The sequence below is a fragment of the Cryptosporangium sp. NPDC051539 genome (assembly GCF_044454545.1).
Lineage (GTDB): Bacteria > Actinomycetota > Actinomycetes > Mycobacteriales > Cryptosporangiaceae > Cryptosporangium.
The window spans coordinates 311,532-366,352 of the sequence record NZ_JBITDV010000012.1; the positions used below are offsets into that span (position 1 = coordinate 311,532).

The 54,821-nt window shown below is 71.4% G+C and carries 56 protein-coding genes, 1 pseudogene and 1 riboswitch (2 of these 58 cut by a window edge); of the genes and pseudogenes, 30 read left to right on the top strand and 27 right to left on the bottom strand.

Annotation, left to right across the window (positions count from 1 at the left end):
- Positions 1-69, top strand: the end of a protein-coding gene (locus ACIBZJ_RS33515; protein WP_395936855.1) for a siderophore-interacting protein. 783 nt of this gene lie to the left of the window's left edge; only the last 69 of its 852 coding nucleotides appear in the window; its start codon lies off the left edge, out of view; the stop codon is at positions 67-69.
- A gap of 1 nt (position 70) precedes the next feature.
- Here the strand turns inward: ACIBZJ_RS33515 and ACIBZJ_RS33520 are convergent, their stop codons facing one another.
- Positions 71-790 (bottom strand): CAP domain-containing protein, encoded by a 720-nt coding sequence (locus tag ACIBZJ_RS33520; protein ID WP_395936857.1) that lies wholly within the window; start codon positions 788-790, stop codon positions 71-73.
- Positions 791-992: 202 nt separating this feature from the next.
- Here ACIBZJ_RS33520 and ACIBZJ_RS33525 point away from each other — a divergent pair, with 202 nt between their 5' ends.
- Positions 993-2,159, top strand: coding sequence for a molybdopterin molybdotransferase MoeA (locus tag ACIBZJ_RS33525; RefSeq protein ID WP_395936859.1), 1,167 nt, complete (start codon positions 993-995; stop codon positions 2,157-2,159).
- Between the two features lie 19 nt (positions 2,160-2,178).
- Here ACIBZJ_RS33525 and ACIBZJ_RS33530 read toward each other — a convergent pair whose 3' ends face one another.
- Both ACIBZJ_RS33530 and ACIBZJ_RS33535 read right to left on the bottom strand, forming a co-directional pair.
- Positions 2,179-3,225, bottom strand: coding sequence for a class I SAM-dependent methyltransferase (locus ACIBZJ_RS33530; protein WP_395936861.1), 1,047 nt, complete (start codon positions 3,223-3,225; stop codon positions 2,179-2,181).
- 36 nt (positions 3,226-3,261) lie between these two features.
- Positions 3,262-4,248 carry a GlxA family transcriptional regulator gene (locus ACIBZJ_RS33535; protein WP_395936863.1) on the bottom strand — a complete coding sequence of 329 codons (987 nt, stop codon included), beginning with the start codon at positions 4,246-4,248 and terminating at the stop codon, positions 3,262-3,264.
- A gap of 71 nt (positions 4,249-4,319) precedes the next feature.
- Between ACIBZJ_RS33535 and ACIBZJ_RS33540 the strand changes: the two genes are divergently transcribed.
- Positions 4,320-5,591: an APC family permease gene (locus tag ACIBZJ_RS33540; protein WP_395936865.1), complete on the top strand. Its 1,272-nt coding sequence runs from the start codon at positions 4,320-4,322 to the stop codon at positions 5,589-5,591.
- Positions 5,592-5,655: 64 nt separating this feature from the next.
- Here the strand turns inward: ACIBZJ_RS33540 and ACIBZJ_RS33545 are convergent, their stop codons facing one another.
- Both ACIBZJ_RS33545 and ACIBZJ_RS33550 read right to left on the bottom strand, forming a co-directional pair.
- Positions 5,656-6,474 (bottom strand): hypothetical protein, encoded by an 819-nt coding sequence (locus ACIBZJ_RS33545; RefSeq protein WP_395936867.1) that lies wholly within the window; start codon positions 6,472-6,474, stop codon positions 5,656-5,658.
- Positions 6,471-6,956 (bottom strand): hypothetical protein, encoded by a 486-nt coding sequence (locus ACIBZJ_RS33550; protein ID WP_395936869.1) that lies wholly within the window; start codon positions 6,954-6,956, stop codon positions 6,471-6,473. The genes ACIBZJ_RS33545 and ACIBZJ_RS33550 overlap by 4 nt, the downstream gene beginning before the upstream one ends.
- 675 nt (positions 6,957-7,631) lie before the next feature.
- Between ACIBZJ_RS33550 and ACIBZJ_RS33555 the strand changes: the two genes are divergently transcribed.
- Complete coding sequence (locus ACIBZJ_RS33555; RefSeq protein WP_395936871.1) at positions 7,632-8,348, top strand: SDR family NAD(P)-dependent oxidoreductase; 717 nt, start codon at positions 7,632-7,634, stop codon at positions 8,346-8,348.
- On the opposite strand, the gene ACIBZJ_RS33560 is transcribed toward ACIBZJ_RS33555, so the two are convergent.
- On the bottom strand, positions 8,349-10,691 hold the full coding sequence (locus ACIBZJ_RS33560) for a putative bifunctional diguanylate cyclase/phosphodiesterase (protein WP_395936873.1): 2,343 nt from the start codon (positions 10,689-10,691) through the stop codon (positions 8,349-8,351). It abuts the gene before it with no gap.
- 205 nt (positions 10,692-10,896) lie between these two features.
- Positions 10,897-11,343 (bottom strand): TetR-like C-terminal domain-containing protein, encoded by a 447-nt coding sequence (locus ACIBZJ_RS33565; RefSeq protein ID WP_395936875.1) that lies wholly within the window; start codon positions 11,341-11,343, stop codon positions 10,897-10,899.
- Positions 11,344-11,608: 265 nt separating this feature from the next.
- Between ACIBZJ_RS33565 and ACIBZJ_RS33570 the strand changes: the two genes are divergently transcribed.
- Positions 11,609-11,950 (top strand): DUF1330 domain-containing protein, encoded by a 342-nt coding sequence (locus tag ACIBZJ_RS33570; protein ID WP_395936877.1) that lies wholly within the window; start codon positions 11,609-11,611, stop codon positions 11,948-11,950.
- A 452-nt stretch (positions 11,951-12,402) separates the two neighbouring features.
- Here ACIBZJ_RS33570 and ACIBZJ_RS33575 read toward each other — a convergent pair.
- Both ACIBZJ_RS33575 and ACIBZJ_RS33580 read right to left on the bottom strand, forming a co-directional pair.
- Positions 12,403-12,664 (bottom strand): annotated as a pseudogene (locus tag ACIBZJ_RS33575) (transposase); the annotation flags it as partial.
- Positions 12,665-12,730: 66 nt separating this feature from the next.
- Positions 12,731-13,105, bottom strand: coding sequence for a type II toxin-antitoxin system PemK/MazF family toxin (locus ACIBZJ_RS33580; RefSeq protein WP_395936879.1), 375 nt, complete (start codon positions 13,103-13,105; stop codon positions 12,731-12,733).
- 118 nt (positions 13,106-13,223) lie between these two features.
- Between ACIBZJ_RS33580 and ACIBZJ_RS33585 the strand changes: the two genes are divergently transcribed.
- The 9 genes from ACIBZJ_RS33585 (at position 13,224) to ACIBZJ_RS33625 (ending at position 21,811) form a co-directional block, all read left to right on the top strand.
- Positions 13,224-14,234 (top strand): LacI family DNA-binding transcriptional regulator, encoded by a 1,011-nt coding sequence (locus tag ACIBZJ_RS33585; RefSeq protein ID WP_395936881.1) that lies wholly within the window; start codon positions 13,224-13,226, stop codon positions 14,232-14,234.
- A gap of 827 nt (positions 14,235-15,061) precedes the next feature.
- Positions 15,062-16,405, top strand: coding sequence for an extracellular solute-binding protein (locus ACIBZJ_RS33590; protein ID WP_395936883.1), 1,344 nt, complete (start codon positions 15,062-15,064; stop codon positions 16,403-16,405).
- Entirely contained in the window at positions 16,405-17,319 is a 915-nt protein-coding gene (locus tag ACIBZJ_RS33595) for a carbohydrate ABC transporter permease (protein WP_395936885.1), read from the top strand. Before ACIBZJ_RS33590 ends, ACIBZJ_RS33595 begins: the two co-directional genes overlap by 1 nt.
- Positions 17,316-18,179: a carbohydrate ABC transporter permease gene (locus tag ACIBZJ_RS33600; RefSeq protein WP_395936887.1), complete on the top strand. Its 864-nt coding sequence runs from the start codon at positions 17,316-17,318 to the stop codon at positions 18,177-18,179. Before ACIBZJ_RS33595 ends, ACIBZJ_RS33600 begins: the two co-directional genes overlap by 4 nt.
- On the top strand, positions 18,176-19,702 hold the full coding sequence (locus tag ACIBZJ_RS33605) for a glycoside hydrolase family 13 protein (protein WP_395936889.1): 1,527 nt from the start codon (positions 18,176-18,178) through the stop codon (positions 19,700-19,702). The genes ACIBZJ_RS33600 and ACIBZJ_RS33605 overlap by 4 nt, the downstream gene beginning before the upstream one ends.
- A gap of 7 nt (positions 19,703-19,709) precedes the next feature.
- Positions 19,710-20,036 carry an ArsR/SmtB family transcription factor gene (locus ACIBZJ_RS33610; RefSeq protein ID WP_395936891.1) on the top strand — a complete coding sequence of 109 codons (327 nt, stop codon included), beginning with the start codon at positions 19,710-19,712 and terminating at the stop codon, positions 20,034-20,036.
- A gap of 48 nt (positions 20,037-20,084) precedes the next feature.
- Positions 20,085-20,651: a hypothetical protein gene (locus ACIBZJ_RS33615; RefSeq protein ID WP_395936893.1), complete on the top strand. Its 567-nt coding sequence runs from the start codon at positions 20,085-20,087 to the stop codon at positions 20,649-20,651.
- A 97-nt stretch (positions 20,652-20,748) separates the two neighbouring features.
- Positions 20,749-21,489 carry a YcnI family protein gene (locus ACIBZJ_RS33620; RefSeq protein ID WP_395936895.1) on the top strand — a complete coding sequence of 247 codons (741 nt, stop codon included), beginning with the start codon at positions 20,749-20,751 and terminating at the stop codon, positions 21,487-21,489.
- Position 21,490: 1 nt separating this feature from the next.
- On the top strand, positions 21,491-21,811 hold the full coding sequence (locus ACIBZJ_RS33625) for a hypothetical protein (RefSeq protein ID WP_395936897.1): 321 nt from the start codon (positions 21,491-21,493) through the stop codon (positions 21,809-21,811).
- Here ACIBZJ_RS33625 and ACIBZJ_RS33630 read toward each other — a convergent pair.
- From ACIBZJ_RS33630 to ACIBZJ_RS33640, 3 genes are all read right to left on the bottom strand, one after another.
- Positions 21,808-22,161 (bottom strand): hypothetical protein, encoded by a 354-nt coding sequence (locus ACIBZJ_RS33630; protein ID WP_395936899.1) that lies wholly within the window; start codon positions 22,159-22,161, stop codon positions 21,808-21,810. The two genes, ACIBZJ_RS33625 and ACIBZJ_RS33630, sit on opposite strands and share 4 nt — an antisense overlap.
- 77 nt (positions 22,162-22,238) lie before the next feature.
- On the bottom strand, positions 22,239-22,658 hold the full coding sequence (locus ACIBZJ_RS33635) for a cupredoxin domain-containing protein (RefSeq protein WP_395936901.1): 420 nt from the start codon (positions 22,656-22,658) through the stop codon (positions 22,239-22,241).
- On the bottom strand, positions 22,655-25,036 hold the full coding sequence (locus ACIBZJ_RS33640; RefSeq protein WP_395936903.1) for a Dyp-type peroxidase: 2,382 nt from the start codon (positions 25,034-25,036) through the stop codon (positions 22,655-22,657). The genes ACIBZJ_RS33635 and ACIBZJ_RS33640 overlap by 4 nt, the downstream gene beginning before the upstream one ends.
- Before the next feature lie 144 nt (positions 25,037-25,180).
- On the opposite strand from ACIBZJ_RS33640, the gene cbiE reads away from it, so the two are divergent.
- Genes cbiE through ACIBZJ_RS33655 form a run of 3 tightly spaced genes read left to right on the top strand, consistent with a single transcriptional unit; the run spans position 25,181 to position 27,881 of the window.
- Positions 25,181-26,407, top strand: a complete 1,227-nt coding sequence (gene cbiE, locus ACIBZJ_RS33645) for a precorrin-6y C5,15-methyltransferase (decarboxylating) subunit CbiE (protein WP_395936905.1) — start codon at positions 25,181-25,183, stop codon at positions 26,405-26,407.
- Entirely contained in the window at positions 26,404-27,150 is a 747-nt protein-coding gene (gene cobM, locus ACIBZJ_RS33650) for a precorrin-4 C(11)-methyltransferase (protein ID WP_395936989.1), read from the top strand. Before cbiE ends, cobM begins: the two co-directional genes overlap by 4 nt.
- The gene (locus ACIBZJ_RS33655) at positions 27,135-27,881 is read left to right on the top strand and encodes a cobalt-precorrin-6A reductase (protein ID WP_395936907.1); all 747 of its coding nucleotides are present in this window, start codon (positions 27,135-27,137) and stop codon (positions 27,879-27,881) included. Before cobM ends, ACIBZJ_RS33655 begins: the two co-directional genes overlap by 16 nt.
- Here ACIBZJ_RS33655 and ACIBZJ_RS33660 read toward each other — a convergent pair.
- The 3 genes from ACIBZJ_RS33660 to ACIBZJ_RS33670 are packed head-to-tail and all read right to left on the bottom strand — an operon-like array spanning position 27,862 to position 31,253.
- Entirely contained in the window at positions 27,862-29,352 is a 1,491-nt protein-coding gene (locus ACIBZJ_RS33660; RefSeq protein WP_395936909.1) for a precorrin-2 C(20)-methyltransferase, read from the bottom strand. The two genes, ACIBZJ_RS33655 and ACIBZJ_RS33660, sit on opposite strands and share 20 nt — an antisense overlap.
- On the bottom strand, positions 29,352-29,981 hold the full coding sequence (locus tag ACIBZJ_RS33665; RefSeq protein ID WP_395936911.1) for a precorrin-8X methylmutase: 630 nt from the start codon (positions 29,979-29,981) through the stop codon (positions 29,352-29,354). Before ACIBZJ_RS33665 ends, ACIBZJ_RS33660 begins: the two co-directional genes overlap by 1 nt.
- Positions 29,982-31,253 carry a precorrin-3B synthase gene (locus ACIBZJ_RS33670; protein WP_395936913.1) on the bottom strand — a complete coding sequence of 424 codons (1,272 nt, stop codon included), beginning with the start codon at positions 31,251-31,253 and terminating at the stop codon, positions 29,982-29,984.
- Between the two features lie 88 nt (positions 31,254-31,341).
- Positions 31,342-31,466: riboswitch (cobalamin riboswitch) on the top strand.
- 76 nt (positions 31,467-31,542) lie between these two features.
- Between ACIBZJ_RS33670 and cobN the strand changes: the two genes are divergently transcribed.
- From cobN to mtnB, 6 genes are all read left to right on the top strand, one after another.
- A complete protein-coding gene (gene cobN, locus ACIBZJ_RS33675) occupies positions 31,543-35,217 on the top strand; it encodes a cobaltochelatase subunit CobN (RefSeq protein ID WP_395936915.1) in 3,675 nt (1,224 codons plus the stop codon).
- A gap of 44 nt (positions 35,218-35,261) precedes the next feature.
- Positions 35,262-35,648 (top strand): hypothetical protein, encoded by a 387-nt coding sequence (locus ACIBZJ_RS33680; RefSeq protein ID WP_395936917.1) that lies wholly within the window; start codon positions 35,262-35,264, stop codon positions 35,646-35,648.
- 70 nt (positions 35,649-35,718) lie between these two features.
- Positions 35,719-36,900 carry an S-methyl-5-thioribose kinase gene (gene mtnK, locus ACIBZJ_RS33685; RefSeq protein WP_395936919.1) on the top strand — a complete coding sequence of 394 codons (1,182 nt, stop codon included), beginning with the start codon at positions 35,719-35,721 and terminating at the stop codon, positions 36,898-36,900.
- Positions 36,897-37,937 carry a methylthioribose-1-phosphate isomerase gene (locus tag ACIBZJ_RS33690; RefSeq protein WP_395936921.1) on the top strand — a complete coding sequence of 347 codons (1,041 nt, stop codon included), beginning with the start codon at positions 36,897-36,899 and terminating at the stop codon, positions 37,935-37,937. The genes mtnK (ACIBZJ_RS33685) and ACIBZJ_RS33690 overlap by 4 nt, the downstream gene beginning before the upstream one ends.
- Entirely contained in the window at positions 37,934-38,746 is an 813-nt protein-coding gene (gene mtnC / locus ACIBZJ_RS33695; RefSeq protein WP_395936923.1) for an acireductone synthase, read from the top strand. Before ACIBZJ_RS33690 ends, mtnC begins: the two co-directional genes overlap by 4 nt.
- Complete coding sequence (gene mtnB, locus ACIBZJ_RS33700; RefSeq protein ID WP_395936925.1) at positions 38,743-39,378, top strand: methylthioribulose 1-phosphate dehydratase; 636 nt, start codon at positions 38,743-38,745, stop codon at positions 39,376-39,378. Before mtnC ends, mtnB begins: the two co-directional genes overlap by 4 nt.
- Here mtnB and ACIBZJ_RS33705 read toward each other — a convergent pair.
- Both ACIBZJ_RS33705 and ACIBZJ_RS33710 read right to left on the bottom strand, forming a co-directional pair.
- Complete coding sequence (locus ACIBZJ_RS33705; RefSeq protein WP_395936927.1) at positions 39,375-39,701, bottom strand: hypothetical protein; 327 nt, start codon at positions 39,699-39,701, stop codon at positions 39,375-39,377. The genes mtnB and ACIBZJ_RS33705 overlap by 4 nt on opposite strands.
- 60 nt (positions 39,702-39,761) lie before the next feature.
- Positions 39,762-40,328, bottom strand: a complete 567-nt coding sequence (locus ACIBZJ_RS33710) for a TetR/AcrR family transcriptional regulator (RefSeq protein WP_395936929.1) — start codon at positions 40,326-40,328, stop codon at positions 39,762-39,764.
- 79 nt (positions 40,329-40,407) lie between these two features.
- Between ACIBZJ_RS33710 and ACIBZJ_RS33715 the strand changes: the two genes are divergently transcribed.
- Positions 40,408-41,295, top strand: coding sequence for an SDR family oxidoreductase (locus ACIBZJ_RS33715; RefSeq protein WP_395936931.1), 888 nt, complete (start codon positions 40,408-40,410; stop codon positions 41,293-41,295).
- Here ACIBZJ_RS33715 and ACIBZJ_RS33720 read toward each other — a convergent pair.
- Genes ACIBZJ_RS33720 through ACIBZJ_RS33740 form a run of 5 tightly spaced genes read right to left on the bottom strand, consistent with a single transcriptional unit; the run spans position 41,270 to position 47,118 of the window.
- On the bottom strand, positions 41,270-42,109 hold the full coding sequence (locus tag ACIBZJ_RS33720; protein ID WP_395936933.1) for an endo alpha-1,4 polygalactosaminidase: 840 nt from the start codon (positions 42,107-42,109) through the stop codon (positions 41,270-41,272). The genes ACIBZJ_RS33715 and ACIBZJ_RS33720 overlap by 26 nt on opposite strands.
- Before the next feature lie 14 nt (positions 42,110-42,123).
- Entirely contained in the window at positions 42,124-43,332 is a 1,209-nt protein-coding gene (mtnK, locus tag ACIBZJ_RS33725; RefSeq protein WP_395936935.1) for an S-methyl-5-thioribose kinase, read from the bottom strand.
- A gap of 7 nt (positions 43,333-43,339) precedes the next feature.
- The gene (locus ACIBZJ_RS33730) at positions 43,340-44,383 is read right to left on the bottom strand and encodes an ABC transporter permease (protein WP_395936936.1); all 1,044 of its coding nucleotides are present in this window, start codon (positions 44,381-44,383) and stop codon (positions 43,340-43,342) included.
- A complete protein-coding gene (locus ACIBZJ_RS33735; protein ID WP_395936938.1) occupies positions 44,373-45,980 on the bottom strand; it encodes a sugar ABC transporter ATP-binding protein in 1,608 nt (535 codons plus the stop codon). Before ACIBZJ_RS33735 ends, ACIBZJ_RS33730 begins: the two co-directional genes overlap by 11 nt.
- Before the next feature lie 19 nt (positions 45,981-45,999).
- Positions 46,000-47,118, bottom strand: a complete 1,119-nt coding sequence (locus tag ACIBZJ_RS33740) for a substrate-binding domain-containing protein (protein ID WP_395936940.1) — start codon at positions 47,116-47,118, stop codon at positions 46,000-46,002.
- Between the two features lie 86 nt (positions 47,119-47,204).
- Between ACIBZJ_RS33740 and ACIBZJ_RS33745 the strand changes: the two genes are divergently transcribed.
- On the top strand, positions 47,205-47,783 hold the full coding sequence (locus ACIBZJ_RS33745; protein ID WP_395936942.1) for a 1,2-dihydroxy-3-keto-5-methylthiopentene dioxygenase: 579 nt from the start codon (positions 47,205-47,207) through the stop codon (positions 47,781-47,783).
- Here ACIBZJ_RS33745 and ACIBZJ_RS33750 read toward each other — a convergent pair.
- Together ACIBZJ_RS33750 and ACIBZJ_RS33755 are read right to left on the bottom strand one after the other, a co-directional pair.
- Complete coding sequence (locus ACIBZJ_RS33750) at positions 47,774-48,994, bottom strand: acyl-CoA dehydrogenase family protein (RefSeq protein WP_395936944.1); 1,221 nt, start codon at positions 48,992-48,994, stop codon at positions 47,774-47,776. The two genes, ACIBZJ_RS33745 and ACIBZJ_RS33750, sit on opposite strands and share 10 nt — an antisense overlap.
- Before the next feature lie 33 nt (positions 48,995-49,027).
- A complete protein-coding gene (locus tag ACIBZJ_RS33755; RefSeq protein WP_395936946.1) occupies positions 49,028-49,897 on the bottom strand; it encodes an NmrA family NAD(P)-binding protein in 870 nt (289 codons plus the stop codon).
- Positions 49,898-49,962: 65 nt separating this feature from the next.
- Here ACIBZJ_RS33755 and ACIBZJ_RS33760 point away from each other — a divergent pair, with 65 nt between their 5' ends.
- Entirely contained in the window at positions 49,963-50,442 is a 480-nt protein-coding gene (locus tag ACIBZJ_RS33760; protein WP_395936948.1) for a pyridoxamine 5'-phosphate oxidase family protein, read from the top strand.
- On the opposite strand, the gene ACIBZJ_RS33765 is transcribed toward ACIBZJ_RS33760, so the two are convergent.
- On the bottom strand, positions 50,439-51,143 hold the full coding sequence (locus ACIBZJ_RS33765; protein WP_395936950.1) for an NADPH-dependent F420 reductase: 705 nt from the start codon (positions 51,141-51,143) through the stop codon (positions 50,439-50,441). The two genes, ACIBZJ_RS33760 and ACIBZJ_RS33765, sit on opposite strands and share 4 nt — an antisense overlap.
- A gap of 10 nt (positions 51,144-51,153) precedes the next feature.
- Complete coding sequence (locus ACIBZJ_RS33770) at positions 51,154-51,636, bottom strand: hypothetical protein (RefSeq protein ID WP_395936952.1); 483 nt, start codon at positions 51,634-51,636, stop codon at positions 51,154-51,156.
- A 76-nt stretch (positions 51,637-51,712) separates the two neighbouring features.
- Here ACIBZJ_RS33770 and ACIBZJ_RS33775 point away from each other — a divergent pair, with 76 nt between their 5' ends.
- From ACIBZJ_RS33775 to ACIBZJ_RS33785, 3 genes are read left to right on the top strand one after another with little or no spacing between them, the layout of a single operon-like run.
- Positions 51,713-51,898, top strand: coding sequence for a DNA-binding protein (locus ACIBZJ_RS33775; protein ID WP_395936954.1), 186 nt, complete (start codon positions 51,713-51,715; stop codon positions 51,896-51,898).
- The gene (locus ACIBZJ_RS33780) at positions 51,895-52,380 is read left to right on the top strand and encodes an NUDIX domain-containing protein (RefSeq protein WP_395936956.1); all 486 of its coding nucleotides are present in this window, start codon (positions 51,895-51,897) and stop codon (positions 52,378-52,380) included. Before ACIBZJ_RS33775 ends, ACIBZJ_RS33780 begins: the two co-directional genes overlap by 4 nt.
- A complete protein-coding gene (locus ACIBZJ_RS33785; protein ID WP_395936958.1) occupies positions 52,373-53,137 on the top strand; it encodes an SAM-dependent methyltransferase in 765 nt (254 codons plus the stop codon). Before ACIBZJ_RS33780 ends, ACIBZJ_RS33785 begins: the two co-directional genes overlap by 8 nt.
- 108 nt (positions 53,138-53,245) lie before the next feature.
- On the opposite strand, the gene ACIBZJ_RS33790 is transcribed toward ACIBZJ_RS33785, so the two are convergent.
- Entirely contained in the window at positions 53,246-54,220 is a 975-nt protein-coding gene (locus ACIBZJ_RS33790; protein ID WP_395936960.1) for a hypothetical protein, read from the bottom strand.
- 153 nt (positions 54,221-54,373) lie between these two features.
- On the opposite strand from ACIBZJ_RS33790, the gene ACIBZJ_RS33795 reads away from it, so the two are divergent.
- Positions 54,374-54,821: the 5' portion of a hypothetical protein gene (locus tag ACIBZJ_RS33795; protein WP_395936962.1), read on the top strand. It continues 395 nt past the right edge of the window; 448 of the gene's 843 nt are visible here — the first part of the coding sequence; its start codon is at positions 54,374-54,376; its stop codon lies off the right edge, out of view.

Genomic DNA, 54,821 nt, shown 5'->3' on the forward strand with positions numbered 1-54,821 from the left:
ACAAAGGGTGAGTGGAACGCGAAGGTCGAGGAAGAGGAAGCGGAGGCCATCGCGTCCCGGGCGTCCTGAACTATTTCGTCCCGAGGACCATGGACCAGATCGGCACGTTGCGGGAGTCGCGCCGGAAGTCGGCTCCCAGCGACGTGTAGCCGCACATCAGCGTGGTGCGCGAGACGATCTGGACGGTGATCGGCACCGCGTCGCCGGACTTGCCGGGGCTCGGGAAGCCGATCGTCGCGGCGTCCTGGGCGGCCTCGGCGCCGAGCACGACCGACTCGACCACTCGGCTGCCTCCGAAGCCGGCGGCCTTCGCCCGCCCGGCCGGGCCGGTGCCGTCCGGCGTCCGGAGATCGAGGTAGCCGGTCGCGACCATCGTGTTCATGTGGTTGCGGGCCGCGGTGACCAGTTTCGGATCGAGCTTCACCGGTTTGCAGCCCTGACCCGAGAGCTCCTGGTTGATCGCGGTGAGGATCGCGATCGGCACCGAGTCGGCCGGTGGTGACGCGGAGGGCGGCGGATCGTCCGGTGGTGTTCCGCCCGGTGCGGGTGACGCGTTCCCCGGGTCGACCGGTGCGGCGGGTAGCAGCGGTGAGCCCGGCGTCTGGGCGTTGGGCGGTGGGTCGTCCTGTGTGCTGTAACGGTCGAGTTCGCTGGTGAGCAGCGCCCCGAGCACCAGCACCAGTGCGACGAACCCGGACGCGATCGTGCCGAGTCCGCTGAATCGGCGTCGCGCGCCGGAGTAGAGGTCGGGCCGTGAGTTCGGTCGGCTCGGATAGGTGGATCCGGACACACCGGCTCCCTTCGCGTGTGGCCCCGACGCGTGAATCACGGGAACTCACGGGCCGGAGTGGACAGAAGTTCACTCCGACCACGCCATTGCCCGGAGGCTCAGTTCCGATCTCGATCCCGATTCGATCCCGGGCCCGTTCCGACCGCGCCCCCGATCTCGGGAGGGCATACTGTAGACAACAGCCAGCGGGACGGAGTGCGGCGTGACCCTTCTCGGAACGCGCCGCACGACGGGCTGGCGAGAGGCCCGCGCCCGGGCTCGGACGCTCGCGCGGCCGGTCGGCTGCGAGGCGATTCCGCTGGCCGAGGCGGCCGGCCGGGTGCTGGGCGCCGACGTGCGGTCGCGCACCCAGGTGCCGGGGTTCGACACCGCGGCGATGGACGGGTACGCGGTGTGCGGCGACGGGCCGTGGGTGATCGTCGGCCGGGTGCTGGCCGGCACCGCGTCCCCGGGCGCTCTGGCCCCGGGCACCGCGGTCGAAATCGCGACCGGGGCGCCGGTGCCGGACGCGACCTCGGCCGTCGTGCCGTACGAGGAGTCGCAGGTCGACCGGGACCTCGTGGAGGCTCGGCCGGTGCGCAAGACGCACATCCGGCGAGCCGGTGAAGACCTGCGGCCGGGTGACGTGCTCGCCCGGGCCGGGCGCGAACTCACCGCCCCGCTGCTCGGGCTGCTGGCCCAGGGCGGGGCCGACACCGTGCCGGCCCGGCGTCGGCCGTCGGTACGGCTGGTGGTGACCGGCGACGAGGTCGTCGCGAGCGGTCTGCCCGGCCCGGGGCAGGTCCGCGACGCACTCGGCCCGTTCGTCGTCGCGCTGCTCGAGCGGTCCGGGGCGTCCGGGCCCGAACTCGTGGCGGTGCCCGACGATCACGCCCGCCTCGCCGAGGTGGTGGCCGCCGGCGGGACGGACGTCGTCGTGGTGACCGGGTCGTCGTCGGTGGGGCGGGCGGATCACCTGCACGCGGTGCTCGCCGAGCTCGGTGCGTCGCTGCACGTCGACGGCGTGGCCTGCCGTCCGGGGCATCCGCAGCTGCTGGCCGGGCTGCCCGACGGGCGCTGGGTCGTCGGGTTGCCCGGCAACCCGTTCGCCGGGCTGGTCGCGTGCCTGACCGTGCTCGTCCCGCTGCTCGACGGTCTGCTCGGCCGGGTGCCGCGTCCGGCGTTCCGGCTTCCGGTCGGCGGTCCGGTCCCTCCGCCGGGGACGGTCACCCGCCTGGTCCCGGTGCGGCTCGGCGACGGCGAGGCCGTTCCGGTGGCGGACGCCGGGCCCGCGCGTCTGCGTGCGGCGGCGGACGCCGACGGGCTCGCCGTTCTCGAACCCGGCTGGACGCCCGGTCAACCCGCCGAGATCCTGCGATTCCCGGGGTGAGGCGGCGGAGTGGGGGGCGTCAGACCCGGGTGGCGATGGCCAGGAAGCGGTGGTCGGCGTCGTCGTAACGGTCCAGACGCCAGCCCGCCGCGACGGTCGACGCGGTCAGCGGGCCTTCCGACAGCGGCTCGTCGGAGCGCAGCACCCGTCCGTGCCGCCCGGCGAGCGCCGCCCGCCCGGACGGGTGGAACAGCACCAGCCGCCCTCCCGTACGCGTGATGCGGGCAATTTCCCTCAGCCCGGCGTCCGCATCGGGCAGGTGCATGAGGAGCCCGGCAGCGAAGACGCCATCGGTGGACGCGTTCGCCAGCGGTAGGCGGCAGGCATCCGCGAGCAGCAGCGACGCGTGCTCCTCGGCACTGCGGACGCGGGCCTCGGCGAGCATCTCGGGCGTGAGGTCGAGGCCGATGACCTTTCCGGTCGGCCCGGCCGCGGAGCGCAGAGCGGGAAGCGCCCGCCCGGTGCCGCAGCCGACGTCGACGAGTACACCACCGGTGCGGTAGCCCCCGTCGCGGACCGCGGCTGCGTACGCGGGCAGGTCGTCGCCGAATCGGGTGTCCCAGCTCGCGGCCTTGGCGGCGAAGAACGCGCGGGACTCGGTGAGGTACCAGCGGTCGGAGCTGGCCAGCCGCTCGTCCACCCGGCGGATCACCGGCCAGGCCGGGTCGTGCAGATCGAGCACCACGTCAGCCGCGGTCGTCCCCTCGGGCAGCGGCGTCCGGGCGCCCGTACGGAGCCAGAGGATCACGTCCCAGCCCCCGGCCGGCGGGTGCGTGCGGTACTCGCCGCCGTCCGCGACCGCGATCGTCGCCGGGCCGTCGGGCCAGCACGGAACCTCCCCGCCGGCACCGTCGGGCGAGCCCGGCAACCGTTCGCACGGATGGCCGTTCGCCCGCAACGTGCCGGCCAGCCGGTCGGCCACGACGCCGGCGTGGGTGCCGTCGACCACGACAGTGGCACCGGCCGGGACGAGCTCGGCCAGGCAGTGCAGCACCGCGTCCCACCGCTGGGTCTGCGTCGTCGTCATCGACGACCACGCGGGAAACGCGATCTCGGGGTCAACCATGACGATCATTGTGCCCTGCACGCAGTTGCGGCGGAATTAACCGATCAGCTCCGTAACTACGGTCGCGCGGGCGCGATAGCGGAACACGTGCCGGTACGTCTGCGGTGACACCTCGACCAGGCGCTGGAAGTGGTGCCGCAGGTTGGCCGGGGTGCCGAAGCCGGCCAGCCGGGCGATCCGCTCGACCGGCTCGTCGGTGGCCTCCAGCAGTTCCTGCGCGCGCCGGACCCGCTGCTCGACCAGCCACTGCAGCGGCGTCGCGCCGAGCGTCGCACGGAACCTCCGTGCGAACGTGGTGGGGCTCAGATGGGCCCGGCGGGCCAGGTCGGCGACCGTGAGCGGCTGGTCGAGGCGTTCGTGCGCCCAGGCCAGGACGTCGCCGAGGTCGTCGGGCTTGCGGGCCGCGATCGGCGTCGGGTGCTGCGCCTGACTGCCCTGGCGGGGTGGCGGGACGACCATCCGCCTGGCGACCTCGGCCGCGACCGCGGCACCGTGGTCGGTCCGGACGATGTGGAGCGCCAGGTCGATCGCGGCGGCGGTTCCGGCGCTGGTCAGCACTCCGCCGTCGTCGATGAAGAGCACGGTCGGGTCGACGGTGACGCGGGGAAAGCGGTGGGCGAAGTCGAGGGCGTTCATCCAGTGCAGGGTGGCGCGCCTGCCGTCGAGCAGCCCGGCGGTCGCGAGCACGTAGGCGCCACCGCAGAACGCGACGATGCGCTTGCCCGCCGCGTGTGCTCTCCGCAGCGCCTCCAGCAGCCGCACCGGAGGATCGACCTGGGTGGTGCGGTGGACGCCCGGCACCAGCAGCGTGTCGGCGCGCTCGAAGTCGTCCAGGTCGTAACCGGCGTCGATGGTGAGGCCGTCCACGGTCCGTACCGGGCCCGCCCCGACGGCGCAGAGCCGCAATTCGTACCAGGGATCCACGATGTCGCTGCGGTCCAGGCCGAAGACCTCGCAGGCCACCGCCAGCTCGAACACCGGAAGGTTGGCGTCCACGGCGACCGCGACCACGTGCCGGCTCATGGCAGGAATTTAGCGCAGCGAGGTGGAAATCGCGCTGGTCGCCGCGGGCGGCGGACCCGAGGGTTGCCGGTATGAAACGACTCTCCCTCGCGCACGGCACCGCGTTGTACGTCGGCGCGGTGCTCGGTACCGGCGTGATCGCGCTGCCCGCCCTGGCGGCCGAGGTCTCCGGCCCGGCGTCGCTGCTGGCGTGGGTACTGCTGGTCGTCGCGTCGGCGCCGCTCGCGTTCGCGTTCGCCGCGCTGGGCTCCCGGTATCCGGACGCCGGGGGAGTCTCGACCTACGCCCGGCTGGCGTTCGGACCGCGCGCCGCGTCGATCGTGGGCTGGTGCTTCTTCTTCGCGGTGCCACCGGGGGCGTCCGCGGCGGCTCTGTTCGTCGGGGCGTACCTGGAGGCGGCGGTCGGTGGTGGCCGGATCACCGTCGCGGTGGCCGCGGCCGCGATGATCGCGGTGGTGGGCGCGGCCAACGCGTTCGGGGTGCGCCTGTCCGGACGGGTCCAGTTCGGACTGACGCTGCTGCTCGTGACGTTCCTGCTGGTGGCCGTCGTGCTCTCGGCGCCACACATGCGGACGGACAACTTGACGCCGTTCGCTCCGCACGGCTGGCTCGCGATCGGGCCGACCGCGGCGCTGCTGGTCTGGAGTTTCGTCGGCTGGGAGGCGATCACCCACCTCACCGCCGAGTTCCGTCACCCGGCCCGGGACGTACCCCGCGCCACCGCCGCGGCGGTCGTCCTGGTCGGGGTGCTGTACCTGGCGATCGCGTTCGCGGTGATCACGGTGCTGGGGCCTGCGGCCGGTGCCTCGGACGCGCCGCTCGGCGAGGTGCTCGCGGTCGCGGTCGGCGGGGACGCGCGCCTGCTGGCCGCCGGTGCGGCGATCCTGCTGACGTTCGGTGCGATCAACGCGTACTTCGCCGGTGGGGCGAAGCTCGGTGCCGCACTCGGGCGGGACGGAGCGTTCCCGGCCTGGCTGGGGCAGGGGAGCAGCGCGGGCGAGGTGCCCCGGCGGAGCCTGGGAGTGATGGTCGGGGGAGTGACGATCGGACTGTGCGCGGTGCTGGCGAGTGGCGTCGGCGCCCGGGTGCTGGTGCTGGTGACGACCGGGCTGTTCGTGACCGTCTACGCGGTCGGCGTGGCCGCCGCGGTGAAGCTGCTGCCGCGGCGGAGCACGGCCTGGTGGACGGCCGTGGCCGCGATGGTGATCGTGCTGGTGCTGGCCGTGCTCACCGGTCGCTACCTGGTGTGGGCGGCCCTGGTGACGTCGGGCGCACTGCTCCACGAGCGGTTCCGGGCTCGGCGCGCGGCGGAGGCTGACCCGTCGATGTCACATTCGGGCTAGCCGGCCCTGCTCCGGACCGGACCCGGCGTGGGTCGCGTCCGAACGACCCACGCCGGCCGGAGCTCTACCAGATCGCTGGGCTGTGTTCGGCGGCGAGCGCTTGATCGTCAGCATGTCTCCGGGCGGAACGTCCGGCCGACCAGGCTAGGAGCATCAACGAACCCCCGCCGACGAAGGTCCAGACCGGAAGGTCGAAAGATCCTGCGGCGACTATGTTGTAGCCAGTCAGAGCCATGGTCACGAGCGCCACCAAGGCGACAACCGAGCTCAGCACCCGGCTCGACGATTGCCGAGCCGGATCGATGCCTGGCGGCACAACTCGCGGCCGCGCGATGTCGTTGTGCGACTTCCGGACCGAACCGCCGGCAGACGAGAGATACGTGCTGGCGATTCGTTCCACCTCGGCGCTGTCGAGCCGGGAACCGGTCCGGTGCGACTCGTCGCGGCACACGGCGTCGAGTGCCTTGTCGGACGCGTTGCCCGCATCAGCCACGTGGAGGGAACGTTGGCGTGCGAGCACACCGTAGTACCGCCATCTCGCGGCGGACCTCTCCGCGGCGGCCCTGTCGTTCGGACTCTCCGCGGTCAACGAGGCGTCCTCCCACATCCGTTGGAGACGCGAGTAGCACTGGATATCGCCGAGTTGAACGGCGACTTCGTACCAGTGCTCGGCAACTCGGTGCTGGCCCGAGTCCTGGCGAATCCGGCCGAGTTGCCGGGCCGCGTCGAGCAGATTCGCCTTGAGATCGGACAGTTCACTTTCGCGAACCCATTTTTCCGACGCGTGGTGCTTCTCGTAGAGCACGAGAAACGACGTGTAGTCCGTCGGCAGGGAAGCCCCGCCACTACGGTGTTCCCCATTCTCGTGGCAGTCGGGGTTCATCGGATCATCGTCCCTTTCGCCTTGAGGTCGTGCTTCGCGCGTTGGTACTCCCTCGTTTGAGTGAGGATTCGACCACAGATCCTCCTCACCTCCGGCCCGGGCAACGACGTCGCTCGGCTGATCAGGTTGGGTTCGAATCCGGCCAGGTGCAGCGCACAGACGGCCTTCTCGTCGTCGGTCTTCTCGTCCGCAACGAGTCGACGGTAGAAAATCCGGTCGTCGTCGTTCCAGTCGATCAAGTAGACGCTCCAGTCCTCCCAGTCGTCCGGGGCTGAGAAGCGGGCAACCTCGATCGCACGCAAGCCGACGTGCGCGGTTTTGCGAACGAACAACGCTGCCGGGCTGGACGACCCGGCTCTTTCCAGATGTTCCAGTCCATGCGCGAGAACGGTCGCGCCGAAGTCTCTCAATTCCGAAATCGGCCAGCCGAGGAGCGTGCCGGCCTTCGCGATTGATGATTTGAGTTCGTGGAAGATCCCCACGCCCTCCGGTACACCTGCCAACATTGGGAGATCGGCTCCTTATAGGTCCATCACCAGAAGATGTCGAATGTTCCGCGCCGACCGTGGGCCGGAGCCCGGCCCACGGGCAGCTTTGTTACGGCAAGAACTCGTGCAGGAACGCGGCAACCTCGAATGCGACCGTGACCCCGTCTGTGGGGTTACCGATCAGCCCGGCGGTCACGCCGATCGCTACCGAGGTCCAACCAATGGTGATGCACCGATACGTCTGTTTGACGCGGTCAGGGCGATCTCGCACTTCCGCTCCCCTTAACTGGGAATCGGCCCTCCGGGGGCCTTCCGATTCGAACGGACCCGCATGTGCGCGGGTGTGAGGTTCGAGCGGTTCGAGCGGTTTCGAGCGGTCCGCATTGAAGACCAGGAGCGGTCTACCGACGCGGCGGGAGAAGGCTATCTCACTCTCCGTGTCGTTCCAAATCGGCAGGTCGGTGGGGGTTGCGAGGTATGTGTCACCAGGTGTCAGTACTCGTTGGCCCCAAGGGGTTGCGGTGGGTCCTCGGAGCACTCCGGTCGCGGGCGGGCGAGCAGCCGTTCGCCGGAACTGCTAACTGTCCGTAATGGCAGCACGTTCGGTTCGGGCGGACCGGCGGGATTGCCGACGCGGAGGCGGGCGCTTCTCGGTGAGACTGCTCGCCCATGGGGGTCCGGGCGGTGCTGATCACCGGGGCCGGTTCGCGCGTCGGGCGGGCGCTGGTCGCCGCGCTGGCCGGCGACGGTCATCACGTGTGCGCGGCCGACTCCGATTCGGACGTCGTCCAGGCGCTGGTCGACGGGGCCGGACCGGGGGTCGTACTGGGCGTCGCCGGCCACGGGCACGACCCGGACCACCAGGACGACGCGGTCGACTACGCGCTGGCCGCGTTCGAGCGGATCGACGGGCTGGTGAACGTCGTGGCGACGGGCGGGGCCGCGCCGCGGGCCGGGGGGCGGGGCGTGCCGTCGGGGTGGATCTACCGGGTGCAACTCGCGTGGATGGCGGAGCGGGGCGGGAGCATCACGAACGTCTACCCGGTCGACGGCCCGAGCGCGGAGACGGTCGGCGCTCTGGTGAGCGTCGCCACCCGTGAGATCGCGGCCCGCCTGGGCCCGCGCACCCGGGTGACGTCGATCGTCGTCCCGGTGGCCGTTGGGGCCTCGTCCGGGCCGGCCGGGCGGGTGGATCCGGGCAGCGGGGAGCGGGTGGTGCCGGGCAGCGGGCTGCGGGTCGTGCCGGCCACCGGACCGGCGGACCGGCTGGCCGGGCTCGTGCTCCGGCTGCTGGCCGCGGACACGTCCGAGTTCACCGGCCGGACGCTGCTCGCGCGGGCGACCGGCGGCTGGTCGGCCGTCGACGGCGATCCGGTGCCGGACTGATCAGGCCGGCGCGTTCTGCGGCGCGAGTTCGGCGCTCATCACGTCGGCCGGAATCGGCTTGCCGTAGTAGTACCCCTGCCCGAGCTGGCACCCGAGCAGCCGCAGCACCCGCGCCTGCCACGACGTCTCGATGCCCTCCGCCACGGTGCCGAGCCGGAACCCGCGCGCGAGCTGCACGATCGTCCGGACCAGCGCGAACTGCCGGGCGTCGCCGGGCTCGGCGCAGGGGACGAACGCGCGGTCGATCTTGATCGTGTCGAGCGGCAGATCCTGCAGGTAGGCCAGCGACGAGAAGCCGGTGCCGAAATCGTCGATCGCCACCCGCACACCGGCCTTGCGGAGCTCGGCCAGGTGCATGACCGCGCGTGACCGGGGCATGCCGCTACCGAGCAGCACGCTCTCGGTGATCTCCAGCGTGAGCGCCGAAGGCGGCAGCCCGCTGTCGGCGAGCGCGCTGTGGACGACCGCGGTGAAGTTGGCCTCGCGCAGCTGGTGCACCGACACGTTGACCGCGACCCGGGTGCCGTGGTCGCGGTGCCAGGCCGCCGCGTCCCGGCAGGCCTGCCGCAGCACCCAGGTGCCGAGCGCGACGATCTGGCCGCTGTCTTCGGCGGCGGGAATGAACTGGTCCGGGCTGACCGACCCGCTCTCGCCCTCCCAGCGGGCCAGCGCCTCGACGCCGACCCACCGGCCGTCCTGCAGGTCGACGACCGGCTGGTAGTACACCGAGAACTGGTCCTGATCGAGCGCTTCCCGCAGCCGGTCGACCATCCTCGCTTGCGCCAGATGCCTGGTCCGCAGCTGCGAGTCGTAGCAGACGAGCTGATCGCGGCCGGCCTCCTTCGCCGCATACAGCGCCAGGTCGGCGTCGCCGAGCAACCGCGCGGTGCCGACCTCGGCCTCCAACGGACGCAACCCCAGGCTGGCCGCCGTGTACAGCTGGTACGGGCAGACCCGGAACGGACGCCGCACGGCCGCGAGGATCGCTTCCGCGTACCGGACGCAGATGTCGTGGTCGTCGTCCTGCAGCAGCACCGCGAACTCGTCACCGCCCAGCCGGGCCAGCAGGTGCGGCGGCGCCACGACCTCGCGGACCCGCTCGCTCAGCGCGACCAGCAGTTCGTCGCCGACCTCGTGGCCGTACCGGTCGTTGACGTCTTTGAACCCGTCGAGGTCGAACAGCAGCAGCGTGCCCGGTTCGTCGTTGCTGAGCGCGTCGTCGATCGACTCGCCGAGCAGCGTCCGGTTCGGGAGGCCGGTGAGCGGGTCGTGCGTGGCCTGACGGCTCAGCTCGCGGCGGAGCGTCAGCTGCTCGCCGAGCGCGGTCTCCAGTGCCTCGGTGCGGGCGTCGAGCGTGGTGGCGCGCTGTTCGGCGACCTGGGCGAACGCGGTCAGCCGGGCGACCAGGAGTACGGCGGTGACCGTGGTCGCGGTCAGCGGCACCACGACGTCCACCGCCGTGATCTGGCTCGGCTGGTGGAACTCGCGCAGCAGGGAGATCGCGGTGGCGATCGGTCCGACGAGGATGAGCAGCACGTACCCGTTCGCGATCACCCGGCGGTTCGGACGCTCGGCGGGCGCGGGATCGACGGCGGCGGACGGATGCAGCGCGGCGGTGGCGAGCAGCAGCGTGCCGACCAGCCAGCCGAGCATCGAGGGGGCGGCACCGAGCGTCGAGCCGGTGTGCAGGCGGGCGGCCATCGCGATCGTGTCACCGGCGCAGAGCGAGATCAGCCCGAGCACGGCCAGCACGCCGGACGGCGTCCGGATGCGCGCGGTCACCACCTGTCTGGCCGTTGTCGTCACCATCAGCAGGCCGAGCATCGGCAGCAGGGACGCGGTGACCGCGACGACGCCGTCGACCGCGAACGCGTCGAGTACCGGGTCGATGACGCCGGACCAGGCCAGCACGACGATCGTGCAGGCGAGGATGCCGAACTCGGTCGCGTTGGTGAGCTTGGTGCGCTGCCGTCCGTACAGCGGGAGGACGCCGAGCGCGGCCGTCAGCAGCAGGTAGACCGCCAGGTACAGGTAGTCGACGGCGGACCCGGGCAGCGGCGCGTGCAGTCCGGCCACGACGTCGACCCGCTGGACCAGCTTCGTGGCGGCCAGAAGCCCGATCGCGGCCAGGACGATCAGCCAGCTCAGCCGCTGCACGGGCCGGTTGACCCGGATGCCGATGGCCAGACCGGCGATCGTGCCGAGTTCGGCCAGGCTGCACAGCAGCGGTTGCGCGTCCGTCGGCGCGAGATTGGCCGCCGCGATGAAGCCGAGCCCGCCGAGAAGGAACCAGCGCCACCCCTCCGTGTGCGCCGCGACCCCGGTCGGATCGTCGCGCAGCACCCATCTCCTCGTGACGAGTGACGTCAAAACCACTTGCACCCCCGGCATCGCGGGTCCCGGTCGCCCCAACCGCGGACCACCATTGCACCACTGGGGGTCGCTCAGGTGGAAAACAAGAGCACGTGTCGCTTTTACTCCGACCGATTTGGACAGACGGATCGTCCGCCGTCCGCCGTCCGGCTACCGCTTGGGGGCACGTCCGCCGTCAGGCGTCATCCGGGTCGGTGGACGGCCAGGCACGGAAGGCCGTGTCGAGAGCTTTGACGAGCTGGCTGAACGAGCGGTCGACGTCCTGGGGGAGCCCGAAGCCGCCGGCCGCCTCCAGCGACACGAAACCGTGCATGGCACTGCGGAGCGCCCGGGTGGCGTCGACCGCGTCGTCGCCCTCCAGGCCGTAGCCGCGCAGCGTCCCGTAGATCGTGCCGACCGCGCGTTCGCCCGCCTTGACGTGGACCGGGTCGTCGGGGGCGGGGACGCGCTGGGTGGTCAGGTACCGGCCCGGGTGGGCGTGGGCATAGGCCCGGTACGCGTCGGCGACGGCCATCACCGCCTCCAGTGACGATCGTCCGACGGCCGCGGTGGCCATCGCCTCGGAAAGTTCTTCGGAGGCCAGCGCCGACAGCTTCTGGCGCAGCGCATCGAGGCCCTTCACGTGTTTGTAGAGGCTGGGGAGCGCGACGCCGAGGCGCTGGGCGACCAGGGCGAGCGTGAGCTTGTCGAGCCCGACCTCGTCGGCCAGATCGGCGGCCTCGGCGACGACGATCGCCGGGGTCAGCCCGGCCCTAGGCAGGGTAGCTCATCTCCATAGCCTCCAAGCTAATCGGGTTAGCTTTCCACGTCAAGGGCCTTTACCTGCGGCGTAATCGACAGGCGTACCCGCGGTCGGGAGCCTTGATCATCGACACCCAGGAGGAGACATGGCCGCATACGCGCTGGCGCACCTGTACGAGTTGTCGAGTCACCCGGACGTGTTCGAGTACCTCGAGCGGATCCAGTCCACGATGGATCCCTTCGGCGGGCGGTTCATCGTCCACGGGACGGTGCCCGAGGTCGCGGAGGGCGAGTGGCCCGGCACCGTCGTCATCATCGAGTTCCCGGGTGTGGACGAGGCCCGGGGGTGGTACCTGTCGCCCGCCTACCAGGAGATCCTGCCCCTGCGGACCGACCACATCCCGGGTGTGGCGATCCTCGTCGACGGGGTCGGGCCCGGGTACGACGCGAAGCTGACCGCCGCACGGATGCGGGAAGCGGCGCTCTAGTCCGCGTTTCACGGGTTCAGGTCGTCTGGGCCTCGGCCACGGCGGGCTGCTGGCCTTTGAAAGGCGGCCTTAGTACTGCAACGGCATTCGGCACGGGACCGGCCGGTCCGGCATCCAGGTCGTGTCACGGGGTCCCATGATCTGGACTCCGTCTCGTCGACTGGGACGACCCGTCTGATTCCCGCACCAAGCCCGGGCTGTGCGGCTGGTCATGGCGAATCATTCGGGGGAACGCCGAGATCGATGGAACATCGCCCCCGCGAGAGCACCCGCAACTTTCCATCGATAACCATTTCCGCTGGACCGGGGCATCGGGCCGCGGCCCACTGTCGTTGCCGTACGAGTACTGCAGCAGCGTTTCGTTAGATAGCTGTCGTCTTCGCTGGTAGTGGGCGTTCTTCGCATGGGCTTGGTGGCGTCGGCGGAGTCGTGAGCAGGCCGGGACATGTGGGGTTGGGCGTGTCGGGGTGTGGATCAGGTGTGTCCCGCAGGTCATCGCGGACGAGGTCGGCGTCCCACCGGGCGATCCGCAGGAACCGCTGCATCCGATCCGGCGTCGAATCCCCGGGCCGCCTCCGCCAGCTGCCAGCCGTTCTTACGTTGCACCGGCGCCAGCAAACCAGTCAGATACACCCGCGCCTGCCGGCGCGGCTCCGCCCGCCCGAACCGGCCCGCGATCCGCGCCACCAACGCATCCAGACCCGCAGCCCACACCGCTCAATCAGCACTGACCACATCAGACACCTGAACAGACCAGTACAACGAAACGCCGCTGTCGTACTAGTTCCAGCCGTAGTCGCGGCGGAGTTCGCGGGCGATCACGTCGAAACGATCGCGGGGCAGGATCGCGCCTTCGCGGCGGATGCCGTCGTCGTCGACCTCGAGCACCCGGTCGAGCCGGATCCAGCTCGGCCGGTTCTCGCGGTCCCAGGCGTCGGCGCCGAGCCCGTACCAGTGTGGCTGGCCGTCGCGCTCTTCGTTCGACGAGAGCATGAGCCCCAGCAGCGTCTTGCCGCGCCGCCCGACGACCAGCACCGGCCGGTCTTTGCCCTGGCTGGGGTCGTCCTCGTACGGCACCCACGTCCAGACGATTTCGCCGGGATCGGCGTCACCGTCGAGGTCGGGTGCGTACGCGAGGGTGTTGGTTCGGATCACGCCCGAACCCTAGCCGGAGGGCCGAACCCAAGCCGGGGCCGAACCCTAGCCGGGGGGCCGCGCGGCGAATCGCTGCTGCCCCTGGATTGTTGTCGAGATTTTGCGTTAACTTGCAAGCGTGACTCGACGGCTTGCGGAAGTGGCGCAGAAAGTAGGGGTCAGCGAGGCCACGGTCAGCCGTGTCCTCAACGGACGCCCCGGGGTGTCCGACGACACCCGGGAAGCCGTGCTCACCGCGCTCGACGTCCTCGGCTACGAGCGGCCCACCCAGCTCCGTGGCGACCGCGGGAGGCTCGTCGGCCTCGTCCTGCCCGAGCTGCAGAACCCGATCTTCCCGGCGTTCGCCGAGGTGGTCGGCGATGCGCTGGCCCAGAAAGGCTTCACGCCGGTGCTGTGTACCCGCACGGCCGGTGGCGTCAGCGAAGCGGAGTACGTCGACCTGTTGCTCGAGCAGCACGTGTCCGGCGTCATGTTCGCGAGCGGTCTGTTCTCGCAGGCCGACGCCGAGCACTCGCACTACGAGCGGCTGGCCTCCCGCCGGCTCCCGGTCGTGCTGGTCAACGCGGGTATCGAGCGGCTGCGCTTCCCCCGCGTCTCGTGTGACGACGGGGTGGCCGTGGCCCAGGCGCTCGGCCACCTGCGCTCGCTCGGTCACGAGCGGATCGGGTTGCTCCTCGGGTCGGCCGATCACGTGCCGTCCCAGCGCAAGCTTGTGGAATTCCGGCAACGAGCGGGCGAGTTGGGCCTGGATGCTCCGCCGGAATTCGTGGTGAATGCGATGTTCTCGGTCGAGGGCGGGCAGGCGGCGGCGACCAAGCTCATCGAGCGTGGGGTCACCGGAATCATCTGCGCGAGTGACGTCCTGGCGCTCGGCGCGGTGCGGGCGGCCCGACGGCGCAGGCTCGCCGTTCCGGAGGACCTCTCGGTGGTGGGGTACGACGACTCCGCGTTCATGAACTGCACCGACCCGCCGCTCACGACGGTCCGGCAGCCGATCGAGGCGATGGGGCGCGCGGCGGTCGAGCTGCTGGCCAACCAGATCAAGGGCGTGTCGGTGGCGCCGGATGAGCTGCTCTTCGAGCCGGAGCTGGTGGTGCGCGCGAGCACCGCGAGGTGCGCGGCCGGCTGATGGGAGCGGTCGCGGCGCGGTTCGGTCGGTGGTGACGGGTGGTCGCGCACCGAGGTCTCGTGGTCGTCGGTTGGCGAGGGCGCCGCTGGGTGGGTCGTGTCCGGCGCGGGGCCCGTCGAGGTCGGTGGTCGCGCGCGTTCTCGCGCAGGTTGTTGCTGGTGGCGTGTTCTCGTCTTCGGGTCTGGTGGGTGGTCGGCTGGCGAGGCGTCGGCGGGTGGGGCGCATCCGGTGTGGGGCCTGTTGAGGTCGTTGGGCGTGGGGGTCTTCGCGCGGGTGGTTGATGGTGACCGGCGTGGATCGCGGGTCAGGTCTGGTGGTGGCTGCGTGCCGTGGGGGGCTGGGCGCATTCCCTGCGCGGGTTGGTGGTGAGGACGGGCGCGTTCGTGGGTCAGGGCTGGTCGGGGTCCCGTCTGGGTGGGCGGAGGCGGCTGAGGTCGGGCGGCTGAGGTCGGGGCTGCGGGCGTCCTAGCTGCGGGCTGGGGCGTGGGGCTCGGGCTTCGTGGCGGAGGTGGCGAGCGGTGCGGGGAGCCCGCGACAGCGAGGGCGGCGCCGGCCATGAACCGGGCCATGGTCGCGTCGCCGCAACGGCCGCCGGCGGGCTCCGGATCTGCGCAAGGCGTTTGCGCGCCGCTTGCGCAAGCCCTGTCGGGCACCCGACCACCCGCCCCCACCGTGATCTAGTCGATATTTTTCAATTCTCGATACAGATCTTGCACTGCTTTGTCGGGGCGCCCTATGGTCTGCGGCACGCGCTCTCCGTAACTACCCCGCGACGGCGGGCGCGGTGGGGTGTCGCCACTACGCGCCACAACGAAGGGCACTCGACGATGAGAACCACCCATCTGCGCGCTGCGACCGCAGCGTTAGCCGCCTGCTCGCTGCTCGCCGCCGCCGCGTGCTCGAGCTCCGACGACGACACCGGCCAAGGCGGAAAGGTCCGCATCACGGTCAACTGCGAGCCGCCGAAGTCGGCGGCGATCGACCGCGCCAGTTTCGAAGAAGACATCGCGCTCTTCGAGAAGCAGAACCCCGACATCGACATCGTCGCCCACGACGCGTTCCCGTGCATGGACCCGAAGACGTTCGACGCCAAGCTGGCCGGCGGCCAGATGGAAACCGTCTACTACGTCTACTTCACCGACGTCGCGAACGTGGTCAAGCGCCACCAGGCCGCCGACATCTCGAAGTACACCGACAAGGTCGCCGGCTACGGCGACATCCAGCCGTCGGTCACCGACATCTTCAAGAGCGACGGCAAGACCTACGGCCTCCCGCGCACGAACTACTCGATGGGCCTGATCTACAACAAGGCGCTCTTCTCCAAGGCCGGCCTCGACCCCAGCAAACCGCCTACCACCTGGGAAGAAGTCCGCGCCGCGGCCAAGAAGATCGCCGGGCTCGGTCAGGGCACGGTCGGGTACGCCGACTACAGCGCGAGCAACCAGGGCGGCTGGCACTTCACCGCCGAGATGTACTCGCAGGGCGGCACGATGGTGTCCGAGGACGGCAAGAAGGCAACTGTCGACTCGCCCGAGGGCAAGGCCGTGCTGCAGTCGCTGAAGGACATGCGCTGGGCCGACAACAGCATGGGCACCAAGCAGCTCCTGCAGATCACCGACGTCCAGCAGCTGATGGGCGCGGGCAAGCTCGGCATGTACCTCTCGGCGCCGGACAACATCCCCGAGGTCGTGAAGAAGTACAAGGGCTCGTACGACGACCTGGCGATCGCCCCGATGCCCGGCAACAAGGCGACGCTGCTCGGCGGCGACGGCTACATGTTCAACCGCAAGGCGACGCCGGAACAGATCGAGGCCGGCGTCAAGTGGGTCGAGTTCCAGAACCTGCAGCCCGGGAGCGGCTCGAACAACTGGGAGCGCGCGGCCCGCAACAAAGCGCCCGTCGGCCTGCCGCAGCCGAACCTGTGGACCGGCGCCACCGCGGACAAAGACAACACGCTGAAAAAACAGTACGCGAACGTCCCGGTCGAGAACTACCAGCTGTTCCAGGACACGGTCGTCCCCGGCAAGCTCGAGCCGCCGCAGGCGCAGCAGATCTACTCGGTGATGGACGGCGTCATGTCGGCGGTACTCACCAACCGCAACGCCGACATCGACAAGCTGCTCGGTGACGCGTCCGACAAGATCGACCGCCTGCTGGCGAACCAGCGCTGATGGCAGTACTGACGACGACGGTCCTGCGGCTCGAAAAGAGCCGCAGGACCACCAAAAAGCTCAAGGACAACGTCGTCGCCTACGGCTTCCTCGCCGGTGGCCTGATCTGCTTCGGGCTGTTCTCCTGGTACCCGGCGTTCCGGGCGCTGGTGCTGGCGTTCCAGCAGACGAACTCGGTCGACGAGCCGACCTGGGTCGGGCTGGAGAACTTCCGGCTGCTGTTCGGCGACCCGGAGTTCGTGGCCGCCTGGCGCAATACGTTCTACTTCACCGGGCTCGCGCTGGTCATCGGGTTCCTGGTGCCGTTCGCGCTCGCGGTGCTGCTCAACGAATTGCGGCACGCGAAGGCGTTCTTCCGGCTCGCGGTCTACCTGCCGGTGATGATCCCGCCGGTGGTCACCGCGCTGCTCTGGAAGTGGTTCTACGACCCCGGGCCCGGCCTGTTCAACGAGGTGCTGCGCTTCCTGCACCTGCCGACGTCGGACTGGACGAACTCGACGAACACCGCGCTGATCTCGCTCGTGCTCGTGGCGACCTGGGCGAACCTGGGCGGCACGGTGCTGATCTACCTGGCCGCGCTGCAGGGCATCCCGGGCGAGCTCTACGAGGCGGCCGAACTCGACGGCGCGAGCGTCTGGCAGCGGATCCGGCACGTGACGATCCCGCAGACCCGGTTCGTCATGTTGATGCTGCTCCTGCTCCAGATCGTCGCCACGATGCAGGTGTTCACCGAGCCCTACATCATGACCGGCGGCGGCCCCGAGGACGCGACGATCACCGTCCTCTACCTGATCTACAAGTACGCGTTCGTCTACCTCGACTACGGCAGCGCCTGCGCACTCAGCGCGATGCTGCTGGCGTTCCTCGGCGTGTTCTCCGCTCTCTACCTCCGCCTGACCAGGGAGGCGACGTGAGAACGCTGATTTCCGAATCCTCACTGAAACGCTACAAGGTCCTCTACTGGGTCATCTTTACCGGCGCTGTGGCGGCGTTCGTCCTCGCGTTCCTGTTCCCGATCTACTGGATGGTCACCGGTGCGCTGAAGTCGTCGGACGAACTCGTCCGCACCCCACCGACGCTGGTACCGGACCAGGTCCATCCGGAGAACTACACCGACGCCTGGGACACGCTCAGCCTCACTACCCACCTGACGAACACCGCGATCCAGGCGGCTGGTGCCTGGCTGTTGCAGATCGTGTTCTGCACGCTCGCCGCCTACGCGCTGTCGCGGCTGAGGCCCGTGTTCGGTTCGGTGATCCTCGGGGGCATCCTGGCGACGCTGATGGTGCCGGCGTCGGCGCTGCTCGTACCGAAGTACCTCACGGTCGTCGACGTGCCGATCGTGCACGTCAACCTGCTGAACAGCCCGCTGGCGATCTGGCTGCCCGCGGTGGCCAACGCGTTCAACCTGTACCTGCTCAAGCGCTTCTTCGACCAGATCCCGACCGAGCTGATCGAAGCGGCGGAGATCGACGGCGCCGGGCCGGTGCGCCGGCTGTGGCACGTCGTCCTGCCGCTCTCCCGGCCCGTCCTCGGTGTCGTCTCGATCTTCGCGGTCGTCGCGGTCTGGCAGGACTTCCTCTGGCCGCTGCTGGTCTTCTCCGATACGAACAAGTCACCGATCAGCGTCGCGCTGGTGCAGCTGTCGAGCGACGCGCCGGTCAGCCAGTTGATCGCCGCGATGGTGATCGCCAGCGTGCCGATGGTCGCGCTGTTCCTGGTTTTCCAACGTCACATCATTGCCGGGATCGGCGCAGGGAGTCTCAAGGGATGAGCTGGTGGAAAACCGCGGCGATCTATCAGATCTACCCGCGCAGCTTCAAGGACGGCAACGGCGACGGGATCGGCGACCTCGCCGGGGTCCGGGCCCAGCTTCCGTACCTGGCCGACCTCGGCGTCGACGCGCTCTGGTTCAACCCCTGGTACCCGTCGTCGGGCGCGGACGGCGGGTACGACGTCATCGACTACCGGGACATCGACCCGGAGTACGGCACGCTCGCCGAGGCCGAGAAGCTCATCGCGGAAGCCAGGGCGCTGGGACTGCGGACGATCGTCGACGTCGTACCGAACCACATCTCGCACCTGCACCCCTGGTTCCAGCGTGCGCTGGAAGGCCACGACCGGGACCTGTTCTGGTTCCGCGACCACCCCAACAACTGGACGTCGGAGTTCGGCGGCGACCCGTGGACCCAGCTGCCGGACGGCGACTGGTACCTGCACCTCTTCACCGCCGAGCAGCCCGACCTGAACTGGACCCATCCCGCGGTGCGGCAAGAGCACGAAGACGTGCTGCGCTTCTGGTTCGACCGCGGCGCGGCCGGCGTCCGCATCGATTCGGCCGTTCTGCCGGTGAAGGACCCGGCGCTGCCGGACCTCGAGGCCGGCCGGCCGCATCCGTTCGTCGACCGGGACGAACTGCACGACATCTACCGGTCGTGGCGGAGGGTGGCCGACTCGTACGAGGACCCGCGGATCCTGGTCGGTGAGCTCTGGCTCCCGGATGCCGCGCGCTTCGCACGCTACCTGCGCCCGGACGAGCTGCACACGGCGTTCAACCTCGACTTCCTCACCTGCCCTTGGGACGCGACCCGGCTGCGCGCCTCGATCGACACCACGCTCGCCGCCCACGCGCCGGTCGACGCGCCGGCGACCTGGGTGTTGTCCAACCACGACGTGACCCGGGTCGTGAGCAGATACGGGCGGACGGACACGTCGTTCTCGTTCGGAGCCAAGAAGGCGGGCGTCCCGACCGACCTCGAGCTGGGCACCCGGCGGGCGCGGGCCGCGGCGCTGCTGGCCTGCGCGCTGCCCGGCGCGGTCTACGTCTACCAGGGTGAGGAACTCGGGCTCCCGGAGTACGAGGTCCCCACCGACGCGATCCGCGACCCGATGCACTTCCGCTCCGGTGGGGTCGACCCGGGCCGGGACGGGTGCCGGATCCCGCTTCCGTGGTCGGGCGGTTCCCCGCCGTACGGTTTCGGAGCGACGCCGACCTGGCTGCCGCAGCCGGCCGGGTGGGACGGGTTGACCGTCGAGGCCCAGGACGGCGCGCCGGACTCGATGCTGACGCTCTACCGCTCGGTGTTGCGGCGGCGGCGCGAGTTCTCCGGCAGCCTGCGGTGGCTCGATCGGGGCGTCGGCGTGCTCGCGTTCGCCCGCGACGCGGGGCCGGTCTGCGTAGTGAACCTGTCGCCGGCGCCGGTGGCGCTCGACGGTGAGGTCGTGCTGGCGAGCGGACCGATCGAGGACGGGTTCTTGCCGGTGGATACCGCCGCCTATATAAGGATTGACTTATAATCGCGAGGTGCACGCCTTCGATGTCCTGGGAGATCCGGTCCGGCGCCGGATCCTGGAGTTGTTGGCCGACGGCGAGCAGAGCGCCGGTGACGTGACCGCGGCGGTGCGGGCCGAGTTCGGGCTCTCGCAGCCCGGCGTTTCGCAGCACCTGCGGGTACTCCGCGAAAACGGGTTCACGACCGTCCGGGCCGAGGGTGCCCGGCGCCTGTACGCGGTCGACCCGGCCCCGCTCCAGGAGGTCGACGCCTGGCTCGACCAGTACCGCCGGTTCTGGAACCAGGGACTCGACGCGCTCGGCACCGAACTGGCCCGAGGTCGTCGGCGCCGCGGTTGATCCTGAGCGGCGGTCGTCACGTTAGGTAGATGTGGGACGATCACGGCCATGACCAGCCAGGGCTTCGCGCGGGAGGCGCGCGCCGGGGTTTTCACCCTGGTTTGCCTGAGCTTGTCGATCGCGCTGCACTCCTGGGCCGCGGGCGGACCGCCTTCGATGACCGCGATGTTCGCCGGTGCCGGCCTCGTTCTGGTCGTCGCGTTCGGGCTCGCCGGGCGTGAGCGGCGCTACCCGTTCCTCGTCTCGGTGATGCTGACCGCCCAGGCCGTCCTGCACCTGCTGTTCGAGGTGCTGCCGCACGCCGGTCACCACGGCGAGGCGGCGGTGACGCTCGGTGGCCTGCCGTCCGTCGCGATGGTGCTGGCGCACCTCGGGGCCGGCCTGTCGGCTGCGGCCTGGTTGCGCGGCGGCGAGACCGCCGTCCGGCGGATCTGCGGGTGGCTCGCCCGTACGGCCGGGCCCTTGCACCTGCTCTGGACGCTCGTCCGCGCACTGATCCGGCCCGCGCACCGTCCCGCTCTGGCCCGGGCGGCCGAACACCCGATCGCGCGGTACGCGACGGAGTGGCGCCACAGCGTGATCCGGCGGGGCCCACCTGCCGCCTGCGCGCGCTAGCTCGACCTTCTCTCTCCCCGCACGGCGATGCGCCGTGTGCGTTGCGTGTTTGCCTACCCTCCTGAACCCCGCCATACCCCCGTGAAAGGACCTAGACATGACGGTAACGACGGGCCACCGACGGCTCCTGGTGCGCGCCGCCGCGGTGGTCTTCGCCACCGGCGTCGCGGTGCTGGGCTTTGCCGGCCCGGCGTCCGCGCACGTGACGGTCAACCCGTCCGAGGCGACGCAGGGCGGCTACGCCGCGTTGACGTTCCGCGTGCCCAACGAGGAGGCGGCCGCCTCGACGACAAAACTCGAGGTTGTCCTCCCGTCTGACAACCCGATCGCCTCGGTGTCGGTCAAGCCCGTCCCCGGCTGGAAGATCGAGACCACGACGTCCAAGCTGCCCAAGCCGATCACCACTGACGACGGTCAGCTGACCGAGGCCATCAGCAAGATCACCTGGACCGCCACCGCTCCGGCCAACGCGATCGCGCCGAACCAGTTCCAGGAGTTCTCGATCTCCGTCGGACCGCTGCCGGAGACCGACAAGCTGGTGTTCAAGGTGCTGCAGACGTACTCGAACGGCGAGGTCGCCCGCTGGATCGAGGAGCAGACCGGCAGTGAGGAGCCGAAGAACCCGGCTCCGACGCTGACGCTGACCAAGGGCAGCGGCGACGGTGACCACCACGACGCCGCGAAGACCGACACCAGCGAGGCCGCGTCCGCGTCCAGCACGTCCGGCTCCGAGTCTGGGAACGGGCTCGCGATCGGCCTGGGCGTCGCCGGGCTGGTCGCCGGTGTGGCCGGCCTGATCGCCGGCCTGCTGGCGCTGCGCCGCTCGACCGCCTCCTGACTTGTACGCTCCTGACCTGGCCGGATACCGCCCGCACCGCACGATCGAGAACATCGACCTGTGCGGAGACGGACGGGCGGTACCCGGCCTCGTCGCACGCTTCTACCGGCGCTCCGAGGGCGCGCGGGTGTCGTCGGTCGGGCACTACACGTACCGCGGCGAGGACACGTTGCTGGCCTGGGGTTACGTCGGCGAGCCGGACTGCGCGTTCCACGCCGTCGGGCTCCCCGGCCGGGGCTGGGACGCACCGCGACCCGGCTGTCCGCGCGCCGAGCTCGTGCTCGCCGCCGACGGCCGGGTCGTCGGGATGTTCCTGCGCTAGGCGGTCTGCTCGACCCGGGCCGACCGGCGTACGACGGCGACCGACAGCACGGTCAGCGCCAGGCCGCTGGTGAGCGCGACCGCGTGCAGTGCGGGGTTCGCGATCGGGACGAACGCGACCACCGCCACCGGTAGTTGGAGGCCGATGACCAGGGCCAGCAGCGCGCCCCGGCGGGCACCACCCCAGAAGTAGGCCGTCCACAGTGGTGCCGTCACGACGGCGAGCGTCAGGACGTCCAACAGCGAGTGCAGGTAGGGATTCGCCACCCGATCGTGAGCGAACGCGGACGCGGGCGAAGCCACGGCCAGGACGGTTAAGGCTCCGGCGAGCACAACGAGCAGTCGACGCATGGCGCCTCCTCGGGCTTGGCTGGTGGGCCCTTCACTGATCGAGGTTAGGCGACGACGGTCGGTAAGTGAAGGCACTCCTAAGGGGAGACCTCGAGTACCCCGCGCATCCCGCTCTCGGCGTGGTACAGGCACGGGAACGGATACCGGCCCGGCTTCGACACGGTCACCCGGAACGTGACCGTCTGTCCGCCGTTGACGTTTCCCGCCGTCTGGTTCCGGAGCGTCAGGTCGTGCGGTGTCACCCCGATGTTCTGCAGGCGGAACTCGATCACACCCGGCTTCGCCGTCACGTGGTCGGGGACGAATTTCAGGTCGTCGGTCATGCTCACCGAGATCCGCTGGACGCCGTCCGGGCCGGTCGTGGCGGCGACCGCGGGTGCCTCGGAGGTCGCCGCGGTGACCGGGGCGTCCGACGCCCCGACGCCGCCGGGTCCACCCTCGGGGCCCCAGGAGCAGCCGGCGACGACGAGTACCAGGGCCAGAATCGCTCGTTTCACCGGTTGATCTCCTCGAACAGGGACTGGCCGAGGTACCGGCCGGCGGTGGCGCCGCCGGGCATCGCGAACAGCGCGCTGGTCTCGTGCCGGGTGAACGCGCCGAGCCGGTCGTGCCCCGCGACGAGGTTCTGCTGCACCGGGATGAACCCGGTCCGGGGATCGGACTGCCAGGCCAGGAAGATCAGCCCGGCCTCGACGCTCCCGTCGGGCAGCGGGTCGGCGAACGAGTAACCCCGCCGCAGCAGCGCCGCGCCCCGGTTGAACGCCGACGTCGCCAGCCGGATGTGCGAGTTCTCCGCGATCATCGGCGCGCCGTCCGAGCCCCGCCGCCCGAAGTTCGCCGGGGTCGTCTCGACGCCGCCGGACAGCGGTGCGCCGCTCTGCTTCTTCCGGCCGATCACCTGCTCCTGGTCGGCGACCGGGTGTTTCTCCCAGTCGTCGAGCAGCATCCGGATCCGGCGGACGACCAGGTACGAGCCGTCCTTCATCCAGCCGTCGTCGGCGAACACGGTGCGGGCGAACGTCGCCTCGGTGGGTTTCGGGTTGCGGGTGCCGTCGAGCTGCCCCATCAGGTTGCGGACGGTCGCGCCCTCGTTCGTCGTCACGCCGCGGCCGCGGGTGAAACCGGCGAACTGCCAGCGCGGTTTCGCGACGCCGGCGGCGAGCCGTTCGAGCGTCCGGAGCGCCGAGAACGCCACGACCGCGTCGTCGGCCGAGACCAGGACGCCCAGGTCACCGTCGCTGCGGGACGCGTCGAGCGACTCGCCCGCGAACGCCGGGAGCGGGGCCAGCGCCGCCGGGCGGGCGGTCACCGGGATACCCGCCCGGCCGAACAGGCTCGGCCCGAAGCCGACAGTGATCGTGAGGCTCGCCGGACCGCTGTCGGCGGTCGGATCGTCCTTCGCGTTGCCGGTGGTGAGGGCCTCGGCCGCGGTGGTCCAGCGTTGCAGCAGCGCCTTCAGAGCGCCGGCGTCGGTGCCGGGGAGCAGGTCGAACGCGGCGACCCGGGCGTGCGACTGGCGCTGGACCGGTGTCGCGATACCGGCCTGGCGGGCGCCCCGGAACGGCACGACCTTGCTGCCGACCGACCCCAGCGGAACCGTCGTGGTCTGTTCCGGTGCCGCCGCCGGTGGACCGCTGCCCGCGGCCAGTTGCAGGCCCGCCCCGGCGAGGCCGCCGACCCCGAGCGCCCCGGCCAGGCCCACCAGCTCCCGCCGGCTGACGCCCTGCCGACGGGTGCCGGTGAGCACCGGTTCTTCGTCCTCTCCGGGCTCCGGCTCCGGCTCGGACTCTTCGGCGACGGCATCGGCGACCGCGACGGCATCGGCATCGGCATCGGCGGCAGGCCGGGAAGCCGCTGCGGTTGAGCGTCCGGAAAGTAGTAGTTGGAGGGCGAGGGCGCCGAGCAGGCCCAGCCCGAGGCCCAGGCCGAGCAGGACCGAGAGCCGGTCGACGGCCGGCGGGAGCACGGTCGGGGCCGAGGAGCGCCAGAAGACCGGCAGGTCGGGCACGCCGGACGCGACCGCGACGCAGACCCCGACGATCGCCGCGGCCCAGGTCCCCCCGTCCCGGCGGCGTCCCAGCAGGTACACCGCGAACCCGCCGATCGCCCACACCGCGGCCTGCGGCAGCAGCGGCACGACGAACGCGCTGAACCCGCGATCGCCGAGCAGCGCGACCCCGATGCTGTGCGCCGCGTCCGCGAGCACGACCAGCAGCGTCGCGGCGGCGAGCAGCGGGAACGCCCAGCGTCGGCCGATCGCGACGCAGAGCGCGGGCGCCGCGAGCAGAGCCAGCGCGGCTGCGAACCACCCCCACGGAGCCGGGCCGGGCACCCAGGTGAGCGTCCCCGACCCGATCAGGGCCTTACCGCCGTAGTCGAGCGTGATCGTCCAGCGGCTGAGCGTGTGCACCTCGTCGGGCGCCGCGCTCACGACCGGGGGCAGCGTGGTCTGCATCCAGTGGGTCCGGTGGTCGTGCCAGCGAAACGAGTTCTGACCGGAGATCTTCCGCCAGGACGGCGCCTTCTTCGGGTCCGCGGTCGCCGGGACGCTGGTCACGCCGTACCGGTCGGCGTTCAGGTAGTACGCGGGCGAGTTCTCGTTGACGAAGACGCCGTCCGGCCCGACCTTCGCGTACGGCTCGCCCTGGTAGCCCCGGACGACGACCGGGGTGTCCGTGGTGTCGCGGACCTCGAGCTTGCTGCCGTTCTCCACCACCCGCAGCTCGACGCCCGGCACGCCGGAGAACTGCGTGAGGGTCGTGCGGAAGTCGGTCGCGCCGACACCGCCGACCGTGTGCGCCGACGCCGGCCCGGCCCCGAGCGCGAGGATCCCCGTCACCAGGGCGGCGAGCACCGCGAACCGGCGGAGCCACATGCGTGAACCTGCACTTCCTCGTCGGGACGTCCTGGCATTGGTCGCTCGGGCGTCGCCGGAGGTTCCCGGCACAGGGAGATAGTCGTCACTCCGGTCGGCGGCCCGTGCGGGCACCGCTCCGGCGAGGAGCTACCGTCTGCTGCCGTGACCTCCGTGTTTCCCAATGAAGTCGTTACGGTCGTCGGGATCGGTGCCGACGGCTGGACCGGGCTCGGGGATCCCGCACGGGCCGCGCTGGGTGAGGCCGACGTCGTGTTCGGCAGCCGGCGGCAGCTCGCCCTGCTCCCGGCGGATCTCCCGGCCGAGCGGGCGGGCTGGCCGCGGCCGATGCTGCCGGCGATCCCGTCGCTGCTCGGCGCACACGCCGGACGCCGGATCGTGGTGCTGGCCAGCGGCGATCCGATGTTCTTCGGCGTCGGCTCGACGCTGGTGCGCCAGCTCGGTGCCGAGCGCGTGCGAGTGCTCACGCACCCCTCGTCGATCTCTCTGGCCTGTGCCCGGCTGGGCTGGCCGGAGGAGAGGGTCGAGATCGTCAGCCTGGTCGGGCGTCCGGTCGAGCGGCTGCACACGGCGATCCACCCGGGCCGCCGGGTGCTCGCGCTGAGCGCCGACGGGTCGACGCCCGCGCAGGTCGCGGCACTGCTGGTGGGGCGCGGGTACGGCCCCAGCAGCCTCACGGTGCTGGAGCACCTGGGCTCGGAGGCGGAGACCCGGCGGACGGGAACGGCGTCCGAGTGGGCCGGCGAGAGCACCGCGGCACTGAACGTGATCGCGATCGAGTGCGTGGCCTCGCCGGACGCCCAGCTGCTCCCGCTGGTGCCCGGTCTGCCCGACGACGCGTTCGATCACGACGGCCAGATCACGAAACGTGAGGTCAGGGCGATCACGCTGGCCCGGCTCACGCCGATTCCGGGCCAGTTGCTGTGGGACGTCGGCGCGGGCGCGGGGAGCATCGCGATCGAGTGGTTGCGCACCGATCGCTCCTGCCGCGCGGTCGCGGTCGAGCACCGCCCGGACCGGGCCGCCCGGCTGGCGGGCAACGCGGCCGCGCTCGGGGTGCCGGGCCTGACCGTGGAGGTCGGCTCGGTGCCGGGGGCGCTGGCCGCGCTCGAGCCGCCGGACGCGATCTTCATCGGCGGGGCGGTCACCACCCCGGGCGTCGTCGAGGCCTGCTGGGAGGCGCTGAAGCCCGGCGGCCGGCTGGTCGCGAACGCGGTGACGATCGAGTCGGAAGCCGTGCTGGCCCGGTGGCAGGCGTCGCTGGGTGGTGACCTGACCCGCATCGAGATCAGCCGGGCGGCCCCGATCGGCGGGTTCCTCGGGTGGAAGCCGATGATGCCGGTGACGCAATGGGTGGTGACCAGGCGATGACCGTGCACTTCATCGGGGCCGGGCCCGGTGCGGCCGACCTGATGACGCTGCGGGGCCGGGCGCTGATCGAAGCGTCGCCGGTGTGTCTGTACGCGGGATCGCTGGTACCGCCGGAGTTACTGTCGTGGTGCCCGGCCGGGGCGCGGCTGGCCGACACGGCGTCGCTGACCCTCGACGAGATCGTCGCTCTGCTCGCGGAGGCACATGCCGCCGGCCTCGACGTCGCCCGGCTGCACTCGGGCGACCCGTCGGTGTTCAGCGCGATGGCCGAGCAGATGCGCCGGCTGGACGCGCTGGGGATTCCGTACGACGTGACGCCGGGAGTGCCCGCGTTCGCGGCGGCCGCCGCCGCGTTGAAGCACGAGCTGACGGTGCCAGGAGTGGGGCAGACCGTGATTTTGACCCGGACGTCGGCGCGGGCGACGCCGATGCCGCCGGGTGAGGATCTGGCGACGCTGGGCGCGAGCCGCTCGACGATCGTGCTGCACCTGGCCGTGCAGCGGATCGCCGCGGTGGTCTCCGAGCTGATCCCGTCCTACGGCGAGGACTGCCCGGTGGCGGTGGTCGCCAGGGCCAGCCGGGAGGACGAACTGGTGCTGCGCGGGACGCTCGGCGACATCACCGCGGCGGTCGAGGCCGCGGGCGTGGTGCGCACGGCGGTGATCATCGTGGGCGCGGTGCTGACCGCGTCCGAGTTCTCCGACTCCCACCTGTACTCGTCGGACCGGTGCCGAGAGTCCTGATCCTCGGGGGAACCGGGGACGCCCGCGTGCTCGCCGCCCTGGTGGCGGGCCGCTACGACGTGGTGAGTTCGCTGGCCGGACGGGTGCGGTCGCCACTGCTGCCGGTGGGCGAGGTACGGATCGGAGGATTCGGGGGCGTTCCCGGCCTGGTTTCGTACCTGCGCTCCTCCGGGGTGTCGGCGGTCGTGGACGCCACCCACCCGTTCGCGGCCGGGATGACGTCGCACGCGGTGCAGGCGTGTGCGCTCGCCCGGGTGCCGTTGCTGGTGCTGCGGCGTCCCGGCTGGGTGGAGGGGCCCGGCGACCGGTGGGTACGCGTCCCGACCCATACGGCCGCGGCCGCGGCACTGCCCTCGCTGGGGTCGCGGGTGCTGTTGACGATCGGCCGCCAGGAGCTGGCGGCGTTCGCGGCGTGCGTGTCGCCGTGGTTCCTGGTGCGTTCGGTGGACCCGCCGTCGGCGGAGCTGCCGCCGCACTCCCAGGTGCTGCTGTCGCGGGGCCCGTACACGCTCGACGGGGAGCTCGCGCTGCTGCGGGAGCACCGGATCGACGTGGTGGTCACCAAGGACAGCGGCGGCGAAGCCACGTACCCCAAGCTGGCCGCCGCCAGGGCCCTGCACCTGCCCGTGCTGATGATCTCCCGGCCCCCGGTGCCTGCGGTCCGGTCCGCCCCCACCCCCGCGGAGGCGGCCGAGTGGCTGGCGTCCGTTCTCAGTACCGGCGCGGGGTGAACACGCCGTGCGGGGTGGCCCTGGTGCGGGACGAACCCACGATCAACAGCGTGCGCATGTCCACCTCGGACACGTCCAGCTCGCCGAGCGTCACCACCCGCACGGTCTCCTCCGGGCCGCCCACGTCCCGGCCGATCACCACCGGCGTCTCCGGCGCCCGCCGGGTCAGCAGCAGTTCCTTCGCCGCCTCGATCTGGTGCCGCCGCGACTTCGACGCGGGGTTGTAGATCGCGATCACGAAGTCCGCGGCCGCGGCCGCGTCCAGCCGGGCCGTGATCACCTCGAACGGCTTCAACCGGTCCGACAGCGAGATCACGCAGAAGTCGTGCCCCAGAGGCGCTCCCACCCGGGACGCCACCGCCTGCGCCGCGGTGAGCCCCGGGACCACCCGCACCGGCACGTCGGCCCAGCGCGGATCCTCCGCCACCTCCAGCACCGCCGCCGCCATCGCGAAGACGCCCGGGTCGCCGGACGACACGACCGCCACCCGTGACCCCTTCAAGGCCAGGTCCAGCGCGAACGCGGCCCGTTCGGCCTCGACCCGGTTGTCGGAGGCGTGCCGCCGCTGCCGCGGATTCGCCGGCACCCGGTCGAGGTAGGGGCCGTATCCGACCAGCTCGTCGGCGGACGCCAGCGCGGCCAGCGATTCCGGCGTCTGCCGGTCGCGCCCGCCCGGCCCGAGCCCCACGACCACGACCTCACCGGACGGCGAAACCACGGGTGCCGCGGGCACGGCCGCTGCCGGCAACCCGGGCGACAACCGGCTCGGCAGCATCGCCATCGAGAAGTACGGCACCGACGACGGGTCGACGTCTCCGAGCGGAGCCACCCGCTCCGCGCCGGTGGTCGCCCGCTCGACGTACCAGGCCTCGTCCAGGCGCCCGGCCGTCTCCAGCGCGGAACGCACCGACCCGAACGTGCGCCCCAGCTTCATGACGACCGCGGGATCGTCACCGGCCAGCCGGTCCGCCAGCGACGGCGTCGGCAGGGTGCCCGGCAGGACCGTCAGCACTTCGTCCCGCTCCACCAGCGGTCGCCCCAGCGCCGCCGACGCCCCGCTCACCGAGGTCACCCCGGGCACGACCACGGCCTCGTACCGAGGCGCCAGCCGCTTGTGCAGGTGCATGTAGGACCCGTAGAAGAACGGATCGCCTTCCGCGAGCACCACCACGTCCCGCCCGGCGTCCAGGTGCACGGCCAGCCGCTCGGCCACCGAGGTGTAGAACTCGTCCAGCGCCCCCTGGTACCCGCCCGGGTGCGACGTCGACTCCGTCGTCACCGGGTAGACCAGCTGCTCCTCGATCTGGCCGGCACGGAGGTAAGGCTCTGCCACCGACCGCGCGACGCTCCGCCCGTGCCGCGCCGAGTGGTACGCGATCACCGGAGCGCCGGAAATCAGCCGTGCGGCTTTCACCGTCACCAGCTCCGGATCGCCCGGTCCGACCCCGACGCCGTACAACCGCCCGCTCATTACTCGTCCTCGCTGGCCAGCGCATTGAGCGCGCCGGCCGTCATCGCGCTGCCGCCCCGGCGCCCGCGCACGATCAGGTACTCCAGCCCGAGGTCGTTCGCGGCCAGCGCGTCCTTCGACTCGGCGGCGCCGATGAACCCCACCGGGATACCGAGCACCGCGGCCGGCCGGGGCGCACCCGCGGCGATCAGGTCGAGCAGGTGGAACAGCGCCGTCGGCGCGTTCCCGATCGCGACGACCGCGCCCTCCATCCGGTCGCGCCAGAGCTCCACCGCCGCCGCGCTGCGGGTCGTGCCCAGCGCGGCCGCCAGCGCGGGCACTCCCGGGTCCGACAGCGTGCAGATCACGTCGTTCGACGACGGCAGCCGCCGCCGCGTCACCCCGGCCGCGACCATCTGCGCGTCGCAGAGGATCGGCGCCCCGGCCCGGAGCGCGGCCACCGCCGCCGGTACCGCGCCCGGCGAGAACGCCAGGTCGCCGACCAGGTCGACCATGCCGCAGGAGTGGATCATCCGCACCGCGACCCGGGCCACGTCGTCCGGCAACCCGCTCAGATCGGCCTCGGCCCGGATCGTCGCGAACGACTGCCGGTAGATCTCCGCACCGTCGCGGATGTACTGCCCGCTCACTTAGCTGCTCCTCCTGGCGGCCGCGACGGTCGCGGCCAGCTCCTCCACGCTCGAGTCCTCGCCGTCGACCCGGTAGCCGTCGTCGGTGGCGAGCACGTCGACGTGCTCGCCCGCCGGGCGTCCGCACCGCCGTTCGCACCCGGCGAAGTGCACGGCCCTCCCGCCGTCGACCGCCGAGGACAACGCGGTGGACGCGTGGCCGCGAACGTCCGCGCGTGACTTCGCGCACCCGGGCCGGCCCGTGCAGGCGGTCGCGGTCGCCCACGGTGACGCCGGATCCGTGATCAGCCCGGCGCTGGTCAGAGCAGCAACGATCGCAGGCGCCTCCGCGGCCGGAATCCCGGGGAGCACCACCCCTCGCCAGGGAGTGACGATGATCTCCTCCCCGGCCACGCTCCTCACGATCCCCATCTGGGCCACGCTCAACCGCCCCAGCGGAGCCCCGAACCCGATCGCCGTCCCGCCGCTCAGCAGGCCGATCAGTCCCGTCGGCACCACCGGTTCGGGTAAGACGTCGGCCGCCGTTCCCGACGCGCCGGGTGAGAACCGTGCGCCGGGTGAGAACCGTGCGCCGGGTGAGGACCGTGCGCCGGGTGAGGACCGTGCGCCGGGTGAGGACCGTGCGCCGGGTGAGATTCGCGCGCCGAGTGCGAGCCGCGCGGCGACGCGGGCGGGGCCGTCGTCCAGCTCGGACAGGCGCCAGGCCCCGGAGGCCTGTGCCTCGCGCTCGGCGAGGAAGGCCCTCGCGGCGGCGATCAGGACCGGAACGGCCTGGTCCGGACCCACCCGCAGGCCGCTGTCGACCCCGGCCAGCAGCAGCCTGTCAGACCCCAGCAGCACGGTCACGTCCGCACCCAGCCCGGCCACGTCGCGGTCGGTGTCCACCGCGAACAGGAACCGGCCGGGGAGCTCGGCCAGCTCCGGCGCACCGCACAGCGCCGCGTCCAGCGCCGACACCACCGCCTGCACCCCACCCAGCGGAGACGCGACGATGTTCCGCACCCGCTCGTGCGTCTCGGACGGGAGCAGCCCGGCCGCGGCCAGCCGTTCGGCGAGCGCCGCCGGGTCGGACACGCCCCGGATCTGCAGATTGGCCCGGGACGTCAACTCGATCGGCCCGAACGGAAGCAACGCGTCCCACTGAGTGAGGCTCACCACGCCGCCCGGCACCCGGATCCGGGCCAGACCGCCGTCCGCCGCCGGGTGGACCTGCAGCGCGCCGGGGCAGCTGTCGGCCGCCGTGCGGCGGGGAGCGGGCGCGGCGGTGGGCATAGCCGGATGCTACGTGTCCCACTTGGCGCCACTTGACGGAAGCGACCGTGATCACCACTGTTGAGAAAGCCAGAAGCGGTGTCGGACGGAGGAAGCCGGTGTGAATCCGGCGCGGTCCCGCCACTGTCACCGGGGAGCGACCTCGCGCTCGAAGCCACTGCGTCACCGCGGGAAGGCATGCGAGGGAGCATCGATCCGGGAGCCAGGAGACTCCGGGCACCGCTGAGGCAACGGACCACCGTTGCCGAACCACGACCCGGGGCGCGGACCCCGAGTGAGGACGCCCCGCGTGATTCTGCTGCTCTCGACGTCGGACACCGACCTGCTCTCGGCGCGGGCGAGCGGGGCTCCCTACCGCCTCGCGAACCCGGCCCGCACAGGGGTAGACGATCTGCCCGCGCTGGTGGACGGCGTGGACCTGGTCGTCGTCCGGATCCTCGGCGGACGCCGGGCCTGGGAAGAGGGCCTGGACGCGCTGCTGGCCGGACCGCGGCCGGTCGTCGTGCTGGGCGGGGAGATCGCACCGGACGCCGACCTGATGCAGCTCTCCACGGTGCCGGCCGGTGTCGCGGCCGAGGCCCACGCCTACCTGGCCCAGGGCGGCGCGCCCAACCTCGAGCAGCTCCACAACTTCCTCAGCGACACGATCCTGCTCACCGGCCTCGGCTTCGAGCCCGCGGCCGACACCCCGACCTGGGGCGTGCTGGAACGGGCTCCGAGGGGCGGGGCTTCGACCCCGGCCAGCGGACCGAACCTCAGCGACCGCGCGCCGGAAACCCGCCGTCCGGTCATCGCGGTCCTGTACTACCGGGCCCACCACGTCGCCGGCAACACCGGGTTCGTGCACTCGCTGTGCGACGCGATCGAGGACGCGGGCGGGCGGGCGCTGCCGGTCTTCTGTGCTTCGCTGCGGACCGCCCCGGAAGAGCTGATCGCGACGCTCGAGACCGCCGACGCGCTGGTCGTGACCGTGCTCGCGGCCGGCGGCACGAAGCCCGCCACCGCGAGCGCCGGTGGCGACGACGACGCCTGGGACGTCGGCGCGCTCGCCGGCCTCGACGTCCCGATCCTGCAGGGCCTCTGCCTCACCAGCAGCCGGGCGACCTGGGACGCCAGTGACGACGGACTGTCCCCGCTGGACAACGCGACCCAGGTCGCGATCCCCGAGTTCGACGGCCGGATCATCACGGTGCCGTTCTCGTTCAAGGAGATCGACGACGACGGGCTGACCGTCTACGTCGCCGACCCCGAGCGCGCGGCCCGGGTGGCCGGCATCGCGGTGAAGCACGGCGTCCTGCGGCACATCCCGGCCGGTGCGAAGAAGATCGCGCTGATGCTCAGCGCGTACCCCACCAAGCACGCCCGGGTGGGCAACGCGGTCGGTCTCGACACGCCGGCCAGCGCCGTGAAACTGCTGCGGGCGCTGCGGGACCACGGCTACCGGGTGGGAGACCTCCCGGGCGTCGAGTCGCAGGACGGCGACGCGCTGATCCACGCGCTGATCGCCGCCGGCGGCCACGACACCGCCTGGCTCACCGAGGAGCAACTCGCCGCGAACCCGGTGCGGATCCCGGGCGCGGTCTACCAGGAGTACTTCGACTCGCTCGATCCCGGGCTGCGCGAACGGATGTTGCGGCACTGGGGCCCGCCGCCCGGTGAGATGTACGTCCACGACGGCGACATCGTGCTGGCCGCGCTGCGTGCCGGGAACGTCGTCGTGATGATCCAGCCGCCGCGCGGGTTCGGTGAGAACCCGGTCGCGATCTACCACGATCCCGACCTGCCGCCGAGCCACCACTACCTGGCCGCCTACCACTGGCTGGCCGCCGACTTCGGCGCCGACGCCGTCGTCCACCTGGGCAAACACGGCAACCTGGAGTGGCTACCGGGCAAGAACGTCGGGATGTCGGCCGCCGACGGATCCGACGCGGCCCTCGGCAACCTGCCGCTGATCTACCCGTTCCTGGTCAACGACCCGGGCGAGGGGACGCAGGCCAAGCGGCGCACGCACGCGACGCTGGTGGATCACCTGGTGCCGCCGATGGCCCGCGCCGACTCGTACGGAGACATCGCCCGGCTCGAGCAACTGCTGGACGAGCACGCGAACATCGCCGCGCTCGACCCGGCGAAGCTCCCGGCGATCCGGGCCCAGATCTGGACGCTGATCCAGGCCGCCCGGCTCGACCACGACCTGGGGCTGGACGACCGTCCGCACGACGCCGAGTTCGACGACTTCATCCTGCACGTGGACGGGTGGCTGTGCGAGGTCAAGGACGTCCAGATCCGGGACGGCCTGCACGTCCTGGGTCTCGCGCCGGAGGGTGAGGCCCGGGTCAACCTGGTGCTCGCGATGTTGCGCGCCCGCCAGATGTGGGCCGGCCAGGTCTCGGCGCTGCCGGGCCTGCGCGAGGCGCTCGGCCTGGTCGAGGGCGACTCCGCGAGGTCGAACGTCGACGAGGTCGAAGCACTCGCCCACGACCTGGTCGCCGCGATGGAGGACCGGGACTGGAACCCCGCCGTCACGGTCCAGGTCACCGACCACGTCCTGGACGCCGCAGCCGCAGCCGCCGCAGCGCCCGCCGCGCCCGCCGCCGGGGCACCAGCGGCGGCGGGCGTCGATCGGGCGCTCGTCGCGCGCGTTCTCCGTTTCGCGGCCGATGAAGTCGTGCCGCGCCTCAGCAAGACCACCGACGAGCTCACGCACGTGCTGCACGCGCTGAACGGCGGGTACGTGCCGGCCGGGCCGAGTGGCTCGCCGCTGCGGGGGCTGATCAACACGCTGCCGACCGGGCGGAACTTCTACTCGGTCGACCCCAAGGCCGTCCCCAGCCGCCTGGCCTGGGAGACCGGCACCGCGATGGCCGACTCGCTGCTGGCCCGGTACCGGGAGGACACCGGCGACTGGCCGCGCTCGGTCGGCCTCTCGATCTGGGGCACGTCCGCGATGCGCACCGCCGGCGACGACATCGCCGAGGTGCTCGCGCTGCTCGGCGTCCGCCCGGTCTGGGACGAAGCCTCCCGCCGGGTTTCGGGTCTCGAGGTCATCGCGGCCGACGAGCTCGGCCGCCCGCGCATCGACGTCACGATCCGTATCAGCGGCTTCTTCCGGGACGCGTTCCCGCACGTGGTGGCCCTGCTCGACGACGCCGTCCAGCTGGTGGCGAAACTCGACGAACCCGACAACTACGTCCGCGACCACGTGCTGGCCGATGTGGAGAACCACCACGACGAGCGCCGGGCCACCCTGCGTCTGTTCGGCTCGAAGCCGGGCGCCTACGGAGCGGGCATCCTGCAGGCGATCGACTCCCGCACCTGGCGTGACGACAAGGATCTGGCCGAGGTCTACGCGGTCTGGGGTGGCTTCGCCTACGGCCGGAACCTCGACGGCATCCCGGCCCGCCCGGACATGGAGAACGCCTACCGCCGGATCAACGTCGCCGCGAAGAACGTCGACACGGCCGAGCACGACATCGCCGACTCCGACGACTACTTCCAGTACCACGGCGGCATGATCGCGACCGTGCGCGCGCTCACCGGCGAGTCCCCGAAGGCCTACATCGGCGACAGCACCCGCCCGGACGCCGTCCGCACCCGCAGCCTGCACGAAGAGACCGCCCGGGTCTTCCGGGCCCGGGTCGTCAACCCGCGCTGGATCGAAGCCATGCGCAGGCACGGCTACAAGGGCGCGTTCGAGCTCGCCGCGACCGTCGACTACCTGTTCGGCTACGACGCCACCGCGGGCGTCGTCGCCGACTGGATGTACGAGAACCTGGCCCGGACCTACGCGCTCGACGAGGAGAACCAGAAGTTCTTCACCGAGTCGAACCCGTGGGCGCTGCACGCGATCACCGAGCGCCTGATCGAGGCCGCGAACCGGGGCATGTGGGAGCACCCCGACGCCGCCACGCTGGACGCGCTGCAGGAGCTCTACCTGGCCACCGAAGGCGACCTGGAAGACGAGTAGTTCAGCTCGGTCGCGCAGACCGGCGCGACCAATATCGTGCCGGTATGCGGCGAGACGAACCCAGCTGGGTGCCCACGTTCTTACTGGCCGGAGCGTTCCTGGCCCTGCTCGCGGTGCCCGTGCTGGCCTGGCAGAGCTTCTGGACCCGGATCACGTTCGGCGGGCCGCTGGAGCCCGAGGCCAAGGTTCACTCCGACCATCTAATGGTGGCCGCGCTGATCATCGCGGTGGTGGCGCCTGTGGTCGGTATCGCGGCCGGCTGGTGGTTGCGGTCGACCGGGTCGATCGTCGTCATGACCGTGGTGCTGTCGGTGACGGTCGCGCTCGGCCTGTTCGCGGTGATCAAGACGTACCACCCGCCCGAGCCCGACCCCTGGCCGACTCACTGCCAGGAGCACAGCGGCGGTGGCAACGAATGCCCGGGCGACTGACCCCGCTCCCGGGGAACGAATCGTCACTGGTCAAGATTGAAAGGGGAGGCGGCGACGACGGAGGAGCTCGATGACGGTAGTGCTCGAACCGGACGACGTTTGGGGCTACCTGATCGAGCGCAACCTCGCGTCCGGCACGGGCGCCGTACGCGAAGTCGGCGATGGCAACATGAATCGGGTCTTCCTGGCAATTTCCGACGATCCTGCCGTGAAAAGTCTCGCGGTCAAGCAGGCGCCGCCCTGGATCCAGAAGCTCGGCCCGTCGTCCCCGATGAGCCCCGAGCGGGCGCTGATCGAGGCTCGCGCCCTCCGCACGTTCGCCGACTACGCGCCCAAGCAGACCCCGCAAGTCCTCGACGTCGACGAAGACCGCTTCGCGTTCACGATGGAGGACCTGTCGGACCTGACGGTGCTGCGCACCGCGCTGAACCGGGGCGCCGCGATCGGCACCACGTCGGCGGAGGTCGGCGAGCTGGTCGGGCGGGTGACGTTCGCGACCAGCGTGGCCGGCACCGGGCCGCGGGAACGAGCCGATCTGCTGGCCCGCTCGGTGAACCCGCTGCTCGCCGAGGTGACGCTGCAGTACCTGCTCGGTGACCCGTTCGTCGAGGCCGAGCACAACGCGAACCATCCGGCGCTGGACCCCGCCGTCCGCAGGCTGCGGACCGACCCCGCCGTCCGCACCGAGCTCGCCGCGCTCCGAGCGGCCTTCAACGAGCACGCCCAGGCGCTCGTCCACGGCGACCTGCACAGTGGCAGCGTCATGGTCGGCGTCCGGAACGGCGAGCCGGTCGTCCGGGTCATCGACCCCGAGTTCGCGATGGTCGGCCCGATCGGCCTCGATCTCGGCCTCTACCTGGCCAACGTGGTCATCGCCGCGGTGCGGTCGCGCGACACCGGCCATCTGGCCTCGATCGAGGGCCTGTGGGACGCGTTCTGCGCCGCCTGGCGGGAGGGCTGGCCGAACCGCGCCGACCCGTTCCTCGACGACGGCTGGCTACTGCGTCACCTCCGGAACGTCTGGCACGACTCGCTGGGGTTCGCCGCGGCCGAGATGGTTCGCCGCGTGGCCGGCTACTCGCACGCGTCCGACCTGGAGACGTTGCCCGACCCCGGACCGGCCTCCGCCGTCGTCCTCGACCTCGGCCACCGCCTGTTGGTCGACCGCGGCGTGTGCGGCGGCGACGGCGGTCGCCCCGACCCGCGGGCCCTGGCCCACTTGGTCAGCGTCACCTGGGAGAACTACCGATGAGGCCGGTCCTCGACGACAGCGTCCGCCTGACCGGCGAAGGCGTGCTGATCCTCGACCGTCGCGTCTTCCCCGCACGTCAGGAGTGGGTGCTGGCCCGCACCGCGGGCGAGGTCGCGGTCGCGATCCGCGAGATGGTCACGCAGAGCTCCGGCCCGTTCTACGCCGGACTGGCGGGCCTCCGCCTGAGCGCTCGCGCCTCCCGTGGTGACGGTGTCGACACTGCTCTCAAGACTCTGGCCGACGACGGCGAGCTGCTCACCGCGGCCCGCCCCACGAACAACCACGTCCGGGACGCGGTGCGCGAGGTTTTGTCGGCCGTGACCGCGGTGTCGTCGGCGGATCAACTCGCGGACGTCGTCGAGGCCGAGACCGCCCGGCTGGAGAGCCTGTACCGGGGTGGCAGCGCCGAGCTGGGACGGCTGACTGCCCAGCTCATCCCCGACGGGGCCCGGGTGATGACCCACTGCTGGATGGACGCCTATCTGATCGGGCTGGTCCAGGAGGCCTCGCGGGCGGGGCGCACGTACGAGTGGGTCGTCACCGAGACCCGGCCGTACCTGCAGGGTGCCCGGCTCACCGCGCACACGCTGGCCGAATTCGGTTTCACCCCGACGCTCATCACCGACGGCACCGCGGCCGCCGCGATGTCGCCGCAGTCGACGCTCGGCCCGATCGACGCGCTGGTCACCGCCGCCGACCGGGTGACGATGGACGGGCACGTGATCAACAAGGTCGGGACGCTCGGCCACGCGGTCGCGGCCTCGGCGTTCGGCGTCCCGTTCTACGCGCTGGTGCTGTCACCGGACCGCACCGCGGCCACCGCGTCCGACGTCGTGATCGAGGAGCGCGACGGCGCCGAGGTGCTCTCGACGCTCGGCTCGCGAACGGCGTCGTCGCTGGTCGAGCGCGGGTACTACCCGGCGTTCGACGTCACGCCACCGCGGTTCGTCGGCAAGATCGTCACCGACCGCGGAGTTTTCGAGCCGGCCCGGGTCGGCGAGTACCACCTCGGTTCGCACAGGGAGCAGAACTCATGACCCACACCGCCCGCGTGGTCGTCCTCGACATCGAGGGCACCACCAGCGCAGCCGGCTTCGTCCAGGGCGACCTGTACGACTACGCGCGGCCGCGGCTGCTGTCGTGGATCTCCGAGCACGCCGACGACCCGGCGATCGCGGCCGCCGTCGCGCAGACCCGGACCGACGGTGGGCTCGGGCCGGACGCGGATGCGGAGGCCGTGGTCGGCGTGCTGCACGGCTGGATGGACGCGGACGTGAAGGCCACGCCGCTGAAGACGATCCAGGGTCAGCTCTGGGCGGCCGGGTTCGCGGCCGGCGAGCTGCGGTCGCACTTCTTCGACGACGTGGTTCCGCGGCTGCGGGCCTGGCACGAGGCGGGCCTGAGGCTCGTGTCGTTCTCGTCGGGTTCGATCGCCAGCCAGGTGCCCTGGTACCGGCACGCCGACGCCGGTGACCTCACGCCGCTGATCGAGGACTACTTCGACACGGTCAAGGCCGGCAGCAAGCGCGAGGCGTCGTCGTACGACACGATTGCCTCGTCGCTGGGGGTGACCGGTGCCCAGATCCTGTTCCTGACCGACCTGCCGGCGGAGCTGGACGCCGCGGCCGCGGCCGGCTGGCAGGTGACCGGCGTCCGCCGGGAGGGCGAGCCGAACTTCGGCGCGGACTTCGGCTCGCACGAGGTGGTGGCGAGTTTCGACGAGGTCCACGTGGTCGCGCCGGAGGCCGCCGCCGGCGGTATCGCGGCAGGTGGGTTCGGGGCGGGTGGGTTCGCGGCGGGCGGTGGCGCGGCGGGCGTGGCCGGGGCCGCTGGGGCGCAGGCGTGAGCGCGCCGGACTTCCGTACCGACTTCCGCGGGGCGCTGGAAGGCGCCGGGCGAGCACTGGCGGCCGAGTCGGCCCGGTTCGCCGGCATCGGGTGGATGCGGGGCACGTCGGGGAACCTGTCGATCGTGCTCAACCGCGACCCGCTGCGGCTCGCGGTGACGGTCAGCGGCCTCGACAAGGGCGAGCTGACCAGCAGCGACGTCGTCGTCGTGGACGAGTTCGGCCGGGCCGTGCCCGAGCAGCCCCGCCCCGGCCTGATCCCGTCGGCCGAGGCGGAGCTGCACGCGCGGGTGGCGTCGCTCTCCGGTGCCGGTGCGGTCGTGCACGTCCACGCGCTGCAGGCCGTCCTCGCCGGTCACTGGTGGCCGGACGGCATCGACCTGCGCGACCTGGAGATGCTCAAGGGCATCGGGCGGCGCGCGCACGACGAGACCGTCACGATCCCGGTCGTGCCGAACTCCCAGGACATGAAAGTGCTCGGCGACGACGTCGCCACGGTCTTCGACCCGGGCGTTCCCGCGGTCGTCGTCGCGAGGCACGGCATGTACGCGTGGGGGCGGGATCTGATGCAGGCCCGCCACCACACCGAGATCGTCGAGTTCCTGCTGCAGTTCACGGTCGAGACGCGCTAGCGGCGGAGGCGCCAGAAGGCCAGGCCGGAGAGCAAGGCGGAGAGAACCAGGGCTCCGGTCAGTTCGATCCACTGGAACGGCCAGTACCGGTCGGCGGGCTGGTACGTGGCCGCGAGGTGCAGGTCGCGCCGGATCAGGCACGCCTCGAACCCGTCGGGCTCGCCGGGCTTCGCCTGGCCCTGCCCGGCCAGCTTCAGGCAGTCCTGGACGTCAGCGGCTAAGACTTTCCGCCCGGACGTGAGCAGGTGCGAGGAGAGCACGACGGTGACCGCGAGCTCGTCGACGAAGTCGAGCAGGTTCTGCAGGAACTGGCGCCGGGCCAACGGGCGCCAAGGCGCGAGAGAGCCCGGCGGGCGCCTTCCCGGGGGAGGAACGCGCCGGCGTCATTCCGTGGTGATCAGGGCCTTGAGGCCGTCGGACGCCTGCCGGACGTGGCGGTCGAGGCCGACGCCGGTCGAACCGTCGATCCAGCGCTGAAAGCCGACATGGAAAATCGTCGCCCCGAACTCCGCGGTCAGGATCGCGTCGGGATCCGGCACGTCCCGGGCGCGGAGGGCGTCTGCGGTGGCCGCCTTGAGCGTGGACAGCTTGAGTAGCTCGCGCTCCAGCAGACTGGTATTCGACGCGATCGCGGCCGCGCGGCGCCGGGCGAACTCGTGCCGCTCGGCGAAGAACGGGGCCACCGACTCGAACGCTCGGGTGATGACCTCGATCGGGTCGAGCCCGTCCGGTACCGCCGCGATCGCACCGATCACGATCTTCTGCAGCTCCTCCGACCCCTGGAACAGCACCTCGCGCTTATCGGCGAAGTGCCGGAAGAACGTCCGCTCGGTGACGCCGGCTCGTTCGGAGAGCCCCGCCACTGTCGCCTGCTCGAAGCCTTCCTCGGTGAAGGCGTCGAGTGCCGCCATCAACAGCCGTTCCCGAACTCCGGGTTCCCATCGCGCCACGTTCCCAGTGTAGTGATGGCAGTCCCTGACATCACGGTGTAGCTTCGATGTCAGCCACTGACATCGCTAGGAGAGAGTCATGCGCGTTTTTGTCACCGGTGCCTCCGGCTGGATCGCCTCCGGCGTCGTCCCCGAGCTGATCGAGGCCGGCCACCAGGTCGTCGGTATGGCCCGGTCGGAAGAGGGAGCGGCGAAGGTCAAGGCCTACGGGGCCGAGGTCCGGATGGGCAACCTCGACGACCTCGACAGCCTCCGCAAGGGCGCCGAGGAGGCCGACGGCGTCGTTCACCTCGCCTTCAACCACGACGACTTCGTGGCCGCGGGATCGACCGAGCGGGCCGCGGTCGAAATGTTCGGCGATGTCCTCGCGGGCACCGACAAGCCGTTCCTGTTCGCGTCCGGGGTGGCGCTGTTGAAGCCCGGCCAGCTGCTCACCGAGGAGGACGCGACCCCGTTCTCCGGCCCTCAGGCCCCGCGCGGAGGTGGCGAGCAGCTCGCGCTGAGCTACGCCGACCGGGGCATCCGCTCGGTGTCCCTGCGGTTCGCGCCCACCGTGCACGGTGTCGGCGACCACGGCTTCATCGCGTACCTCGTCCAGGCGGCCCGGCAGCAGGGCGCCGCGGGGTACGTCGGCGACGGCTCCAACCGCTGGCCGGCGGTGCACCGCGACGACGCAGCCAAGGCGGTCGCGTTGGCGCTGGAGAAGTCGGCGCCCGGCAGTGTCGTCCACGCGATCGCCGAGGAAGGCATTCCCACCCGGGAGATCGCCGAGGCGATCGGCCGCCGGTTGGGCCTGCCGACCGAGTCGATCACCGCCGAGGAGGCCCAGACCCGCCTCGGCTTCATCGGCATGGTCTACAGCGGTGACATGCCCGCGTCGAACACGCTCACCCGCGAGCGGCTCGGCTGGGAGCCGACGCACGCCACGCTGCTGGAGGACCTCAACGCCGGGGCGTACACGTCTTGACGAATGCGTCGAGCTCGAGGTTCTTGCGCAGCGAACTGAAGCCGGGAGGAATCTTCTTCCGGCAGGGCTCGTCGGAGTACTCGACGTGGAAGACGGCCTTGCCCGCGTCGGTGAACGGGGTCAGTTCGTCGCACTCGCCGTAGGCCGCGCACTCCTCGTTCACCGCGAACTGGAAGTCGTTCACCAGGTCGGTTACCTGCTCCAGGTCGTTCTTGAGCCCGACCGAGAGCCCGTACGAGTGCGCCAGGGCGGCGATCCGCCGGTTGTAACGCAGCTGGTCCGCGGCCGTCAGCGGGAAACCGCTGTCGTTCGCGAACCCGTCGACGTTGTCCGGCTCGACGGCGTCGAACCCTTTGGAGCGGCAGACGTCGAACCGGGCCGCCATGATCGGCTGCAGCACGTCCCAGCGGCGGATGTCGAGCCAGCGCTCACCGGGCCAGCCGTCGAGGCCCTTGCCGACCACCGCGGCCGGGAACTTCCGGTAGTCCGACCGGAAGTCCTCGGCCGCGCCCGCGTTCAGGTAACAGATCACTTTCCGGCCCGCGGCGTGCAGGGACGCGACGACACCGGCGTTGTTCGTGAATCCGTCGATGTCGTAGACCTGCACGTCGACCGACTGGTCCACGGTTCCCGACAGCTGCCACTGCCAGGTGGTGCCCGGCCCGGGGGTCCAGAACGCGGCGCCCGCCTTCGGCGTCCCGTCCCCGTCCGAGACCCCCGGCGCGCGGGTGTCCGGCGCCTGGGCGTCGGGCCACTGCCACCGGACGATCGCCCCCGCCGCGACCAGCACGCAGACGACGACCGCGAGCAGCACCGCCCGCCGACGGCTTACGACAGCCCCAGCGGGGCGGCGGCGATGTCGGTCAGCGCGGTCGGCTTCGGCCCGGTTCCCCCGTGCAGCGTGTGCACCAGGAGGTCCCGCGACGCCCGCAGCGCGACCCGCGCCGCGACGACCCGCTGCTCCTCGGGCAGCGACTCGACGTCGGCCACTTTCGCGAACCCGATCACCCGCCGAGCGACCTCGGCCCCCGCGTACGTGACCGCGTCCGCCCACACCTGGGACAGGTACGACGACAGGAACGAATCACCGAACACCCGCGGGTCGAAGCGCGAGCCCCACCGCTGCCGGTACGCCGCTTCGAACGCGTTCCAGGTCACCCGCCCGAGGCCCAGCAGTTGCCGCGCCCGCACGGACTGGCCCATCGCCACCGCTCGCGAGGCCGCCAGCACGTAGTTCCCCCAGAGCATCCCCAGGTCGAAGCCGAGCGGCCCGTAGAACCCGAACTCCGAGTCGAACACCCTGATCGAGGGCGCTGCGCCGAACCGCACGAACACCGACCCGGTGTGCAGGTCGCCGTGCAGCAACGACTCGGCCCGCGTCATGAACGCCAGCTTCGCCAGCCCGACCGCGTGCAGGACGTCCTGATCAGAAGCCAGCGCCTCGACGTCGGGCTCGTTGAGAACATGAACGACGTTGTGGTCGTGCGACACGAACGGCTCGGTCAGCACGAGGTCCTCGGTGATCTCGCACAGCTCCGGGTTGATCGCCCGCGCGACCGCCCGCTTGTGCGCCGCCGAACCGACCCCCAGCACCGACGTCCCGAACCCGACCGCGCCGACGTACGAGCCCAGCGCCGCCGCCGCCACCGCGTCGTCTTCCGATGCCGAGACCCGCGTGTTCAGCACCGTCCGCCAGACCCGGTGGTCGGACAGGTCCTCCAGCGCCAGCACGTACCGCGTCTCGTCGTAGAACAGCAGCGAAGGAACGTGCGACGGGGCCACCGCCTGGTGCGACGCCAGCACGTACGCCTCGCGCGAGGACCGCTCCCGCGTCATCGGCCAGTTCGGGTCCGTCCGCACGTACGGCAGCGACTGCTTCAGCACCAGCGACCCGGACGAACCCCGCACGACGAACACCAGGTTGAGGTTTCCGTCCCCGACCTCCCGCACCGCGGTGACGTCCCCGAGGAGGGAGGACAGCGAAGGCACCGACGCGACGTAGGCCGGGACCGATTCGACGTCCAGCAGGTCGGACATGCTCACCTCACGTCGGCTGGCCGGGCAGCGTGGCCCGGCGGGTGGACAGCGTGTAGCTGAACAGCAGCGCGACGAGCAGCACCGCGCCCTTGGCGACATCCTGCACGTAATACGGCAGGCCCATCATGCTGAATCCGACAACCATCACGGTCACCAGGATCGCGCCGAGCACCGTGCCCCAGGCGTTCGGCACGTTGCGTCCCAGCACCGAGGTGCCGACCAGCGCCACGGCCACGGCGTCGAGCAGCAGCGAGTTGCCCGCGGAGACGTCTCCCTGGCCGATACGCGCACCCAGCAGCAGACCGGCCACCGACGCCAGCACGCCCGCGGCCACGTACGCGGCGCTGCGGTACAGCCCGACCCGGACGCCGGCCAGCCGCGACGCCTCCGGGTTCGCGCCGACCGCGTACAGCAGCCGGCCCCAGCGCGTCTTCTCGAGCAGGAACCAGACCAGCGCCGAGATCACGATCAGCAGGATCGCCGGGAACGGCACCGGCCCGATCTTGCCCTGGGCCAGGTAGAGGAACCCCTCGGTGAACTTGCCGGGCGCGGTCGAACCGTCGTCCAGCGTCATCCGCGACGAGATCGACTTGCCGTCGACCAGCACCAGCTTCAGGCCCTGGATCGCGAACATCGTGGTCAGCGTGGCCAACAGGTCGGGTATCCGGGCCCAGACGATCAGCGCCGCGTTGATCAGGCCGACCACTCCGCCGGCCAGCAGCACGACGACGATCGCGACGCCCCCGACCTGGTTGCCGATGACCATCGTCCAGGCCGCCAGCGACACCGCGAGCCCGGCCGTGCTGCCGACCGACAGGTCGAGGCCGCCGACCGTCATCGCGATCGTGACGCCGAGCCCGGCGATACCGACCGGGGCCGCGTAGACCAGCAGCCCCCAGAGGTTGGACGACGTCCGGAAGTTCGGCTGGCTGATCAGGAAGTAGCCGATCAGGATCACGGTCACCGCGACGAAGCCCCAGCGGACGACGGCCTCACGAACCGGTAGGGCCCGCGCCGCGAACGACGAAGCGGGCAGGCTTTCAGTTGCCACGTGCGGAGACCTCTCCGGAGAAGGCCCGCACGACGTCGTCGCGGCTGACCTGTGCAATGGGGGAGTCGAGGGTCAGCGCGCCCTCGACCAGGACAAGGATCCGGTCGGCGATCTCGAAGACCTCGTCGACGTCGGCGGAGAGCACGACCACGGCACCTCCGGCCGACGCCACCGCGCGGACCTGGTCGCCGATGTCGCGCCGGGCACCGAGGTCGACGCCCCGGAACGGCTCGTCCAGCAGCAACAGCCGGGCCTGCTCGACCAGCCAGCGCCCGACCACGACCTTCTGCTGGTTGCCCCCGGAGAGCTCGTTCAGCTCGGTCTTCGGGCCGCGGGCCACGATGCCGAGCTTCTCGATGACGGTCGCCGCTCGTTCCCGCTCGCCACCGCCGTTGAGCACGCCCAGCCGGCTGGAGACCTTCGTGATGAACGGCAGGCTCAGCGTCCGCTGGATCGACCAGCCGGGCAGCAGCGCCTGGTCGGCGCGGTCTTCCGGCACGAGGTAGATCCCGTTCCGGATCGCCTCGCCGGTCGACCGCGGTGCCCGCGCCAGCCCGTCGAACTCGGCCGTCCCGGCCGTCCAGCCCGTCGACCCGAACAATCCGTGCGCCAGCTCCGACTTCCCGGCCCCGATCAACCCCACGATGCCGGTGACCTCGCCGCCGTTGAGGGCCAACTCCAGCGTCGGGCTTTCCGCGAACAGCTTGACGCCACGCAAGCGAACCACCGCCGGACGCGCCCCACCGCCCGCCGGTCCGGGGTCGGTGTCGGCGTCGGCGTCGGCCGGGGGAGTCTCGTGGCGCAGAACGGTGGCGCGCAGGCCCTCGGCGCTGGCTCCGAGCATCGCCGGGAGGATGACCTCCCAGCTCAGCGGCTTCTGGACGTCCGCTGTCACGCGGCCGTCGCGCAGCACCACGGCTCGGTCGGCGATCGCGTCGACCTCACCGAGTCGGTGGGACACGAGCACGACGGCCAGCCCGTCGGCCCGCAGTTGGCGCACGACCCGGAACAACCGCTCGGCCTCCGCCGACGACAGCGCCGACGTCGGCTCGTCCAGGATCAGCAGCCGCGGCCGCTGCAACAGCGTCCGGGCGACGACCAGCAGCTGAGCGTCCGAAATCCCCAGCGTGGCGACATCGCGGCGCAGCACGGCGTCCGACCAGCCGAGGTCGAGGACCTCGACGGCGCGCCGGGCGACGGACCTCACCTCCCGGCGGCGCAGCAGCCAGGACGCCCCGCCCCCGGCGAGCTCGTCGAAGGCGAGGTTCTCGGCGACCGTGAGGCCGGGCACGACACCTTCGCGAACCCGCTGGTGAACGGTCGCGATCCCGAGGCCGCGGGCCTCGGTGGGCGAGGAGAGCCGGGCCGGCTCACCTCCGACCAGCACCTCACCGGTGTAGTCGGGGTGGGCACCGGCCAGGATCTTGATCAGCGTCGACTTCCCGGCGCCGTTGGCGCCGAGCAGAGCGACGACCTCGCCGCCGGAGATCTCCAGATCGACGCCGCGCAGGACGACGTTCGGCCCGAAGGATTTACCGACGCCGCGCACCGAGACAACGGCCTCGGTGCGCGGTTCGGCCAGTAAAGGCGGAGTCATGTGCGGATGAATCCCCTGGTTAGGCGGCGTTCGGAAGCCAGTCTGCCACCGAAACGGAGTCGAGCTTCAGCTTGGGCTCGGCGCTGACCAGCGCACCCACCGAAGTGATCTTCTTCGTCTGGAGGTCCTTCTGGGTGAGCAGCACGCCCGGGAACGACACCGACGACTCGCTGAACTGACCGGCGAGCTTGAGCGCGATCGTGCGGACGACAGCGGCGCCGATCTGACCCGGGTCGGTCGCCGCGGTGGCCACCCACGGGCTGCCGCCGGCGGTCATCACCTCGAGGTCGGCGTTCGACGTGTCGATGCCGTAGACCTTGACCCTGTCCTGCAGGTTGTTCTGCTTGACGGCCTGGACGACACCCTTGGTGATCTCGTCGTACGGGGCGAAGATCGCCTTGACGTCCGGGTGCTGCTTGAGCGCGGCGTCCACCAGCGGGATGTTGTCGGTCGCGGTCGACTCGGTGACCTTGCCGGTGAAGAACACCTGCTGGAGCTTGTGGTCGGCGACGACCTTCTTCCAGACCGCGCCGCGCCGGTCGAGCGGGGCGAAGCCGGTGGCCGAGACCAGGCCGACCTTCTGCCCGTCGCCGATGTCCTTGATCATCTGGCCGAGGACCTGCTCGGCCAGGCTCTCGTCGGACTGGCTGCTCGCGATGTAGCCGGTGACGTCCGCGGGCAGCGCGGTGTCGTAGACGATCGTCGGGATACCGGCGGCGACGGCCTTCTTCACCAGCGGAGCGATCGTGTCGGTCTGGCCGTGGTCGATGATGATCGCGGCCGGCTTCGCGTCGATCGCCTGCTGCAGGTCAGCGGCCTGCTTGGCGTTGTCGTTGCGGGCGTCGGTGACGGTCAGCTTGATGTTGGCGGCCGCGGCCTGCTTCTGCGCGCCCTGACCCCAGGCCTCGAAGTAGTCACCGGCACCGCTCTGCCGAACGAGAGCTACCGTGACGGGGGAACCGTTGAACGGGCTCGGGCGGGGAGCACTCGCGGTCGGTCCGGTAGACGGTGAGGACGATGCGTCACTCTCCGTGGAGTCGCTCTGCGAGCAGGAAGCGACGGCGAGCAGCGCGGCAACAGCGCTGGTCGCGAACAGCATGGCCCGGCGGGAGCGTCGGATCTGGTTCGTGATTGGCACGTCGACGAGTATGTACGTTAACTAGGAATTACTCCTACCGCTGAGATAGGAATCTCAGCATCTGGGCCCAGCGAGCGGAGTTTGTCATGACATTACTGACCGTTTGGGCGGACGACGCCCCGGGCGAGCCGGAGCTGCGGACCGAGGAGCCGGAGGAGATCGCGGCGGTGCTCAAGGAACACGGCGTTCGGTACGAACAGTGGCCACTCCAGGATCTTCCGGATGAGTCGACTAACGAGGAAGTTCTGGCCGCATACCAGGACCGCATTGATGCCGTCAGCAAGCAAGAGGGCTACGTGATGGTCGACGTCGTGCAGATGCGGCCGAACGACGACCCGGCGTGGCCGGAGCAGGTGCGCACCGCCCGGGCGAAATTCCTCGACGAGCACACCCACGACGACGACGAGGACCGGTTCTTCGCGTCCGGGTCGGGCGTGTTCTACCTGCACGTCGGCGGCAAGGTGCACGCGGTGTTCTGCGAGGACGGCGACCTGCTGTCGGTGCCGGGCGGCACGACGCACTGGTTCGACATGGGCACGAACCCGGAGTACAAGTCCGTGCGCTTCTTCCACGACGACGACGGCTGGGTCGGCAACTTCACCGGCTCGGCCATCAGCCGCTCGTTCCCCACCTACGACGAGCTCGCCGCCGGGCGTCAGCTGTAGCCGGAAGGCTCGGGGTAGGCGCCGCCCAGCAGGTGGTCGCCTACCTCGATGGCCTTGTGAGCGACCGGGTCGTGGAGCGTCAGCGTGCGGACGTCGCGCCAGAAGCGGTCCAGGCCGGTGCCGGTCTTCGTGGCCCGGGCGCCGGTGAGCTCGAACACCCCGGACGTGGCCGCCAGCGCGGCCTGCGTGGTCACGACCTTCACCGCGGAGAGCTCGACCGAGACCTCTCCCCGCTCGGCGTGCGTGAGTTCCCAGCCGCGGGACGCCGCCGCCACCCAGGCCGCGCCCGCGCGATCGGTCAGGGCCCGGGCGGCCCGCACCTGCGACTCCAGCTCCCCGTACTTCACCCGCACCAGCGGGTCGTCGGCCGCCTCCGCGACCCCGGACGTCGTCCAGGCCCGCGACTTCGTCCTGGTGTACTCGGCGCCGAAGCGCAGCGCGCCTTCGGCGGTGGCCACCGCCAGCACCCCGAGCAGCACCTGGAATCCCAGCGCCGACAGGGTCGGATACGCCGGAGCGCCCGGGTCGGTCTGCTCGCCCGGGCCCAGGATGTCGTCCTCGGACAGGAACGCGTCCTCGAACGCGATCGAGCCGGACGCCGACATCCGCTGGCCGAGCGAGTCCCAGTCCTGGCCGTGCACCACGCCCTCGGTGCGGGTCGGCAGCGCGAACCCCCACTTGTCCCCGGTCCCGACGTCGGTGCCGGTCGCGATCACCCGGTCGGACACCTCGGCGCCGGTCGCGAAGAACTTCTTTCCCCGCACCAGGTAGCCGCCCTCGGTGCGGGTCAGCTCCAGCCCGGCGTCCCGGGGGTTCCCGGCGCCGCCCCAGAGCCAGTTGTTGCCTGCCGTCCCGGCCGCGAGCCGTTCGATCGCCTCGGGGCGGCGGCCCAGCCGGGTCCGCCAGCTGTGCAGGTAGTGGTAGCCGAGCACGTGGCCGATCGAGGTATCGACCCGGGCGACCCGCGTGACGACCTCCAGCGCGGTCAGCCAGCTCCCGCCGTGGCCGCCGGTGCGCGCCGGAACCAGCAACGGCAGCAGTCCGGCGTCGCGCAGCAGCTCGACCTCCGCGTGCGGCGCCGCACCGGCCCGGTCACGGGCCACGACGTCGGTGCGCAGCTGTTCGGCGACCTGGTCGGCGACCGCGACCCACCGGTCGTGAACGGCTCGATCGGGGGCGTCGGTGGAGGTGTCGGGGAGGTGCTCGGTCATGGCCGAAGTATCACTCAGCGCTGGTGAGCCGCGTTAACGCAGGTGGGCGTAGCTGTCCGGGTTCGCGTCCAGGTACTGCGCGAACGTGCGGGCGGGGTGCCCGGTGAGGTTCGGCACGGTGTCGGTGACCGCGTTCAGCTCGCCCTCGGCGATCGCCTGGTACGACGTCACCCAGCCGGCCACCTCGAACTCGGGGGCTCCGTACCCGGCCCGGGACGCGTACGCCTCCTCGAGCGTCTCCGGCTGGTACCGCACCGGCCGCTCGACCCGGTGGTCGAGTTCGGCCGCGGCCTCGGCCAGCGTGAGAGCCGACGGCCCGGTGACCCCGTACGACCGCCCGTCGTGCGCCTCCGGAGCGAGCAGCACCGCCGCCACCACGTCCGCCACGTCGTCCGGGTCCACCGCGCTCACCCGTCCGTCGCCGCCCGGGCCCCGCAGAACCCCGTCCGGCCCCACCAGAGCGGGCAGCATCGACGCGTAGAACGAGTCGCGCAGGAACGTGAACGCGAGCCCGGTGCTCCGGATGTGCTGCTCGGTGTGCCAGTGGTCGCGCCCGAACGTGAACGTGCAGTCCGGCGCCGCGCTCAGGAACGAGAGGTACACGATCCGCCGCACCCCGGCCCCGGTCGCGGCGTCCACCACGCTCTGGTGTTCGGCCAACCGGTTCGCGGCCTCGCGTCCGCTGACGAGGAACAGGGTCGAGACGCCGTCGAGCGCGTTGCGCACGGCCGGACCGTCGGCGTAGCCGCGGCCGATCGACGCGGGGGTCGCGCCGGCCAGCTCGGGCAACTGCGAGCCGGCGCGGCCGAGCAACCGCTGAGGTGCACCGGCAGCAGAGAGGCGGGTGGCAACTCGGCTGCCTACCTGTCCGGTAACTCCGGTAACGGCGATCACGTTGCTCATTCGGCCACCCTAGATCGATCAATCCACCACAATGAGTAGTTCGCCTACGACGCTGAGGAGTCCTGGTGCAGGACGCGCGCACTCTCCTGGAGGACTACGTCCGGTCCGGCAAAGTGATCCAGCTCGCGACCCTGGACGCCACGGGCGCGCCGGTGGTGTGCAATCTCTGGTTCGCGAGCGCGTTCGGGCCCGACCTGATCTGGTTCCTGTCGCGCCCCAACCGCGAGCACTGCGTGAACCTCCGGACGGACCCGCGGGTCGCCGGTGCGATCCTCGCGATCGAGCTCGAAGGCATCGAACAGGACGTCCGCGGCGTGACGTTCCTCGGGTCCGCGCGCGAGCTGCCGACGACCGGCATCGACGAACAGATCGCCGGCTACGCGGGCCGGTGGCCGGAGGCCGCGGACGCGATCGAACCCGCGGCCCTGGCCGCCGGCCTGACCCCGCACCGCCTGTACGAGATCACGGTGGCGCGCTGGGTGCTCTTCGACGAGCAGCACTACCCCGACCAGCCGCGTCAGCCGGTGCCCGCGCAGCGGTCCTAGCGGGTGGCCGCGGCCAGCGCGGTGCGCACCTTCTCGGCGTCGGCCGGGATCGCGGCCTCGAGCGAGTTGCCCTCGGCGTAGATCAGGCCGTAGGCCGGGGTGCCGGGCTGGTAGCGCCAGCCCTCGGCGAGCGGACCGGCGTCGACGGCGTCGTAGCCGATCCCGTCGAGAAACTCGGTGACCTGGGCCTTCGCCGAAGCGTCGTCACCGGCGATCGCCAGCGCGGAGCGGTCGGGCGCACCGGACGGGCGCGCGAGCGTGTGCAGCGCGCCCCAGAAGATGTTGTTGAACAGCTTCACCACGTGCGAGGTCGGCAGGTGCTGCTGGAGCAGCTCGCTGCTGGTGCTCGAGGCGTCGTCCAGTGCGGTGAACTGCCCGTCGCGCTGCGAGTAGTAGTTGTTCGTGTCGATCACGGTCTTGCCGGCCAGCGGCTCGGCCGGAGCCGCCTGGTAGGCCTTGAGCGGCACCGACACGACCACCAGGTCGCCGGCCTCGGCGGCCTCGGCCGGAGTGGCCGCCCGCGCCTTCTGGCCGAGTTCGTCGACCAGATCCTTCAACGTCTCCGGCCCGCGCGAGTTGCTGAGCACGACGTCGTACCCGGCCGCCACCGCGAGCCGGGCGACCGTGCCGCCGATGTGTCCGCTGCCGATGAATCCCACAGTCGTCATGTCTGGCCGCAACCCTGCTTCCCGGCTCCACATTCCCTGGTGTTCAGCCCACCCGGCGGAGCCAGCACTGGGCGCCGCTGCTGTCGTCCTCGACGAGCAGCCGGGCGTTCGTGAGCTCCCTGATCGTCCAGGTGTCGGTGCCGAGCCCGGCCCGGATCCGCAGCGTCGACCCTTCCTGCGAGTAGGCCAGCGAGTACACGCCGATGTCGTCCGGGTTCCGCGGTGACCGGACCTGGCGGACCGTGATCGAACCTCCGGAGTTGAAGGTGAATTCGCGCCGGCTGATCCCGGTGTTCTCGACCATCACCGCGAGGCCCCACGGAACCGAGCAGCCGGTGAAGTCGACCGGCTGCCACGTGTTGCCGATCAGCGTCGGCTTCCGACCGCCCTGATCCGGGGCGATGGCCTGGGCGGCGAGGCCGGCCTCGGGCGCGCGGGAGGTCGCGGGCGCCGATTCGCACCCGGTCGGCAGCGCGGCCATCCCGACGCCGACGACGAGCGCGGCCACTCTCGTGAAACTAGCCATGAACATGCATTATCGGGTCGTTAAGTACTAATTACCCCCGGACGCGCCGAGTTCGCCCAGCGCCTAAGGTGAGCTCGTGACGGGCTTCCCCAAGGCCATCGGTGCTCCGGCGACGCGGGCGCTGAACAACGCCGGGTACACCGAGTTGTCGCAGCTCGCCGGGGTTCCGCGCGCCGAGCTGGCCAAGTTGCACGGCATGGGCCCGAAGGCGCTCGGCCTGCTGGCGGCGGCGCTCGCCGAGCAGGGTCAGTCGTTCGGGTGAGGCTGAGCTATCCCGGGTCGCCGCGATTCGCGGTGGTGCCCGCCGCGTACGTCGTGCTGCGCCGCGACGACGGCCAGGTCCTGATGCAGCGGCGGCACCAGACCGGGTACCTCGACGGGCACTGGGCGATCGGTGCGGCCGGGCACGTCGAGGGCGGCGAGTCGGTGCTGGACGCGGCCCGCCGGGAGGCCCGCGAGGAACTCGGCGTCGGCGTCGACGACCTCGTTCCGATCACCGTGATGCACCGGACGGTCGGCTCACGGCGGATCGATCAGCGGGTCGACTTCTTCTTCGAGTGCCGGCACTGGAGCGGGGTCCCGGAACGCCGTGAGCCCGACCGCGCGTCCGAGTTGCGGTGGGTGGCGCTGGACGCGCTGCCGTCCCCGGTCGTGCCTCACGAGCAGTGGGTTCTTCAGCGCTGGCGGGCCGGCGATATTCCGATCGTGTCGACGTTCGGATTCAGTACGGTGAGGCGTGCCTGACGCGTCACTACCGCCCCGGCTGCACAGCCTGGAGTTCCACGGCCCGCTGTCGGCGGCGCGGGCCAATCGTCTGGTGGTGCGGCTCACCGCGAACCGGCCGTCGACCGTGCTCGACATCGGCTGCGGCTGGGGAGAGCTCCTCCTCCGGCTCGTCGACGCCGTCCCCGGCGCACACGGCGTCGGCATCGATCTCAATTCCGAAGACCTGGCCCGCGGCCGCAGCACCGCCGCCTGGCGGGGGCTCGCCGATCGGGTCCAGTTCGTCGAGGAGTCCGGCATCGGATCCCGGCGCGGCCCGGCCGACGTCGTCCTGTGCGTCGGTGCCGGGCACGCGCTGACCGAGGTGCCGCGGCCCGATCACCTGCTCGCCGCGCTCCGTGAGCTGCGCCGGCTGGTTGCACCCGGCGGCCGCGTGCTCTACGCCGAGGGCTTCTGGGAGCGTCCGCCGACCGTTCTCGAGCTGAGCCGGATGTGGCCGGACGCGGCCGCGGACGACCACTGCGACCTCGCGCGGCTGACCGACCTCGCGGTGGAGGCCGGGTTCCGTCCGCTCTGGATCGAGACCGCCGATCAGAACGAGTGGGAGCAGTTCGAGTCCGGCTACCAGGCCGACGTCGAGGAGTGGCTGGCCACCAACCCGCACCACCCACGGGCCGCGGAACTGCGCCACCAGGCCGACAGCCACCGGGCGAGCTGGCTCCGGGGGTACCGGGGAATCCTCAACCTGGCCTACCTGACGCTGATCCCGGTGGACTAAGGGCCTTCGCCCTCGCCGTCGGGCGGACCGTATCGCTCGGGCATGACGCCTCCCCGGCAGCGTTCGATGTGGACGCTCCCGAGCCTGATATGTGCTGGTCCCCGGCCTCTATCCCAGAACTGGGTCAGTCACCGGCCGGCCGGACAAATGCTGGTCAGACAGCCAGCGCAGGCCGTATCCGAGGCCGGGCGTCAGCATCTCGAAGTGCGCAGTGGCCTCGCCCACCCGATCCGGCTCGACCACCGGCAATCCACCCGGCGCGTCGTCCAGCGTCCGCGGCGGGACGCCGTGCACGAGGTACGTGGTCGGCGCCGGTTGCCCGAAGCGGACGCGCAGCGCGAACCGATCGCACCGGCTGTGCGGCGTCAGCGCGTAGTGCGGCGCCATCCGCTGGCCGGGCGCGAGCCGGTAGCGGAAGCCCAGCCGGTGTTCGTCGTCCGGGCCGACCGTGCGCGGCAGCGCGATCTCCGACCGGTAGTGGCTCGTGCTGGGCCGCTCGCTGCGCAGTAGCAACCCGCCGTACATCACGTCGACGAACAGGTCAGGCGGCTCGTGGTTCGGCTGCCGGGGCACGCTGATCGACATCTCGATGACGTCGATCGGCGCGCCGGTGGCGGCGATCCGCCGCTCCTCGAACACCTCCGGGTCACCCCGGTCGAGCACCACCAGCGACCGCACCGCGCGGTTGTACCAGCCGGTGCCGCCCGGGTCCGTGGTCTCGGGCTGGGCCGGCGGGGTGCCGGTCACCGCCTCCGCGAGCAGAGCCAGCGCCTCGTCCAACCGCCGCCGGACCGTGCGCTGCTCGCGTCCGAGATCAGCGGCCAGCCAGTCGAGACGTTCACCGAGGAACCGGGCGTCGGCCGGAGGATGCAGCCCCAGCCCGACGCCCGCGGCCATCCGGAGGTCACCGGGGAGCCTGCGCACGTGCTCGCGCAGCCAATCGACGATCGCGGCCCGGTCGCCGGCGTCGGCGACCAGCGCCGCCACCCGCGGGCCCACGCGCCGGACGAGATCGGGGGCCAGGACGCCGCGGCCACGGCAGAGCCGGCGCAACTCCTGACGCAGCTCTTCCCGCTCGTCCACGTCGCCCTCCCGCCGCCGGCCTCTGTCTAGAGGGGACGGTCTGATGCGACAACGGTAACCGTCGGCCCGGGCCGGGCGCAGCACAGCGCGAATCCGCAGGAAGCGGCCTAGGATGAGCGCCTAAATCATGGGCTCGTCGTCGCGGGGTGGGGGATGGCGCACCTTTCTGAGGAACTTTCTCGCACGATCAGCGCACGCTGGTATTCGTCGGTGCTCTCCGAGCGGCAGAGCGTCACCGGCCAGACCCGTGCGCGGTACTACCGGGCGCTCTCCACCCATCTCGATCGTCTCGAACCTTCCGGTGACGAATCGGGCAGCGTCGCCGCCTGGAGCGAGGCCCGGATCGACCGCGCCGATCTGGCCGCGCTCGCCGGAGCCAAGGCCACGTCGACGCTGTACTCGCTGTTCGGGCAGCGCGCTCGCTCGCTGGCCGCGCACTACGCGGGCAGCCCGTACGTCGCCCGCAGGCACCCCGGCCCGGTCGACGCGCTGATCTTCGAAGCCAAGATGGTGAGTTTCTGGCCCTGCCGGGAGGCCTGGGCCGCGACGCTGGGCGCGCTGGGCCGCGACGGCAGGCAGTTCGCGGCCGAGACGCTGATCC

Coding starts and splice junctions, on each gene's coding strand:
- ACIBZJ_RS33530 (WP_395936861.1), bottom strand. CDS start 3,225: ATGGTTGACCCCGAGATCGCGTTTCCCGCGTGGTCGTCGATGACGACG.
- ACIBZJ_RS33535 (WP_395936863.1), bottom strand. CDS start 4,248: ATGAGCCGGCACGTGGTCGCGGTCGCCGTGGACGCCAACCTTCCGGTG.
- ACIBZJ_RS33540 (WP_395936865.1), top strand. CDS start 4,320: ATGAAACGACTCTCCCTCGCGCACGGCACCGCGTTGTACGTCGGCGCG.
- ACIBZJ_RS33545 (WP_395936867.1), bottom strand. CDS start 6,474: ATGAACCCCGACTGCCACGAGAATGGGGAACACCGTAGTGGCGGGGCT.
- ACIBZJ_RS33555 (WP_395936871.1), top strand. CDS start 7,632: ATGGGGGTCCGGGCGGTGCTGATCACCGGGGCCGGTTCGCGCGTCGGG.
- ACIBZJ_RS33570 (WP_395936877.1), top strand. CDS start 11,609: ATGGCCGCATACGCGCTGGCGCACCTGTACGAGTTGTCGAGTCACCCG.
- ACIBZJ_RS33590 (WP_395936883.1), top strand. CDS start 15,062: ATGAGAACCACCCATCTGCGCGCTGCGACCGCAGCGTTAGCCGCCTGC.
- ACIBZJ_RS33595 (WP_395936885.1), top strand. CDS start 16,405: ATGGCAGTACTGACGACGACGGTCCTGCGGCTCGAAAAGAGCCGCAGG.
- ACIBZJ_RS33605 (WP_395936889.1), top strand. CDS start 18,176: ATGAGCTGGTGGAAAACCGCGGCGATCTATCAGATCTACCCGCGCAGC.
- ACIBZJ_RS33615 (WP_395936893.1), top strand. CDS start 20,085: ATGACCAGCCAGGGCTTCGCGCGGGAGGCGCGCGCCGGGGTTTTCACC.
- ACIBZJ_RS33620 (WP_395936895.1), top strand. CDS start 20,749: ATGACGGTAACGACGGGCCACCGACGGCTCCTGGTGCGCGCCGCCGCG.
- ACIBZJ_RS33630 (WP_395936899.1), bottom strand. CDS start 22,161: ATGCGTCGACTGCTCGTTGTGCTCGCCGGAGCCTTAACCGTCCTGGCC.
- ACIBZJ_RS33640 (WP_395936903.1), bottom strand. CDS start 25,036: ATGTGGCTCCGCCGGTTCGCGGTGCTCGCCGCCCTGGTGACGGGGATC.
- cobM (WP_395936989.1), top strand. CDS start 26,404: ATGACCGTGCACTTCATCGGGGCCGGGCCCGGTGCGGCCGACCTGATG.
- ACIBZJ_RS33660 (WP_395936909.1), bottom strand. CDS start 29,352: ATGAGCGGGCGGTTGTACGGCGTCGGGGTCGGACCGGGCGATCCGGAG.
- ACIBZJ_RS33670 (WP_395936913.1), bottom strand. CDS start 31,253: ATGCCCACCGCCGCGCCCGCTCCCCGCCGCACGGCGGCCGACAGCTGC.
- ACIBZJ_RS33680 (WP_395936917.1), top strand. CDS start 35,262: ATGCGGCGAGACGAACCCAGCTGGGTGCCCACGTTCTTACTGGCCGGA.
- mtnK (WP_395936919.1), top strand. CDS start 35,719: ATGACGGTAGTGCTCGAACCGGACGACGTTTGGGGCTACCTGATCGAG.
- ACIBZJ_RS33690 (WP_395936921.1), top strand. CDS start 36,897: ATGAGGCCGGTCCTCGACGACAGCGTCCGCCTGACCGGCGAAGGCGTG.
- mtnC (WP_395936923.1), top strand. CDS start 37,934: ATGACCCACACCGCCCGCGTGGTCGTCCTCGACATCGAGGGCACCACC.
- ACIBZJ_RS33715 (WP_395936931.1), top strand. CDS start 40,408: ATGCGCGTTTTTGTCACCGGTGCCTCCGGCTGGATCGCCTCCGGCGTC.
- mtnK (WP_395936935.1), bottom strand. CDS start 43,332: ATGTCCGACCTGCTGGACGTCGAATCGGTCCCGGCCTACGTCGCGTCG.
- ACIBZJ_RS33735 (WP_395936938.1), bottom strand. CDS start 45,980: ATGACTCCGCCTTTACTGGCCGAACCGCGCACCGAGGCCGTTGTCTCG.
- ACIBZJ_RS33745 (WP_395936942.1), top strand. CDS start 47,205: ATGACATTACTGACCGTTTGGGCGGACGACGCCCCGGGCGAGCCGGAG.
- ACIBZJ_RS33750 (WP_395936944.1), bottom strand. CDS start 48,994: ATGACCGAGCACCTCCCCGACACCTCCACCGACGCCCCCGATCGAGCC.
- ACIBZJ_RS33755 (WP_395936946.1), bottom strand. CDS start 49,897: ATGAGCAACGTGATCGCCGTTACCGGAGTTACCGGACAGGTAGGCAGC.
- ACIBZJ_RS33765 (WP_395936950.1), bottom strand. CDS start 51,143: ATGTGGAGCCGGGAAGCAGGGTTGCGGCCAGACATGACGACTGTGGGA.
- ACIBZJ_RS33770 (WP_395936952.1), bottom strand. CDS start 51,636: ATGGCTAGTTTCACGAGAGTGGCCGCGCTCGTCGTCGGCGTCGGGATG.